Source organism: Paenibacillus nanensis (assembly GCF_003583765.1).
Lineage (GTDB): Bacteria > Bacillota > Bacilli > Paenibacillales > Paenibacillaceae > Pristimantibacillus > Pristimantibacillus nanensis.
Genome location: NZ_QXQA01000027.1, coordinates 1 through 41,197, shown reverse-complemented (window position 1 = coordinate 41,197; position 41,197 = coordinate 1). Strand labels below are relative to the sequence as shown.

31 protein-coding genes, 1 tRNA gene and 1 rRNA gene are annotated in these 41,197 nt (G+C 50.4%); 6 read left to right on the top strand and 27 right to left on the bottom strand.

Annotated features, from left to right (window positions below):
• From D3P08_RS26290 to nrdR, 13 genes are all read right to left on the bottom strand, one after another.
• A 16S ribosomal RNA gene (locus D3P08_RS26290) occupies nucleotides 1-71 on the bottom strand; the annotation flags it as partial.
• A 490-nt stretch (nucleotides 72-561) separates the two neighbouring features.
• The gene (locus tag D3P08_RS26285) at nucleotides 562-930 is read right to left on the bottom strand and encodes a DoxX family protein (RefSeq protein WP_119603101.1); all 369 of its coding nucleotides are present in this window, start codon (nucleotides 928-930) and stop codon (nucleotides 562-564) included.
• A gap of 30 nt (nucleotides 931-960) precedes the next feature.
• Nucleotides 961-1,572, bottom strand: coding sequence for a VOC family protein (locus D3P08_RS26280; protein WP_240647758.1), 612 nt, complete (start codon nucleotides 1,570-1,572; stop codon nucleotides 961-963).
• Nucleotides 1,569-2,435 carry a helix-turn-helix domain-containing protein gene (locus tag D3P08_RS26275; protein ID WP_206099014.1) on the bottom strand — a complete coding sequence of 289 codons (867 nt, stop codon included), beginning with the start codon at nucleotides 2,433-2,435 and terminating at the stop codon, nucleotides 1,569-1,571. The genes D3P08_RS26280 and D3P08_RS26275 overlap by 4 nt, the downstream gene beginning before the upstream one ends.
• A 233-nt stretch (nucleotides 2,436-2,668) precedes the next feature.
• Nucleotides 2,669-8,128, bottom strand: a complete 5,460-nt coding sequence (locus D3P08_RS26270; protein ID WP_206099013.1) for a sugar-binding protein — start codon at nucleotides 8,126-8,128, stop codon at nucleotides 2,669-2,671.
• Nucleotides 8,129-8,264: 136 nt separating this feature from the next.
• Nucleotides 8,265-9,077, bottom strand: coding sequence for a carbohydrate ABC transporter permease (locus D3P08_RS26265; protein WP_119603099.1), 813 nt, complete (start codon nucleotides 9,075-9,077; stop codon nucleotides 8,265-8,267).
• A 12-nt stretch (nucleotides 9,078-9,089) separates the two neighbouring features.
• Complete coding sequence (locus tag D3P08_RS26260; protein WP_119603098.1) at nucleotides 9,090-9,974, bottom strand: carbohydrate ABC transporter permease; 885 nt, start codon at nucleotides 9,972-9,974, stop codon at nucleotides 9,090-9,092.
• Between the two features lie 98 nt (nucleotides 9,975-10,072).
• On the bottom strand, nucleotides 10,073-11,413 hold the full coding sequence (locus D3P08_RS26255; RefSeq protein WP_240647757.1) for an ABC transporter substrate-binding protein: 1,341 nt from the start codon (nucleotides 11,411-11,413) through the stop codon (nucleotides 10,073-10,075).
• 220 nt (nucleotides 11,414-11,633) lie between these two features.
• A complete protein-coding gene (locus D3P08_RS26250) occupies nucleotides 11,634-13,247 on the bottom strand; it encodes a response regulator (RefSeq protein WP_119603097.1) in 1,614 nt (537 codons plus the stop codon).
• A gap of 16 nt (nucleotides 13,248-13,263) precedes the next feature.
• Nucleotides 13,264-14,589, bottom strand: coding sequence for a cache domain-containing sensor histidine kinase (locus D3P08_RS26245; protein ID WP_338068746.1), 1,326 nt, complete (start codon nucleotides 14,587-14,589; stop codon nucleotides 13,264-13,266).
• A gap of 837 nt (nucleotides 14,590-15,426) precedes the next feature.
• Nucleotides 15,427-18,711, bottom strand: a complete 3,285-nt coding sequence (locus D3P08_RS26240; protein ID WP_162848608.1) for an endo-1,4-beta-xylanase — start codon at nucleotides 18,709-18,711, stop codon at nucleotides 15,427-15,429.
• A gap of 810 nt (nucleotides 18,712-19,521) precedes the next feature.
• Nucleotides 19,522-19,594 (bottom strand) — tRNA-Ala (locus tag D3P08_RS26235).
• A gap of 665 nt (nucleotides 19,595-20,259) precedes the next feature.
• Nucleotides 20,260-20,736 (bottom strand): transcriptional regulator NrdR, encoded by a 477-nt coding sequence (nrdR, locus tag D3P08_RS26230; protein WP_119603094.1) that lies wholly within the window; start codon nucleotides 20,734-20,736, stop codon nucleotides 20,260-20,262.
• A gap of 140 nt (nucleotides 20,737-20,876) precedes the next feature.
• Between nrdR and D3P08_RS26225 the strand changes: the two genes are divergently transcribed.
• The gene (locus D3P08_RS26225; protein ID WP_119603093.1) at nucleotides 20,877-21,095 is read left to right on the top strand and encodes an alpha/beta-type small acid-soluble spore protein; all 219 of its coding nucleotides are present in this window, start codon (nucleotides 20,877-20,879) and stop codon (nucleotides 21,093-21,095) included.
• Between the two features lie 82 nt (nucleotides 21,096-21,177).
• Here D3P08_RS26225 and D3P08_RS26220 read toward each other — a convergent pair whose 3' ends face one another.
• From D3P08_RS26220 to D3P08_RS26170, 11 genes are all read right to left on the bottom strand, one after another.
• Nucleotides 21,178-21,753, bottom strand: a complete 576-nt coding sequence (locus D3P08_RS26220) for a lytic transglycosylase domain-containing protein (protein ID WP_119603092.1) — start codon at nucleotides 21,751-21,753, stop codon at nucleotides 21,178-21,180.
• Nucleotides 21,750-22,349, bottom strand: coding sequence for a dephospho-CoA kinase (gene coaE / locus D3P08_RS26215; protein WP_119603091.1), 600 nt, complete (start codon nucleotides 22,347-22,349; stop codon nucleotides 21,750-21,752). Before coaE ends, D3P08_RS26220 begins: the two co-directional genes overlap by 4 nt.
• A 57-nt stretch (nucleotides 22,350-22,406) precedes the next feature.
• Nucleotides 22,407-23,099, bottom strand: a complete 693-nt coding sequence (gene ytaF / locus D3P08_RS26210; protein ID WP_206099012.1) for a sporulation membrane protein YtaF — start codon at nucleotides 23,097-23,099, stop codon at nucleotides 22,407-22,409.
• A gap of 157 nt (nucleotides 23,100-23,256) precedes the next feature.
• Entirely contained in the window at nucleotides 23,257-24,096 is an 840-nt protein-coding gene (gene mutM, locus D3P08_RS26205) for a DNA-formamidopyrimidine glycosylase (RefSeq protein ID WP_119603090.1), read from the bottom strand.
• Between the two features lie 59 nt (nucleotides 24,097-24,155).
• On the bottom strand, nucleotides 24,156-26,837 hold the full coding sequence (polA, locus tag D3P08_RS26200) for a DNA polymerase I (protein WP_119603089.1): 2,682 nt from the start codon (nucleotides 26,835-26,837) through the stop codon (nucleotides 24,156-24,158).
• Nucleotides 26,838-26,957: 120 nt separating this feature from the next.
• Complete coding sequence (locus D3P08_RS26195; RefSeq protein ID WP_147381856.1) at nucleotides 26,958-28,148, bottom strand: EAL domain-containing protein; 1,191 nt, start codon at nucleotides 28,146-28,148, stop codon at nucleotides 26,958-26,960.
• The gene (locus D3P08_RS26190; RefSeq protein ID WP_119603087.1) at nucleotides 28,145-29,584 is read right to left on the bottom strand and encodes a GGDEF domain-containing protein; all 1,440 of its coding nucleotides are present in this window, start codon (nucleotides 29,582-29,584) and stop codon (nucleotides 28,145-28,147) included. Before D3P08_RS26190 ends, D3P08_RS26195 begins: the two co-directional genes overlap by 4 nt.
• A gap of 197 nt (nucleotides 29,585-29,781) precedes the next feature.
• Nucleotides 29,782-30,540 (bottom strand): phosphate ABC transporter ATP-binding protein PstB, encoded by a 759-nt coding sequence (gene pstB / locus D3P08_RS26185; RefSeq protein ID WP_119603086.1) that lies wholly within the window; start codon nucleotides 30,538-30,540, stop codon nucleotides 29,782-29,784.
• A gap of 12 nt (nucleotides 30,541-30,552) precedes the next feature.
• Nucleotides 30,553-31,440, bottom strand: a complete 888-nt coding sequence (gene pstA, locus D3P08_RS26180) for a phosphate ABC transporter permease PstA (RefSeq protein WP_119603085.1) — start codon at nucleotides 31,438-31,440, stop codon at nucleotides 30,553-30,555.
• Nucleotides 31,437-32,354, bottom strand: a complete 918-nt coding sequence (gene pstC / locus D3P08_RS26175; protein ID WP_119603084.1) for a phosphate ABC transporter permease subunit PstC — start codon at nucleotides 32,352-32,354, stop codon at nucleotides 31,437-31,439. Before pstC ends, pstA begins: the two co-directional genes overlap by 4 nt.
• A 75-nt stretch (nucleotides 32,355-32,429) precedes the next feature.
• Nucleotides 32,430-33,389, bottom strand: a complete 960-nt coding sequence (locus D3P08_RS26170; protein WP_119603083.1) for a phosphate ABC transporter substrate-binding protein — start codon at nucleotides 33,387-33,389, stop codon at nucleotides 32,430-32,432.
• Nucleotides 33,390-33,565: 176 nt separating this feature from the next.
• On the opposite strand from D3P08_RS26170, the gene D3P08_RS26165 reads away from it, so the two are divergent.
• Nucleotides 33,566-34,456 (top strand): LysR family transcriptional regulator, encoded by an 891-nt coding sequence (locus tag D3P08_RS26165; RefSeq protein ID WP_119603082.1) that lies wholly within the window; start codon nucleotides 33,566-33,568, stop codon nucleotides 34,454-34,456.
• Nucleotides 34,457-34,515: 59 nt separating this feature from the next.
• Here D3P08_RS26165 and phoU read toward each other — a convergent pair whose 3' ends face one another.
• The 3 genes from phoU to D3P08_RS26150 form a co-directional block, all read right to left on the bottom strand.
• On the bottom strand, nucleotides 34,516-35,175 hold the full coding sequence (phoU, locus tag D3P08_RS26160) for a phosphate signaling complex protein PhoU (RefSeq protein WP_119603102.1): 660 nt from the start codon (nucleotides 35,173-35,175) through the stop codon (nucleotides 34,516-34,518).
• Between the two features lie 42 nt (nucleotides 35,176-35,217).
• Nucleotides 35,218-35,976, bottom strand: a complete 759-nt coding sequence (gene pstB, locus D3P08_RS26155) for a phosphate ABC transporter ATP-binding protein PstB (protein ID WP_119603081.1) — start codon at nucleotides 35,974-35,976, stop codon at nucleotides 35,218-35,220.
• Between the two features lie 105 nt (nucleotides 35,977-36,081).
• Nucleotides 36,082-37,224 carry a methyl-accepting chemotaxis protein gene (locus D3P08_RS26150; protein WP_119603080.1) on the bottom strand — a complete coding sequence of 381 codons (1,143 nt, stop codon included), beginning with the start codon at nucleotides 37,222-37,224 and terminating at the stop codon, nucleotides 36,082-36,084.
• A 191-nt stretch (nucleotides 37,225-37,415) separates the two neighbouring features.
• On the opposite strand from D3P08_RS26150, the gene D3P08_RS26145 reads away from it, so the two are divergent.
• The 4 genes from D3P08_RS26145 to D3P08_RS26130 are packed head-to-tail and all read left to right on the top strand — an operon-like array spanning nucleotide 37,416 to nucleotide 40,722.
• Nucleotides 37,416-38,594, top strand: coding sequence for a M20 family metallopeptidase (locus tag D3P08_RS26145; protein ID WP_119603079.1), 1,179 nt, complete (start codon nucleotides 37,416-37,418; stop codon nucleotides 38,592-38,594).
• Nucleotides 38,595-38,626: 32 nt separating this feature from the next.
• Nucleotides 38,627-39,382: a threonine/serine exporter family protein gene (locus tag D3P08_RS26140; protein WP_119603078.1), complete on the top strand. Its 756-nt coding sequence runs from the start codon at nucleotides 38,627-38,629 to the stop codon at nucleotides 39,380-39,382.
• Between the two features lie 23 nt (nucleotides 39,383-39,405).
• On the top strand, nucleotides 39,406-39,837 hold the full coding sequence (locus D3P08_RS26135; protein WP_119603077.1) for a threonine/serine exporter family protein: 432 nt from the start codon (nucleotides 39,406-39,408) through the stop codon (nucleotides 39,835-39,837).
• Between the two features lie 18 nt (nucleotides 39,838-39,855).
• A complete protein-coding gene (locus tag D3P08_RS26130) occupies nucleotides 39,856-40,722 on the top strand; it encodes a helix-turn-helix domain-containing protein (RefSeq protein ID WP_119603076.1) in 867 nt (288 codons plus the stop codon).
• Nucleotides 40,723-41,197: the final 475 nt, after the last annotated feature.

The following is a 41,197-nucleotide window of genomic DNA, read 5'->3' as shown; positions in this document are numbered from 1 at the left end:
CTCCGCTCGACTTGCATGTATTAGGCACGCCGCCAGCGTTCGTCCTGAGCCAGGATCAAACTCTCCATAAAAGTGTTTGATTGCTCATTACGTTTGTTGCTTGAAGCTTTTCGCATCGGCTAAAGCCGAGTACGTAAACTTCTTATATCTATTAACTCGTTACCGAATTAACAGGGCAGTTTCGCTCGTTGTTCAGTTTTCAAAGAACAATCTTTTCTTTCGTTGCCGACCGCCTATTTCGTGGCCGGACTTATAATATATCATGAATCGAAGTTTTAAATCAACTGGTAATTTATGTTTCAATTCATTTTTTTATTCCCGAACCGCTTGTCTCGCGGCCGGATATATAATTTATCATGCTTTTATTCCAATAGCAACAGGTAACATTATCCAAAACATTGATGATGGAGAGCTTTAGGAGTTGCCTTGCTTCTAACCATTTTTTCATTATAGGACGACTGAATGGCCCCCCCAGACTCAGCATCAGCTCCAAACATCTTCACACCATGATTTGATATGGAGATTAGCATCTAGCAGAGCCAAGGAGGATCGCTTTCCTGTTTATGAAAAAGCGAGCGTTAGACCGTCTGAATTTATCATCGTTAACATGATAATGATGACAAGAAACACAACGGGTGTGATTGTTTTGCCAAACTGATCTTTGACCCTAATATGCGCGAGGACTGCCAGCAGCATCGTTATCCCAAGCCATATCCCGGCCCATGCGACAGCCTCCTCCGCCCAGTAACCGATAATGAGCACGATGGCACCCGCCAATTGGACAAATCCGGTGACAATTCGGAACCATTGAGGAAGTTTCAGCGTGTTGAAAATATCGACCCAATATTTTGCGCCTATAACCTTTGCAGAGCCCGAAAAGAGGTAATAAAGGATCAATAAGCTTTGAAGTACAATCGATAAAATTGTCATAAATAAAAGTCCTCTCTTTATCTAGTCTAATTAGTTTGCTTTTGCGAGAATTCGGAACGTAATGCCGAACTTATCCGTCACATTACCGTAAGCAGCGCTAAAGAACGTTGCCTGCAGCGGCTCGTTTACGTGGCCGTCCTGTTTCAAGGCTTCAAAATATTGAGTCGCTTTTTCTCGATCATTCGATTGCACGACGATCGTGATTTGCGTTCCCTTTTCATAGGTGCTCCCGGTAACGTGATCGGTTAACTGAAGTTCCGAATCACCGATTTTCAAGATGGCATAATTAATGTAATCTTTCTTTTCCGGCGGCATCGGCTCCTCCGGATTTTCAGGTAAATCACCGAAACGGAGCAAATAAACGACCTTGGCATCCAACGCCTCTGAGTAAAAGTCTATCGCTTCCTGTGCGACTCCATTCATTTCCAAAAACGGGATCAAGCTAGTGCTCATTCCAATCAACTCCTTAAACTTTTTGTGTGCGACAATTTGCAACCATCCACTGTTTAAAGTATAGGGAACTCGCAAACTGCTGGATTGTATGATGCCGTCATCTTTTTGTACATAATTACCATCAAAAAACTTCCTTAAAAAGAAAAAAACCACAATCAATTTGTGGTTAGTCATTCCAAAACGTATCAAGTTGACAAATATTCTCTTGGGGACAATCCTGTAACCCGCTTAAAATGGCGGTTCAAATGGCTTTGGTCGCTAAATCCGAGAATCGCAGCAATTTCGCCTATCGTATATTCACGGCTCTTGATTAACATTTTAGCTTTGTCAATCCTTAGGTGTATGAAATATTGATAAGGACTTAGTCTTGTCGTTTGTTTAAACATCCGTATCAAATGGGTCTGACTTAAATTAACCACTTTAGCCAACTCGTCGAGCGAAATATCTCGATCGAAATGAACATTCATATATTCAATGGCTCTTGCCAGTTGTGGGTCCGATAATTTCCTCGAGACATAGAACGGTTTACGATGGGAAGCATTACATATTTCCAGCAGTTGAAGCGCTGTCAAATTGGATAATGACTCGATGTATAGCTTTCCTCTTGCTCCGTTGTTATTGATTTCGTCTTCTAGCCATTTACTCAACTGAAATAGTTTTGAGTCATATCTATTAATTTGGTTTATCCATTCACCATAACCGGCAACAGTCAAGTCCGCTTGGCTTGCCACCTGATGAACCAATGAAGTTGACAACATAATGCAACTAAAAGAAGCTTCTATTTTCTCCAAACGAAAGTAAGATAAATTGCCTGGTAAAAATACAGCTGTCTCACCGACTCTCGCCACTCTCTCGTGATCTCGCCCTTCGAAGCGCGATACCGCCTTAATTGGTTCGGGGGTTGAATTCACGGTAATCAAATAGTTAGACATTGATTCAACATAGCTTTCCTGAGGAGCGACTTTGCTCCACTTCACATATTGAATGTGTTCCCATTCAAGATGATTGCTATTTAACGCAGGCATTCCCTCCACCCAATAACGCTTTGTCATGTCAAGCCCCCTATTAATGTCCCCCAGCTCTGGCAATAGTGCAATTATAACCCAATGTTGAGAATCTGGGTACTTTTTCCTCTGACTTTATGTGACTCTTTGCCTAAGATGTTATGGCTTTTCATTTTGTTCTGCCATAATTACTGCTCTGCAATGGCCCGGATCCGTTCCATGGCATGCGAAAGGGGTTGCCCCCAAGTCTTCCATGACTTGGGCAACCCCTTCCACTTTCGTTACGTTCGCAGCAGCTCCGCGACGGCCAGCAGCAATGCCGCTTGCTCCTCCGTCAGACGTTTGCCGGTTAACGCCGCCACCTGGTTCGCGAAGGCGTTAAAGTTGCCATGCTCCGCTTTTGTGATCAGCGAGTTTTCGATGCCCTGCTCGCCGTTGCCCGATACGTACGCCTCGATCAAACGAACGAGCAAGGCGGTGTCAGGCGCTTCCACCTCGTACGTTGCGGTCGCGGTCACGATATTGCCGGCGGCGTCTTCCGCGCTGACGATCAACTCGTGCGTTCCGACGCCGAGCTCCACCGCCGGTGCGCCCACGAGCGGCCCTTCGCATGGGCCGTTCACGACGCCAGAGACATTGTCGGCAGCCGCGCACGTCACGACAACGAACTCGTCGATCGCATAGGCGCGCGCGCCTTCAAAGACGATGGACGGCGGCGTCCGATCGATCCGGACCTCCAGCGTTTTCGTCTGTTCGACGTTGCCGGCGGCGTCCGCGCTTCGGAACGAAACGTGATGAATGCCATCCGCGCTCAGCTCGATCGGTCCCTCGTAAGCGGTCCACTCCGTCTCGTCGTCCAGACGGTATTCGGTCCGCAGCGTGCCCGCACCGTTTTCGGAGGCGGAAAGCGTCACGGTTACGCTTGATACGAACCAGCCGTTCCGATCTTCCCCGGCAGCGGCCGCCTCGGTAACCGGCGCTTCTGTATCCGGCCCTTCCAGAAGTGTAACCACACCCCATTGTGAACCGTTCATCCAGGAATCTCCGGTCTCGTCGTGCCACATGACAATATCCTGACGGCTGCCATTTGCATTCGCGTCATTGATCCGCAAATCAAATCCAATGACATGGTCGGCTGCAGGAACAGCCGCTTTAAATGGAATTTTAGCTTCAATGTAGTAGCCGCCGTCCACAACTTTGGCGAATGACTCAAAACCTGTACTGATGCTGCCTGGATTAAAGCTTTGTTCATTGAGATAGTTAATACGGTATTGTCCCATACCTGTGCCGTAGGAGGTTTGTTTACTGTTGGTCTCATCCACAAAGATTTCGACCGAGTCCTTCTCATGCGCGTTGCCGCTGCTGCTGTTAAGCACAGGGTCTTTTACACGCACGAGCACATACAGGTTATTGTCATCCCATAGCACTTTAGCGTTGCCATCCGCCGGACCGTTCTCCATCGTCAGATGTTTAAGAATCGGCAGCGTGACGGTCGTATCCCAGAGCGGGTCAAGCGCGGAGCCGCCGAGAACAGGCGTACCGTATGCGGCGGTCCCCACGCCGCTAGGTAATAGCTGCAGCGCTTTGAACGCGTTACGCAGCGCGTAATACGAATGGTCCGCTGCTTCCTGACCGATCTCAGCATTCGAAGCTGCAGCTTGGGCCTCACTTAAAGCGCTCGCAAAAGCGTTCCATGAATCGTTGGTATAAAAAGTGCTGTCCAGGTTATTCGATTCCTCAATAAGGGCGTTCAGCAAGGTTTTGTCGACCACTTCGTCAATAGGGTTCGCGGATCCGCCTCTGCCTGCTTTGACCTCGTTGAAATAAGCTTCTATTTTTGCAACCTCGTCAGCCGCCAGCACTCTGTCGTAGATCAGAATCTGCAGCACTTCGCCCATGAAACGGAATGGAGTTGCAGACGCCATCGTGTAACCGACGGCCAGATCCGATCTGTTCCCATGTAGAGGCTTGGCGTTCGTTCCGGGGGTGCCGATGACGTTGTTATTAACAAAAACAGTTCTCGTGTTTCCGTTAAGCTGCGCCCGAACGCTGACCAGACCGTTCGCAGCCGTGGTTGAAATGGATTGCCCGCCGCCTCCTACGCTGCCATCCGCGTTACCAAAGCGAAGATTCACTCGATTTGTTCCAACGCCGAGATTAATTCCGCTCCAGCCATCGTTGGCTGCCCACGTTTGGTAAGACTCATTTAATCCGAAGTAAACAAGACCGTTTTGGTCGCTGGAGTTGTTGGCAGTCGTCGTTGGTTTAACCAGCGTGTAGATCGTCATTTCCGTTTTTCCGTTATAATCTTTAAAGCCTGCTGCTTTTAACGGCCTCGAGTTAGCGTCGAATTGTACATACTCGTATCCATCTTTCTTTATTTTAGGGTTGCCGTTTGGCGTTCCGAGACCATCGCCGCCGCTGCCAGGGACGTTCGCCGGGACAAGCTTTGCTTGGACGCTTCCCATATTTGTCCATCCTGTCACGTTTCCGCTGCTATCTCGTTCCACACCCTCATCGGCTTTGAGCCATAAATCAAGACCGTCTCTAGGAATATCGACAGGCGTCATATCCTTTACGACAACACTAGCGTGCGACTGACTTAGCACCTCGCCGTCTTCCGCCAGTACATAGATGACGTATGGACCCGGCAGCACAGGCGCTTTCATCGCGATGACATCGCCGGAAGCTGCTGTTTCATCGTCGCCTCCATCGAAATGACCGCCGCTCGATGAGGAGATCCATATCTTCTTGGTCGCGTCGTCCAAATCGTAAGCGAACCTGACAGTCCCGCCAGGGGCCACTGCCACGTCAGCCGGGAGCAGCTTATTGGCCACCGATACGGTGGTCGTAAAATTAATCGTTCTGGAGTTCGACCCTGTCGGAGCACTGACTACCAAAGTCCAGCTTCCTTCGGTGGCGATTTTGTAGCCGCTCGCCACGGGATTGCCGTTAAGCGTATAAGTGTTGTCGTCACTTAAAGTCAGCTCAAGAGGCCGTACCGCGGAAACGTCATAATTTTGCCCGTCTTCCACATTGATCGATGACATGCTCAGGTCGACGTATAACGTATATTTAGAGGCAGCCGTTTCTCTGCCGTCTTCGTAAACGATATATAGTTTGTATTCGCCTGGCACAGACGGAGCTTCGATGGTTTTTTCGTTACCGGCGGCTTTTGTCATCGTAGCGCTTTCATGAAAGACGGTTGTGTTCGGAGGCGCGAGCCACACCGTATCTTCAGCCTTCAGCAGCCCTCTGCGGTTCAGCTTTTCACCTTTACCCATGATGACGTGGGAAGCCAGCTCAAACTCGGTGTCGGCAATGAGGCTTCTTGGGATCATATGCGTGTATTCATTCGTAAGACCCGAATTCAACACGATTTCGTTGCCTCTAATCGGCCAAATGCGGTCTTCGCTTTTGTAATTGTCGAACGTGATCCTTGGGGCGCCATTCTGGTTGTTATTTCCGTCCACGTAACCTTCGACGGCAATCATATCGCTTTTGCGCTTCCAGTTGTTAAACTCATAAAGACGGCTTTGTCCGGGAGCATGCGAAAGCTTGGATTGCACGACGTTGCCTATCATCTTAATGAACGTGCTTCCTTCGTCGGGATGGAACCCGTTCGTCCAGTTGTTGGAGGTCGTAGGCTTGCCAGTTGGATTCGGGTCAAGGAAGTTGTAGTTCATCTCGGTGTAATTCGTCCAGTTGTCCGGATGCCAGTTACTATTTTTGTCGGTGACGGGGCTGTTGGTCAAATAATTGACCGTATCCCATGTCCCTCCCCCAGGCAAATTACCAGGGTCGCCTTGCCGTCCCAGTGAGTAAATGGCCCCGGAGTCATTCACGATCGTACAAATTTCCTCTATCCGGTTATAATTAATTTTGTTATTCCTCGAGGTCGTCGTTATTTCCGGAGACCTTGCGAGACTCGTCTCATGCGTACCATGGTAAGGGCTGCCGTTCTTGTCCGTACCATGAGCGGTAAAGCCGAACCCGTCGTACTCGTCCCAGCCCCAGCCGATGCTCATGGCGCCGTATGTCGTATCATAAATATAATTATGAAGTACCTGCATATTCGTTGTGTAGAAAGAGGCTAAGGCATTAGCTCCCGGGAATCCGTAGCAGGTTCTGTGCAGAAAGTTATTTGTAATATATATATTTTCCGGCACAGCTTCCGTACCCGCCGCAAATTTTTCTTTATCAACGCCCGCCCAGTCCCTTATTGGCGTCCCAGAGACCGAAACGCTAGATTCATGCTTAATCGGTTCGTCGTTTTCATAGACATGATGCGGATGTCCGATTACAATGCCGGAAGCGAGCGTATCTACGATATAGTTGCCCGTGACTTCGATCTCCTTGACATCGTTTTCGATATGGATGCCATTAAATCCGGTAAGTCCGATCTCACCGTTCAACACTTTGATGTGCCTTGCCGCATTGATCATGACCGCTGCAGGCGGTATGTCATAACCGCGGTAGAACGTCTCATGCCAGTTGATGCTGCTTGGAAAGTAAACGGTGTTCACGATGGAGCCCTGAACGGACGCATAGCCGCGGGACGTGGTCGTTACCGGACCGGATCCGTCGCTTAGCGTATAGGTGCCCGTCAGTTCATACAGCTTATAGTCGGTATGGGCAAACTTCAGCCCGTTGAAGGTGATATGTCTGACGCGTCCATCATCCGAGCCCTCGATTGGGCTCAGCCGATCTCCTACGGGTATCCCTCTTACGTCGACAACCGTCTCGAGCTTTGGAATGACCACGTCGGCGGTATTGATATCCTCGCCTTCAAGCGGGATGTAATAAAGCGTGCTTTCCGCCTGGTCGAAATAAAAATCTCCGCGCTTGTTCAGGAACTCGAAAGCGTTACGGATGACTTGATTGTTATTCGGATTGTATTGCGTGTTATTGCTCAAAGACTGTGAAACCGCTCCATACGGCATTTGGAACCGGAGCATGACGCCGCCGGGCTTGTCGCTGGCTGCCGGCGCCTCTTCGATCGACGCGAAGGTGACAAAAGGCCTCGCCCATCTGGCGGTGGAACCGCCCATGCTTTCGGCCTCGATGTTTTGGGGATTTTTCGTTTCCGTCGTCAGACCTACGCTGGCATCGAATACGATTCCCGCACGAATATTGCTGCCATCCCGCCACGCCCAAGGGTTATCGTCGGAAGTAAAGCTGACTGTAGGAGTGCCGCCTACCGTTCTGCCCGCCGAACCGATTTGCGGGCTTACCGTCATGTTGGCGCGTTTGTCGTTTACATAAATCGCACGCAGCTTATCGTTCCGGTTAAGGGTCGTTTTATACGCTGTTAAGCCGCCCGTCTGGGTAAGGCCGACAGCTTCTGTCCAAACGCCTTTTTCCAGCATTTCTCCGCCGCTGATGACCGGCTTTGCCCCCGGCGCCGCCTCATAGCGAATCGTGCTGGTTGCAGTTCCGGAATCTTCCGCCGTAAAAACGAGGGTTTCCTCAAGCGGATAAAAACCATCTGCAATTTGAACGACGATATCCCCGCCGGTCTTAGGCAGAGTCCTTACGACTTCCTTTGCTTTGGCTATCGTTTTATACGGCTTTTCCTGCGTACCGTCGCCTGTGTCATCATTGCCGGTTGTAGCAACATAGATCGTCTTACTAATAGCAGCGCTTGGCGCAAGATCAGCCGCGGCTACTGACCCTGCTAATGGCATCATGGGGAATACCATCACCAAAGTCAAAAACCAAATAAGAGCAGTTTTCCTCACCTTCTCAAACCTCCTTGGATAAAAGTTAATACTTATACACATACCGCTTTGACGGTAGTTGTGCCGGTTTCCCTGCTGAATTCGTTATCATGAATACAGGCCATCATTTAAGCGCTTTCATTTTGTCTTCATTTGACTATTTCAAAATTGCTCCCGCCGTTAAGGCATTTTCTATCTTCTCATTACCGATCATATAGATAATGATGGTAGGCAAACTTGTCAGCATCATTGCAGCGCCGATATGTCCCCAGTGGGAAACCCCGACACTCACAAAGAAACTATGCAATCCCACAGTCAATGGTCTGAATTGATCTCTGGCTCCAAGAATAAAGGCTAAAGGGAATTCGTTCCAAACTCGCATGAAGATTAGAACGGACTGTGTCATTAGCGCAGGCCTTACAATCGGGAAAATAATTCGAAAAAACGCTTGATAAACGTTGGTCCCATCGATACAAGCCGCTTCCTCCAATTCCTTAGGCAGCGATCGAAGAAAAGCAAACAGCATAAGCACGCATGAAGCCAAAGAGAAGCCCGTGTAAGGCAATATCAGCGCAAAATAGGTATCCTTGATATGCAGCGATTTCACTAATTGGAATAACGGAATGACGACGACCTCAATGGGAACGATTAACCCTAAAGATACATAGAAAAGCGCCGCGCCATTGAACTTCCAGGACATACGACTCAAGCAATAGGCGAGCATCGTGCCGGCAACAAGCGTAATCACGATTGTGCCCCCCGTATAAATGACGCTGTTCTTGAAATACAAAGGGAAATCATACTTGGATAACACTTCGATATAATTATTCCACGCCCATGCCTTGGGAAGGCCAAACGGATTAACATAGGCCTCTGACTTGGATTTTAAAGACATCGAGATCATCCAATATAATGGAAATAGGAATGTGCACCCGACGACAAACCAAAAAAGACGAATCCCATTTTTCATGCCCCATGCCTCCTAAAACTCTACTTTTTCTCTTGCGACGAAGCGTTGTATGAGGAAGGAGATCACAAGACATTGCAAGATAAAGATAACAGCAATGGCAGTTCCCTTACCGAATTGCGAGGTATCAAATGCCGTATAATACATCTGGTAAATGACCGTTCTTGATAAGTCGCCAGGCCCGCCGGCGGTCATCACCCGGACATGCGCATAGAACGCCATCGAACCTAAGCTGGATAAGATGAGCACATATTTCATGACATCCTGCAGCAACGGAATCGTGATGCGGGTACTGACTTGGAAGGCATTCGCTCCATCAATCAAAGCGGCTTCATAATAGTTTTTGGGGATGGTTTTAATCCCTGTATACAATAAGATGGCATTCAATCCGATATACTGCCATAGAAACGTCAAACCGATGCTTATCATCACCGTCTTCTCATTCGTAAGCCAGGAACGGGTCAGACCATCGAGGCCAATCGATCTCAAGATGGCGTTGAACAATCCCCAGTTCGGCTCATAAAAGGCTACCCATATTTGAGAAACGACAATAACGGATAGAATGGCGGGAAACATCGCAGCCGACTTAAAAAACCTGCGCAATCTAGGCGTCTGAACATCAATAAAGAGTGCAAATACCATGGACAGCGGCAAACCAATCAATACCGAAATCGCAACAATTAAATACGTATTTTTATGAGAAACCCAGAACGATGACGTCTTCATTACGCTCAAATAATTATCGAGGCCAACGAAACCCAGACTCTGAAAACCATTATGATTATGCAAGCTCATCCATAATTGAGGGAGCAGCGGATAGACGCAGAAAACAGTAAAAAGCAATAAAGCAGGAGCAGCAAAAACAGCGATAGACGTCTTGGTGCTGAAATACTTGTTCATAAATCACTCTCCACTGTCTATATAATAGATGGTCAGGCATGGCCCGCTGGACCCCTCGTCCAGCGGGATGCCATTCTTCTCTATTCCATTCCGGTTCCTCAATCAAACCATGTATTCTCTTTCCACTCCTGGTTAATCACTTTCAAAAATTCGGCTGCTGGATATTCACCGGTCAACAGCCTTGCGCCTTGAGTAGATAGCTCCGCAGACATCCGAGCGTCTATTGAGTTCAGAGCAAACGAAGGAATCTTTACCTCGGCAGCATTGTACCAGGTCAAAAACTTCTCCATTAATGGACTCAGATTCGATGCCGTGTTTCCAGTTTCCAGTGCGATAGCAGAACCAACGGATTCAAAGTACAAAGCATCCTGCATAGCCAAAAACTCAGCTACTTTAACCGCTTCGTCTGGATGTGCCGTCTTTGCGCTGACTGCATATCCGTTGAGTGGAGAGCCCCAGAACTGAGCTACTTTGCCCGGATCGTACTTATCGCTCGCGCTCGGGAATGGGAAGAAGTCGACGCCATCGATTTTTGCCAGATTCGGCAGCTCCCAAGTGAACATCCACAGCATGGCCGACTGCTTGGAACTAAACATTTCCATCGCCGGACCGTAATCAATATTGGCAATACCATCCGCGAAGACGCCTTCCTTAGCCAACCGCTCAATTCGCTCTACCCCCGCGATAACGGATGGGTCGTTGAAATCGGTCTCATTGTTTACCAGCTTCATCATGGCCTCAGGGTCTCCAATTTGGACCATTTGCTGCAGCATAAACAGCTTAGGCCCCCAGCCATCCTTGCCCTGAGTCACGGCCGGAACGATGCCGCTATCCTTAAGCTTCTTCGACACCTCGATCAGCTCATCGAAGGTTTGCGGCACTTGTACGCCCGCTTGTTCGAATAGATCTTTGTGGTAAAAAATAACGGGCGTGAAATACGTATCTGCTCCAGAGGATAAGCTGTATATTTTTCCATCAAAATGTTTTAAGGCCTCCGGCACTTTGTATTTGTTCAAAAAACCGTCTTCGGTAATATAGGAAGTCAAATCCATAATATTGCCTGCTTGATTCAGTGAAGTGAAGAAACCGGCATCATTCCAGAATATATCCGGCATATCCCCGGAAGCGTTGTAGGTTTTCATCTTGTTGGCCATATCCTCGCCGCCGCCGCCTGGCTCGAACTCCACCTCCAGGTTCGGGAACTCTTTTGCGATGTTCGGTTTAATGAACTGCTCCATAATGTTGTTGCGGTTTTCGTCCGTCGTAATGGTCATGATACGCAGTTTAATTTTTTCCTCATTTGACTTCCCGTCGCTTGGCTTCTCCGAAGCGCCTGGCGAAGGCGAGGATGAAGGCGAATTATTGGAGGAACACGCCGCTACTGCCATCATTGTCAGCACAAGCAAAGCTGTAAAAACAATTCTAGTCATTTGTTTCATTTTTATGACCTCCTGTTTTCTTTGTAGGATGATTTGCCATCCATCTACTATGAAAGCGTTGCCATCTACAGGTTTTATTGTATAGGGCTGCCCCAGTTCATTGACAGAGACTATTGTAGGTTCGGAAGGAATATTGTTCGTTGTTCTGCATCCATAAAAAAAACGCCTGCCAAAGGAGCTAAAACAGCCCGCCTCTGACTGACGATTCTCGGTCTTTTTCCTATAAATTCCCAATGTGGCTTATATACTTGCTGGGGGAGATCCCCGCATACTTTTTAAAGCACTTGCCAAAATAATTGGCGTCCGAGTAGCCGACACGGCTCGCCACTTCTTGAACGACAAGAAACCCCTGGTCGAAGAGCTCTTTGGCCCTCTGCATTCTTATTTGCGTTAAATAATCGTTGATCGTGCAGGATGTTTCTTTCTTGAACACATAACACAGATAGTTATAATTCATATGGACGCCTCTAGCAATGTCTTCAATCCTCATCTCCTCATTTGCGTAATTCGATTCAATAAATGTTTTGACCTCCTCTACAATCATTGCCGATCGGCTGGACTTATTGGCATGAACATGGGACATGAGCTTCCGAATCAGACTGCGTATCCACTCTTCAAATTCGTTGAAGGAATTCAGCTGTTCGATGAATTGAAACAGATCCGACTCCGTTTGGCTTTCGAAGATCTCGTTTATGTCTTGTGAGGTCTCCTCCAAAAATTCCATGCAGGTGGAGAAAATCTCTAAGCCGGCAACAAGCAGCATTTCGATAGAGGCCTTTTTTAAACGGGCATTGTTAAAAAAATCGATAAGCCACTCCTCAACCTCGCGCGTGTTTCCTGTTCTCATGCTCATCAACAATCTGCTTCTCTTATCGACCGAGTACAAGCTCACTTTCATGGCGGTTTGAGCCACTTTGGAATAAGGAATCACTCGGTTGCCTCCAAGAATAAATCGGTGCTTCAGTGCGTAAAGCGCTTCCTTATAAGATCCGGGGACGGCCTCATAACCTAAATATCCGTTGCCAAGCCCGATCGTATAGGTATATTCGTTTGTCGCCGCCATCATGCTGCGGATGGAATCGCAGAGTTCTCCGACTTGGCCGAAATCATTGTCGTCCGAACCAAAAATGAGCACAAATTGACCTTTTCCATTTAAGAAGCCTTCACACTTGAATGACTTATTTACAGCTTGCTGCACAAATTTTGCACATCTACTTCCAATCGTTGTTTTCATCTGCGAAATGGAGCGCGCATGCTCATCGATCGCCTCTATATCGATAACCGCTGTCATATAATAAGGTGAAACGATATCCATCCCCAAGCTCTGCAGGTGTTGTTCCAAATGCTCAGAACCTATGTTGCCAAGCAGCCAATCATTCAATATTTGGTTTCTCAGCAAGGATGCTTTTTCCGCCGCCTGCTTTTTCAAGTCATCGAGCTCTACTTTTGCTTCTCTCTCTTTGTTGATGACATTCTTAATTTCACATAACGAACTTCGAATTTCTTCTTCGTCTATCGGCTTCAACACATAATTAGACACGCCAAGCTGCAACGCATGCTTTGCGTAAGCAAATTCGCTATGACCGGTAAGAACAATAAATTTGGAATGAAAGCCTTCCGCCTTCGCTTCCTTAATAAACGCTAAGCCATCCATGATCGGCATATTAATGTCCACCATGATAATGTCAGGATGCAGCATTCTCGTTAGTTCAAGCGCATCCTCGCCATTCTTCGCTTCGCCTATCAGCTGAAGATCCAACTCTTCCCAAGGCAGCGAGACTTTTATAGCTTGTCTAAAGTAGTATTCATCGTCGACAATGAGCACTTTATACATGACTCTTCCCCTTCTTCTACAGCTCTTTGATAGGAAGACGAATGGTGACTTTTGTATAGGAGCCCGAAACGCTTTCAACATCCAACCCATAGAGGTCCCCATATAACATTTTGATTCGGCTGTTTACGCTTCGAGCGCCGAAACTGACCTTTCGTTTATCCTCCACCGCAGGTTCCAACAATTGCTCCATTTGTTGTTTGTCCATACCTACGCCGTTGTCATGCACTTCTATAATGATTTGACCGTTCTGCATGAAACCAACGATTTGTAGATACCCTTTCTCCTTTTTCCATTTTAGACCGTGGTAAATCGCGTTTTCGACAATGGGCTGAAGCATGAGCTTTGGGGTAGCGTAACACATAATGTCCTCATCTATATCCATGCTGTAGTCCATATACTCCACGTATCGAAGCTTCTGTATTTCCAGATAGCTTTCCGTCAATTTCATTTCTTCCCGTATCGAAATCACATCGTTTCCTCTGCTCAACGAAATATTGTAAAAATTAGCCATATACTTTGCCGCTGCAATCGCTTCCGTTTTCATATTCAGCTTAATCAATGAAATGATGGTTTCAACCGTGTTATATAAAAAATGAGGTTTGACTTGAGACTGAAGCAGCTTGAATTCGATTTCGCTTTTCGTTCTTTCCTCTTCTGCATTTTTGGCGACTAGAGCTTCGATACGATCCATTAAGCTGTTGAATCCGTCACTTAAATGACCGATTTCATTCATAGATTTGTAAGAGCTTCGAACATTCATTTGCCCGTTTCTTATTTTCCTCATGGTGCTGGCGAGTATGAACAAAGGTTTCGTAATAGAGCGGGACAGAAAAAAAGAGATACCCATGGCAAAAATCAGACACCATATTCCTATGCGGATAATGAGCTTCGTAATTTCCTTATTCTCAACCGTAATCGCATCAAGCGGAATGACACTTATAATGGTCCAGCTTAGAGGTTCAAAATGCTGCGTAGATACAAGCAGCTCATCGTCCCCTTTGCCGAGAATGAAGCTCGTTTCCCTTTCACCTAGATTCGGAAGAGATATGGCGGTCATGTCCGTAAAATCATGATACAAGAGAGACTTATTGCGAGATGAGATAATGCTATGCTTTTCATCAAGGATATAAAACTCGCCTCCCTGATGGTTTAAACTGTTCTCGTAAATGGCTGCAATGACGGATTCTTTGACATACAGGGCGACCATTCCGATCGTTTTCCCGAATTCTTTATGTACAACTGCCTTTGATACTGCAAAAACATTGCTTTCCGTTGAATCATAACGAAATTTAAACGGAACAAGTCCTGTCCAAATCGGCTTATTGTTATTTTCAAGCTTCATGGCTACAGGCTCCGTGCCGAATAACCGGGCAGCATATTCGTTATCGGCATAACCGACATCAGCCCACTGAATCCGGGAGGATAAGACGCTGGCTGCTTTCACCTTCGTATTAGGTTCGACGAAGTTGCTTAAGACCTCCGAAAGCTTCTTCCTCATAATCAAATTCTCGAGTCCGCCTTCCGGCTTTTCCACTGACATATCGGTGTATAAAACCTCCTGCAGCCGATAGTCCGTAGCCAGCATTTTGGAGTAATCCTCGACATTCGTAATTAACGTCTCAATGTTATTGTTAATGAGAACAAGCTCCCGAAGCGAATTGTTCTTTGCTTTTTCGATAATCGCTTTTTGAGAAATATTGTTAGCAAAAAAAGCAATAACCGTAATCGAAATCACAACCAAAATAATCATGGTAGCAAATATCTTATTTTTAATAGAGATACTTTTGAAGTACGAACGATATTTCATGTACTACACCTCATTTCTCGATTACGGTATTGCGACGGATATAAAGCGCTTTCAATCTGCTTTGTATTGATCAACAAAGCACCATCTTATTTTCATATTATTCTACTATATAATCAATAGTTAATATGTTGAATTCAATTTTTTCCCTAACATGCGTAAGAAAACGATGCCAGCAATGTTTATCATTCATCCAAAATCAGCTGCGAGGGCAATGCAGTATACAGGAGGCGGCGCTCGAGAACGGCCTCCGGCACTTCGCTATTTCGCAAAGCAATTCAGGAAGTTTAGCGCACGGATTTTAAAAAAGGAGGGAGGCAGCTATCTGCCTCTCTCCTTTTTCGTAAAGCTGCTCACGTGTAACTCGTTAGGATATTACCATTCCAAGATCATGCGCGCCAGCATAGCCAGATCGACAATATCGATTTGGTTATCGCCGTTCAGATCGAAGACTTTCGCTTGATCCCATCCTGCATCTGTTGAAGTTTTGCCATATGCCTTAACCATAATCGCCAAGTCGCCGATGCTGATCTGGCCGTCGCTGTTGTTATCGTTCGGAATCTTCACGACAACGGATGACTGGAAGGCCAGTAAAGCAGCGTTCAACTGCGTGACAGCCTCATTGATTTGAGCTTGGGTGGCTTTCGAGTTATTCGCTACGGCTTCCGCTGCATGGATGGCAGCCTGCAGCGTTGCCTTGGAGCCTGCTGGATATTGTCCGAGCAGCTTGCCTTCCACTGCTTGATCATGCGCGCTTTGCGCCTCGGCAATCAGCGCGTTCAGCGCGGCCTTGTCAATGACGTCGATTTGAACGGTGTGAACCGTGCCGGCTTGTTCCGTTTCCGTGCCGGCGCTATCTGCCGTCACCAATCGGGTGATCCCAACATTGGTCAGGCCGGCTGGCGCATTTTCTTTTGCTCTGAACGACAGTTTAATCAGATCCGCATTCGGATTCGTTTGTCCGGAGCCAAGATGAACGCCCAGAATACGGAGTGTTCCGGCAGGCTCTGTCTTGTAATCGACGACGATGAATTTCTCTTCGTCTGTCGAAACTGGCGGTGCGGCCAGTTCTAGCTTTTCGGCATCGTACGCGATCGTCACATCTTGAGCCGTTACGTTGCCCTGCACATGTCTGAAGCCGTAGACTAAGTCGAAGGAACTGCCGGCAGATACATGATCTGCGCCGGTCAACGTTACAGGTGCTTTAGAGTCACCGACAGTATAGAATCCAAGATCGCCAAGGTCAATTTTATAGCCGTCTTGGAGCTTCTCGTATTCGCCTTCAAAGAAATCGTCCAGGTAGGAGTGTCCAAGAATGAATCGGTTCGGATTCATGGCGCCATAGTAGCCGGCATTGGCATTGCTCTGACTGTCAAACAGCACATAGCTTCCCTGCCAGCCTGAACCGGATACGCCCCAGCTGATGATGTGATCGATGTACGGGGCGAACTTGGTGAACAGTTTGTACATCAGCGCATACTGATAACCAAGAGCATCAGACTGTCTGACATTGAGCGCTGCGGGAGCGATCGCGCCGCCGCCGGGGGCGTTAGTCGGCAATTTCAGGTCAAATTCTGAGAAAGAAATACCGGAAAGCAGGCCCTGGTCAACGAGTGAAGCATAGAGGGCCATGGCATATTGGTTATCGCTTGCAAGGGTTGATTTTACCGAATCGTGTCCCTGAATACCCATGTCTTCGATAAGGGGTCTTCCGTCATACAGCGGATCGGAGAGCCATGCGGTATTCAGTTCGCGAATCATATTGTATACAGTCCTTGCTTTGGTGCGGGTAGAAATATCGTAATCGTTGTAGGTCAGTTTCGGAGGATTATCAACAACATAGGCGTCGATGCTGCCGCCAGCGTCGTGTCCGTCGAGCTTCATGTACGCGGGAAGGTCAGCGTAATTGGCCTTATAAGCCGCCGCCATCCGGGCGTTGGGAGCCGCGATGTGCGCGTATTTGAAGAGCAGGTAAATGTAATGCTCCCTTATGTCGCCGTCAATTTGATCATCCGACATTGCCACAAGCCAGTTGGTGTGTTTGAGGCTCGTTCTCCAGCTGTTCGCATTTTTCGGGATGTATTCGCTGTGGCGGCTTTCGTGGACCTCTTCGTTGAGTACATCCCACGAATTGAAAGGGATGACTCCGCGGGATTCGCTTGAGCCATACTTCGTATCTGTGGTCAGGAAGTGCCGCATCACATACATCGTATGGTTAAACTGAACCCTTCTGGCCATTTCTTTGTCTACCGGAACCGTGGTTGTAACGCCGTTGCCCAATCCGTAGAAATTGGCTGTGCCGTTATAGCCGGAGGTAAGGTTCGCGGGAACGATCTGTCTCATCCATGCAGGGGCCTGGTTATACCATGCCAAAACATGGGCGTGTGACTTGTACTGCCCGGGAGCTCCGGAATCCCTGATCGCTTGATAAGAGCTGGTCGGGAAATTGTATTCGGCTGCACCAGGGGTGGTGGTTGCGCCGTTTAATGGCGCGCCTGTAACGCTTTTCAGCCAGTTCGGGCCACGAGGATGCGTTGCATCGGCCTTGAGATTGTTGCCGTCGACAAAGATTTCATAGTGCCGGGCTCTGGTTCCGGTTACGGGTCCGGTTCCGATTGAGCCGACCATGAACAGGTCATTTTCCCTGCTGTAAACACTCTTTAGAGGCGCTACGGCACTCTGGTTTTCCGTGTTGACTACGTTGGGAAGCGCAACGCCATTGGGATCGGGTGCGGTTATATTGATGTTGGCGACAAGAAGCATGCCGGTTTCCGCGGGACGGCCGGTCTCGCCATGCAGCTCAAGAATGAAGTTCGATGAGTTGCCTGATGAGGCGGTAAGGCTGTGGTGAGCCTTCAACCAGGATTCACCATTGTAGCTGCCAACCCAATCGGGGTTAAGGTTGTTGTACTCGTAACCCCTTAGGTAGCTATCGAGGTCAGCGTTGGTATTTCTGATTCTCCACCTCATGAATTTGCCCTGCGCGCTCTTAGGATAGTACACATCAAACTCAATCGTTGCGCCTTCGGGAACATTTACAGCCGGAGACAATGGAGATACAAGGCTAATTCCGCCGAACGTGCTTTGTCCGTTATGGATATAATTGATCTGGAGCACATCAGCTTTCCCTTCAGAGTCTGCAAAAGGATACGGAATCATCTTGAATGTGCCACCGGCAAAGTCGGCGGGGACTCGGTTATCTAGCGGGGTTCTCGCGGTCCAGACATTGGTGGGGGCTGTAACTTCTACAGGTATTTTTCCAGGACCCGGGTCAAGACGGAAATAGGGATCTGAACCGTCCGATTTAATCTTTGCAGTGAAATTCACAATCGCGTCTTCCAGCCTGGCTATGGCTTCGTCGGCGGGAGTGAGCACATCGCGCGCGAACTCAAGCGCGTTATCTAAATCCGCGAGTTCGTCGGCGTATACCCAAGGAAAAGCTTTGTTCACATCGGATCCATCGTCAGTGCGGCTAATCTGGAGCGGAAATTCCTCGTTGCCGGCTTTTAACGCTTCGGCTTGCTCAATGAGGTTGTTCCGTTCAAGTGTCAATTCGTCTTCGGCCGCAGCGGCCGAGCCGGGTGCAGAAGCGAATAATGAGAGCAGCATGGCGACTACGAGGATGCGGGAGACGTTGATTAAGAGTTTTTCACCTAACATCTTAATTTTGCTCCTTTTCTTAAGGCGACCTCTAGGGTTACCCATTTTTTAGATTACTGAATTTTTTCACCTCTACCGAAATCATGTTGTTTGTGATTGAATTCGCCGATCACAGCCCACTAGATAAAGTGGAGCAAATCAATCGTAGACTGGGCGGTCATTCTTGAACACTGTAACGGTTGCTGCGCCTAAAGCGAACCGTCTGGGTCGTCATTCATCCCTCCTTATCGTTTAGTTTAATTAGCTGGCTGCGGTCTGTAACACCGATAGCTTAACATCGCCAGACCAATAAAAAAATTAACATTATTCTGGCGGTTGACATGTAATATTAGCGGTTATTCAAACCAATTAACATTTTTCCCGGGCTTAACACTTGCTGCCTGCAATGCAAAAAGTGTTTGCAACCAGCGGATTCTATGGCGGTTAGCTGAAATAGTTCACGGAAACAAATCTCCTACGGCGATCACATTCCCTAAAGGAGGTTCCCTTCCGAAAATGCAAAAACGCGCATACTCATGACTTAGAGTGTGCGCGTTTATGGTGGAGCATAGGCGATTTATCTTGTTCAACTTGCCGGTCCAACATGGGATGTCCCAATCCAGATTGTAGGGCTGAAGCTGTGAATTCGATGGAATTTTGCGGTAGATTCAGACGCCGTTTTCACTTTCCACAAAGTAACGATTACTTTGATGGGACCTCGAGAAGCAATCGGATTTGCCGTCCGCGCGGACGAACCTTTAGGGGGTTCATCTCCCAAGGCTATCCACATGAAAAAACGCCATCACGGGTTGTGATGGCGTTCTCTTCGTATGGAGCCTAGGGGGATCGAACCCCTGACCTCATCGCTGCCAGCGATGCGCTCTCCCAGCTGAGCTAAGGCCCCGAATTTGAGACAAGATAGATAATACCATGAGAGTGAAACAGTGTCAATAATGAGTTTTATCCTGCTTATCTCTGCTGATAAGATATTCTAATGGCATATTTCACCATTAGAGCAGCGAATTCCTGCCGTTCCTATTGCTCTAACGGCGTTTTTCACCTCTACAGCTACAATACTGAACTCCATTGCTGTTACAACGGCATTTTCCACCATTACAGAAACAAATACGTCTGCGTCTCCGGCTCTAATGTCGTTTTTCGCCATTACAGAAACAAATGCGCTCAGTCTCCAGCTCCAATGTCGTTTTTCGCCATTACAGAAACAAATACGTCTGCGTCTCCGGCTCTAATGTCGTTTTTCGCCATTACAGAAACAAATGCGCTCAATCTCCAGCTCCAATGCTGTTTTTCGCCATTACAGTAACAAATGCGCCCCCGCTTCCGCCTCCAATGTCGTTTTTCGCCATTACAGAAACAAATGCGTCTGCGTCTCCAGCTCCAATGTCGTTTTCCGCCATTACAGCTAAACTTCATAACCGAACTACAACATGCTAATACAAGTATGAAACTTCAATCATAACAAACACAGCCCAAAGGCATAGCCACTCACCGGATTAATCCGCCAAGCTTACGAAAGATACGGCGCACCACTTCACTGGTGCGCCAATGCTATTTGTCCGGTCCGGTCATCGGGTGTTTGTTCAGCAAGCTGCTGAGCTCCTTCATAAACATGTCGATATCCTTAAACTGACGGTACACCGATGCGAAGCGAACGTATGCCACTTCGTCGACCGGGTAGAGATGGTTCATGACGTAGCCGCCGATTTCGCTGCTGTCAACTTCGGCGTTAGCCGTTGTTCGAAGCTCCTTCTCGACCTCGGATACAATCACTTCTAGCCGTTCGACAGGTACCGGACGTTTTTCGCAGGCACGGATGAGCCCGCGCAAAATTTTGTCCCGGCTGAACTCCTCCCGGCTCCCATCCTTCTTAATGACGATAAGAGGCGTCTCCTCAACCATTTCGAATGTCGTAAACCTCCGGCTGCATTTTTCACATTCTCTACGGCGGCGGATCGACTTATTTTCGTTGGCGGGACGGGAATCCAGCACTTTTGTGCCGGCATAATCGCAATATGGACACTTCATCGTTATCCTCCTTCCAACCACTTTTTTGATGATGCAATTGCACTTCTAACCATTAAATTTTGAAATACCATACGTTTCCTGTAATGATCTTTGGAATATCGCACATAATACAGTTACCAACCGCAAGGAGGTGAACAACAATGGCTCAAAATCGTAACAGTAACCAATTGGTCGTGCCACAAGCGACTGCTGCTCTGGACCAAATGAAATTTGAGGTCGCTCAAGAGCTTGGTATCGCGATCCCGCAAGACGGCTACTATGGTAACATGGCAACTCGCGACGCTGGTTCCCTCGGGGGTTTCATTACTCGTCGTCTGGTGCAAATCGCTGAACAGTCCCTTGCTGGCGGCACACAATAGTGATTCATTTGTATGAATAACGGAAGTCTTGGAGCGCTTGTCCGAAGCGGCGGCGCTCCAAGGCTTCCTTAGCGTTCACAGGTTAAAAGTTCGGATACAAATCCTTGTACTTATTATAATAATAAAAAACCCGTTGTACATAGTGGCGAGTTTCGCCAAACGGAATTTCCTTGACGGATTCCATCCTGCCGTCCCACCTGCCCGAGTCAAGCCACTTCCGCACGTTGCCGGGTCCCGCATTATAGGCGGCCACGGCTGCCACCGGATTGTGATTGAACTGCCGGTGCAAGGAATTCAAATACCAGGTCCCCACTTCAATACTGACATCCGCCCGATGACGGAGAATATCGTCGTTCACCGTTGCAAAGCCCGCCTGCTCCACAACCCAATGCGCCGTTTCCGGCATGAGCTGCATAAGCCCGAGAGCGCCCTTCTTGGATTCTTTGCCTGTCTCATAGTTGGATTCCGCCCTGATGATCGCTGCCACGAGATGGGGCTCCATGCCGTAATTCGAAGCGCTTGCCCGAATATCGTCTTTATAATGAATCGGGTACATCCAGGTCGCAAGCCAATCGGATTTCAGAAATAACACCGACAAAAACGCAATGATGACGATCAGGAAAAACCGTTTTTTCGGCCGTATTCGTCGCTTCTTCATGAAGCACCCGCCTGGCTGTTCCAGAAGCGGAGCACCTGCTCACGCGTTTCTTCAAGGGTGCCGCTGTTATCAATGACCCAATCCGCCCGTCTTCGCTTCTCTTCGATGTCCATCTGCAGCGATACGCGCCGTCTCGCTTCTTCCTCCGTCATGGCATTACGTTGCATTAACCTGATAACCTGCTCCTCCTCGGGCACGTATACGACCATCACGCCTTCATAAAGCGTTTCCTGATTCGTCTCGTACAGCAGCGGCACATCGCCGATGATGAGCCCGTCCGGAGCTTCCTTTTTGTATGTATGAATACGGTCCCACATTCGTTTCCGAATGGCCGGATGCGTAATCGCCTCCAGCTTGGCGAGCGCTTCACCATCCTGAAAGACGATCCCGCCCAGCGCGGAACGGTTAAGCGTGCCGTCCGGCTGCAGAACGGCTTGTCCGAATAAAGAGGCGATCGCCGCAAGAGCCGGTTCCCCGGGCTGCACGATCTCTCTTGCGACCGCATCGGCATCTACCAGCCGTGCGCCGAGCTCGACCAGCATGCTGCCGACCGTGCTTTTACCGCTGGCGATTCCGCCGGTCAAACCAATGATCAAAGCGATAACCTCCTTTTAAGCTGCGCTGCACTTCCCCGAATGACTTCGATGAAGGTATTATAACAGCTTCATAATCCCCATCATAATCAATAATATGCCCGGCAAATAAGATAAGGCATGCATGCCGCGTCTGGCGGCGAACCGCAGCCCCAGCTGCGTGCCGGTGACCAAAAATATCGCGCTGGATGCGGCAATGACGACGGCGGTCAGCAATGCAGGCAAACCGAGCAAAGCAGCGCCAAGCCCCGCGCCGAACGCGTCTAGCGACAACGCGACGCCTAACATGACGGCCTCAGACGCCGAAATAATGCCGGACCGGTCTACGTCAGCCGCTTGCGGCGTCCGCAATATTTGGATAACGAGGCCTAGCCGCTTCAGTTCCAGCTTCAGCACTTGCGCAGGTTCTAATTCACCGTCCCCTGCGGGAACAGCCGACTGCGGGTTTCCCCCGTCGCGGTCAGAATCGCTGTCATCATTTTTGCTGCGCGTCAGCTGAATCAATGCCCAGCAGCCGATAACAATTAGAATGGAAGCGCCGATCAGCTTGGCCGCGGTTTCGGAAATAAAGCCTCCGAGCCAGCCTCCTGCCTGCATCGATAACCAAATAATAAAGCCGGAACAACAAGCGATAATAAAAACCGACAGGAAAGGGATGCGGATTCTCCTGAGTCCGTAAGTTACACCGACACCTAAACCGTCCAGGCTGACGGCAAAAGCAAGCACGATCAAGGAAACCAAATGTGCAATCAACTTCAAGCTCCTCCCCGCTATGCGATGCCGACTTGCCGGAGGGAGCTAGACATCTCCTCCAGCAGATAGGGCATGCGCCTATCGTTCGTAACATCATCATATGCGGGGGTCAGCTTGCTGTGCACAAACGGCTCATTGGCCTTGCAACGCCGCCCAATTATACACTACGCTTGAGCGGCTGGCATTTACGGCAAATGTGGGTGCCTCGGCCGCCGACAACGAACTTATGAATCGGCTTTCCGCAGCTTGGACAAGGCTCATCCTTCCTTCCGTACACCAGAAGCTGATGCTGGAACATCCCCATCTCGCCTTGTCCGTTTACATAAGATTTAATCGAAGAACCGCCAGCTTCCACCGCTCTTTCGAGCGTAGCGCGAATCGATTCGTGCAGCCTCTTCCATTCTGCAGAGCTTAAGCTGTCCGGGGTTCGTTCCGGATGAATGCGAGCCTGAAACAAAGCTTCATCGACATAAATATTGCCGAGTCCGACAATATGCTCCTGGTTCAGCAGCAGCGGCTTCATCTTCGTTGTACGTTTCTCCAGCCGCTCGCGGAACGTCTTCAGCGTGAACGCCTCCTCAAGCGGCTCGATGCCCAGCTTGTTCAGCGGCGGCAGCAGGAATTCTTCGCCGGGCTGGAACAGATGCATGGTGCCGAATTGCCGGACATCCTTGTAACGGAGATCCGTGCCGTCGTCGAAATGGAACAGGACATGCGTATGAAGCTCCGCCGGCTCATCCGACGGGAATACGCCGTAACGGCCCTCCATTCGCAGATGCGATACGAGCACAAGTCCGTCCAGCACAATGCGAAGAAACTTTCCTCTCCGTTCCACCGTCTGAATCGTTCGGCCCGCCAGCGCATCAGCGAACTGCTGCGGATCTGCGGGTCTTTGTATAATTCTAGGAAGCTTAACCGTAACGGACGCAATGCGTTTGCCCGCGACGAGCTCGATCAATGTTCGTCTAACCGTCTCTACCTCTGGCAGTTCAGGCATGTCTCCTCACCTCATCCACCATTATACCGCAAAATCCGCCGCAAATGGCCGGACTGGCCTTATTTCGCCTCGTACCAATTATCGCCGTAGCTTACGTCCGCCTTCAGCGGCACATCCAGCTTCAGCGCGCCGGACATGACCTCAGGAAGCAGCGTCTTCATCGTCTCAAGCTCCTCCGGCGGCACCTCGAATACCAATTCGTCATGCACCTGCAGCAGCATGCGGCTCTTCATGCCGCGCTCGCGCAGCGCCTCGTCCATCTGCACCATCGCCAGCTTAATAATATCGGCGGCCGTGCCTTGAATCGGCGTATTCATCGCTGTTCGCTCTGCGAAGGAACGCAGGTTGAAGTTCGACGATTTAATCTCGGGGAGGTAGCGCCTGCGGTCCAGCAGCGTCGTGACATAGCCGTCCTGCTTCGCCTGAGCCACGATATCGTCCATATACTTCCGTACGCCTTTAAATACGTTGAAATACTGCTCGATGAACTGCCCCGCTTCCTTGCGCGTGATGCCGAGGTTTTGCGACAAGCCAAAATCGCTGATGCCGTACACGATACCGAAGTTGACCGCCTTCGCGGAACGGCGCATATTGGCGTCAACTTGATCCGCGGAGACGCCGAACACGTCGCTTGCCGTTTTCGTATGAATATCCATATCGTGGATAAAAGCTTCCTTCAGCTTCTCGTCTCCGGAAATATGGGCAAGCACGCGAAGCTCGATCTGCGAGTAGTCCGCCGCAAGAATCGACCAGCCCGGCTCAGACGGCAAAAACGCCTTGCGGATTTGGCGGCCTTCCTCGAGACGGATCGGGATGTTCTGCAAATTCGGGAACTGGCTGCTTAGCCGTCCCGTCGCCGCGATCGTCTGGCGGTAATACGTATGCACCTTGCCCGTCTCTTCCCGAATTTCCTTAAGCAAGCCTTCAACATAGGTGGATTGGAGCTTCGACAGCTGACGGTAATTCAAGATCAGCGGGATAATCGCATGATAAGGCGCGAGCTCCTCCAGCACGTCCGCGTCTGTCGAGTAGCCGGTTTTTGTTTTTTTCCTGGCGGGAAGCCCCAGCTTCTCGAACAAAACTTCACCCAGCTGCTTGGGCGAACCGATATTGAATTCCGTGCCGGCGAGCGAATAGATCTCGCTCATAATGGAAGCGAGCTTCGTTTCAAGCCCATTCCCGAGCTCCTCCAAGACGCCCTTCTCCACTTTGATGCCTTGATGCTCCATTCCCGCAAGAATACGGGAGAGAGGCTGCTCCAGTTCAAAATACAGCTTGCTCATGCCTCGATTCGAAAGCTCTTCCGTAATGACCGGCACCAGCTTTCTTACCGCGTCCGCTTTAAGCGCCAGATGGCGGTACAGCGTTTCTTCCTCCGGCACCTTAAACTTCGCGCCTTTGCCGTATACCGTATCGTCAGCAGGCACTCCGCCAAAGCCTTGACGGTCATTAATCGCGCTGAGCGATAACGCGCTCTCCGTCGGATCCAGCAAATAAGCGGCGAGCTGCACATCGAACGCCGTACCGCCAAGCGAGAGGCCCGCCCACTTCAGCGCAAGCTCTGCTTTATGCATGTCGAAGCCGTACTTCGGCTTTGCTTCATCCGCAAGCCATTCGCGGAACAAGGAAGCGCCTGCGGCGTTCACCGTTTCCATCGGCAGCACGAATACGTCGTCTCCCGTGGAGACGGAGATGCCCAGCAGCTCCGCATGATGCGGATTTTCGCCGATCGCTTCGATATAGATGCCATGCCGGTCCGACGCGGCAAGCAAACTTAGCAAACGATCCAGCTCCGCAGCTTGTCCATCGGCATCGGCGATGACTGTTACCTTCAGCTCCGCTGCCGCGGCTTGCGCTTCGGATTCCGTCGCTCCGCTGTCCGAGCTCAGCTGAAGCCTCTCGAGCAGCGACTTGAACTCCAGCTTGCGGAACGCTTCCGCCAGCTTCCCGCTGTCGTATCCGTTGTATTGGATCTCCTCCGCTTTGTTCTCCAGCGGCACCTCGCGGAAAATCGTCGCCAGCTTCTTGCTCATAAGCGCGCTTTCCTTGTTGTTCTCCAGGTTTTCCTTCAGCTTGCCCTTCACCTTGTCCAGATTGTCGAGCACGTTCTCCACGGTCTCGAACTCATGGAGCAGCTTCAACGCCGTCTTTTCGCCGACGCCCGGCACCCCCGGAATATTGTCGGATGTATCGCCCATCAGACCTTTTAGATCGATAATCTGCTGAGGAACAAGGCCGTATCTTTCCTTGACGGCTTCAGGCGTGTACAAGTCCACCTCACTAACGCCTTTTCGGGTAACGGCGACGGTGACGCCTTCGGAGGACAGCTGCAGCATATCCTTATCGCCCGATACAACGACGGCCTGTATGCCGCGCTCATCCGCCTGCTTGGTCAGCGTTCCGATAATATCGTCTGCCTCGTAGCCGTCCAGCTCGAATTGCGCGATGCCGAACGAGGCGATCAGCTCCTTGAGAACGGGGAATTGCTCCGACAGCTCCGGCGGCGTCTTCTGGCGCCCTCCTTTATATTCGCTGTAGCCTTCATGGCGGAACGTCACTTTCCCCGCGTCGAAAGCGACCAGCACATGCGTCGGCTTATGCTCCTCCAGCATCTTCAGCAGCATTGTCGTAAAGCCAAAGATCGCGTTCGTATGCAGCCCGGACGAATTCGTCAGCGGCGGCAAGGCGAAGAACGCCCGGTAGGCGATACTGTTCCCGTCAATCAACATCCATTTTTCCATAACCGTTCGTGTGCACCCCGTTTCTCACATCAATAATTTTCCTACTTTCTATCATACCACAAAAAGGGCCTCTCCCAAGCACCCGCAGCCGCGCGCGCACATGAGAAAAAGCCCATTTTTTCAAGTCGGAAACGGCGCCGGTCTGCCTAGCAAATAACCTTGAGCGTAGGGAATGCCCATTTGCGTTAAAACATCAAGCTCCTCCTGCTGCTCGATCCCTTCCGCAATGAGCGACACTCCCAGCTTCGCCCCCACTTCCTGCAGCGTATGCAAGACATGCTTCTTCACATCGTCTTGGTGGATATGGCTAATGATTGAACGGTCGACCTTCAAATAATCCGGGCGAAGCTCGACAACCGATTGGAGCGAGGAATAACCTGCGCCCACATCGTCAATCGCGATTTGATAGCCTTGATTCCGATAATGCTCCAGCGTTTTTTTGACCGAGGGAAAATCTTCGATCGAGCTCCGCTCCGTAATTTCGAAGACCACTTGCTCGGGGGACAAATGATGCTTCTCCAGCAGATCGATGGTCTGGCCGGGAGAAAATCCGGGATCCTCCATAATTTGCGCCATCACGTTAATAAACAGCTTTTGGTTCGGCTTCAGGCTTTGACACCCGTCAATCGACAGCTCTCTCGCCAGCTTCTCCAGCGAATACATCTTCTCTTCCTCGCCGGCGAATTGAAACAGCTCAAGCGGCCCTTTGAACACATTGGCGTCATGAAGCCGGGTCAGCGCCTCAAAGCCAAAAATCTCCATCCTGTTAACGGATATAATAGGCTGATAGACCGGATAAATCTGTTTTCCGTTTAAGATTCGCTCCAGCGCTTTCCGCTTCACCCCGCGTTCGTAACCGCCGCCGAACTGCCCTTGCAGCATGGCCTTCTTGCTCGCTTCGTACCATAAACAGTCCTCATCGAGAAATGCTTTACGGTTCACAGCGGCGGTACCTATCAGCAAAAGGCCTGGCGGCGAAGGATCGAACGGCAGCGTCTCGGCACGCACGGCAGACGAAATGCTGCTCCCCAGCTCGTGAGCAAGCTGCGAAAGCCAGCTTTCCCATATGCCTTGCTTGCCGTCAGGCAAGTCGATGGACAAAAACAGATCCTGGCATTTCCAGCTTCGGACCGTTCTTAAAACAACCGAACGAAGCACTTTATCCGTCTCCCGCTCCGCCGCGAGCCGCCAGCGTTCCTGCAGCTCCGGACTCGGCCATTCTCCCTCCGTCTGCCCTTTCCATTGCCAAGAGAAATAGATCATGCCCAAATAACCCTTCGATAAACTTTGAATTCGATTGTATGGTCTCACAGTCGACTCCGTTCCTCTCTATGCTGCATTCCCGTTAATTGATCAATAACATAAGCGCTGCCTTTGACGGCTTTTACTCTTTTTTTCGCTTTTGCCGCGAGCTGGGACAGGCTCGATGGCGTAATGGACGTTTTTCCGTCCCAAATTAATACCGATAAGGAAAGCGACACGCCGTCCGTTTGAACCTTTACGCCGCTCCGGTCCTCCACCTCCGAAATATCCATATCGCCGTAGAAGGAAACGACTTCTCGGTCGAAAGCGTCAATCATCGTCTGACTGATCACTTCCGCAGCGCCCGGCTCCATTATGACGATAAAATCATCGCCCCCGATATGTCCGACAAAGCTGTCGGAGCCGGCGTACTGCTTCGTCACCGAACGAAGCAGCCCCGCCAAGTGCCGAATGAGCTCATCCCCGAGCCCGAATCCGAAGCAATCATTAAACCATTTGAAATAATCCAGGTCGGCATAAATCATTGCAAACGGTTTACCCCTGCTGATCCGATCATGGAGCTCCGCTTGAATGCCGGCATTTCCCGGCAGGCCGGTAAGCGGATTCGCCGACCTCGCTTCCTCCGTCCTGAGCGCCGTCATACATTCAAGGATGGCCCTTATCGTAGCGACCCCGCTCAGCAACCCGTCCTTCGTCAAAATGACGATATCATACAGCCGGTAATCGGCTCTTGACATCGCAAGCTGAGAAACCTGCTCCACCGGCATGGCCTCATCCACGATGAGCGGTTCGCCGTCCATAATTTTTTCGACCGGTCTATTCCAGTAGAGGGAAAGCCCGTATTGACCGGCCAGCAATTGATACAGCTTCTCCCGCATAAGCAGCCCGACCGGCCTGCCTTCTCGGACGACCACAACCCCTTGCGCTTTCGCATCCATATCGAATAAATAGGAAACCTGCGACACCGTCGCATTATAGGCGACCGAATGGATCGGCGCGGCCAGACGGCCGATGCTTTGACTCCCCGTCCCGTTTATGTACGGCATCGAATCTTTGGGATTCGAAAGACGAATTTCACAAGCCTTCGCAAGCGATTGGAACAAATGAACGTCCGCCGATTTCGCCGGATCGGGGTAGACAAAGCTAACATTCGTATTAAACCATCCGTCTTGGCCCGGCGTGCCGATCTTACCGGCAAGAGCTTCCGCAAGCCTTTCGCGAAGCCGCTTGACCGCTTCATCCGCTATTTCCCCGATGGAGCCGCGCCCTTCGCCGGCATCTAATAAAAATAAGCAATTCTGCTCCATTTGATGCCTCCAGAATAAAGCGGATGTGGACTGCTCCCACTCTCGCACTGCTTCCTGCGCGAGTTTTTGCTCCACGTTCATTTGCAGGAACAATACCGCGATTCCGCCTTGCCGCCATTTCTCCTGAACAGTCTGCAGCAGCCTGTCATTCATTAATCCAAAACCGGTTTCGTCCATACGGCTCTCCTCTGAACTCGTTAGGTGAACACAAAGCTTACATATGTACTAAGAATACCAGCGGAATATGAAATTAGATCTATAATCATGTTATTTCCTTGTAAACTTGGCCCGAAAAAACAGGTCTATATGCCTAAAAAAGACAACCTCGACCGTCAGCTGGATGACGTAACGAAGGTTGCCTTTAAAATAATACTTTAGCCGAAACGGCCGGAAATATAATCGCTTGTTTCCTTCTTGGAAGGGTTCGTAAACATCGTCTCCGTATTATCGTATTCGATCAGCTCCCCTGATAAGAAAAACGCCGTTTTCGATGAAACGCGAGCGGCCTGATGCATATTATGCGTGACGATCACGATACAATAATCCTCCTTCAGCTCGGAGATCAGCTCCTCTACCTTAGAAGTGGATACGGGATCGAGCGCCGAAGCGGGTTCGTCCATCAGGATGATGTCCGGCTTCACCGCAATGGATCTCGCGATGCAAAGCCTTTGCTGCTGGCCGCCCGACAGCTTGAGCGCGGACGTATGGAGACGGTCCTTCGTCTCTTCCCAAAGCGCCGCTTTGCGGAGCGATTCCTCCACCAAATCGTCAAGCTCGCTTTTTTTCGTTATGCCGTGATAACGGGGACCGAACGCGATATTTTCATAGATCGATTTATGGAACGGGTTCGGGCGCTGCCAGACCATGCCGATCCGGCGGCGCAGAAGCACCACATCCGTCTTCGGATGATTGATATCCTCGTCGCCGATCCAAATCTCGCCGGTCATGCGCGCGCTCGGAATCAGATCGTTCATCCGGTTCAAGGTGCGAAGGAACGTCGATTTGCCGCAGCCCGATGGCCCGATCAGCGCCGTTACGTCTTTGTTGTTGAAATCGATCGTTACATTTTTAACGGCTTTATGATCGCCGTAATATACGCTTAAATCCTTTACGGATATGCCTTTGTCAGCCATGTGCGTTGCCTCCTATTTCGTTGCGGTAAACTTGCGGTGCATGAACCGTCCGAGCCACCTTGCCAGCAGGTTAAAGAGCAGCACGGTAATGACCAGAACTGCCGAAGCGCCTGCCGCGATCTCCGGAGCATCCGGCGCAAGGCCTTCGGAGTTGATCTTCCAAATGTGCACGGCAAGCGTCTCAGCCGGACGGAACGGGTTCAACGGCGATACCGGGTTCAGCGGGTTCCATTCGGAGAAATCAAGTCTCGGCGAGCTCATGCCTGCAGTGAACAGAAGCGCCGCCGCTTCCCCGAACACGCGGCCGGCAGCCAGAATCGTACCCGACAAAATAATAGGCAAAGCAATTGGCAGCATGATCGACGAGATCGTCTTCCATTTCGTCAAGCCGAGCGCGAGCGCGGCTTCCTTCTGCTCCCTCGGCACGCTCTTCAGCCCCTGCTCCGTAATCCGGACCATAAGCGGAAGATTAAATACCGTCAGCGCAAGCGCGCCCGCCATAAGCGAGAAGCCGAGTCCGAAGTAATTGACGAGCATCAGCAGCCCGAACAAACCGACGACGATCGAAGGAAAGGACGATAACACTTCCACGACCAGACGGATGAAGTCCGTCAGCTTATTGGCCTTTGCGTATTCGCTCATGTAGATCCCTGCTCCGATGCCGAGAGGAATGGTAATAATCATGGTCAGAACTAGCAGGAACAGCGAGTTGAACAGCTGCGGGCCGATGCCGCCTCCTTCGCGGAACGAATCCGGAGGGGAGGTCAGAAAGTCAAAGCTCAGATGCCCCAGTCCCCTTACCAAAATAAACCCAAGCAGTCCTGCAAGCAGGAGCACGATGAAAGCCGCGACCCCGATGATCACGCCCGTTGCGATTTTATCTACTGTTTTTGCTCTCATAGTTTCGACCTGCCTTCCAGCCAGCGTACGATAAAGACGAATACAAAGGTCATCAGCATCAGGATAAGCGCGAGCGACCACAGCGCATTGTTATGCGCAGAGCCGGTTACGGTATTGCCCATGCTGAGCGTGATGGCGCTCGTCAGCGTTTGGGCCGACTCGAATAGACTCTTCGGAATAAACGGCGCGTTGCCGATAACCATTTGCACGGCTAGCGCTTCGCCGAACGCACGCGCGATGCCAAGCACGACGCCTGTCATGAGCGATGGTAGCGTCGTCGGAAGCACAACGCGATATATGGTTTGCCAACGGGTTGCGCCAAGCGCGTATGATCCTTCCTTCAGACCGGAAGGCAGAGCCGCGAGGGCATCCGTAGCAACTGTAGTCATCGTTGGTAGAATCATGATCGATAAGACAAGGGCGCCCGCGGCGATACCGACACCTTGTCCCGGGAACACGTCCCGGAAGAAAGGAACGATTACGCTGAGTCCGATAAATCCGTATACGACGGAAGGAATACCTGCAAGCAGCTCGATAACAGGCTGCAAATATTTTCGTCCGAACTTAGGCATAATTTCAATCATAAAGACGGCCGCGCAAAAGCTAAGCGGCGCCGCGATTAGAGCGGCTAGCATCGATGTGCTGAACGAACCGAAGATGAACGGCAGCGCGCCGAACATTGGCGGTTCGCCTTCCGGACTCCATTTCAGTCCGGTCAATAGCTCGAGCGGATTTACATGATCTTTAAAAAAGGTAGTGAGACCGCGGGAAGCGACGAAATAAACCATAGCGACGATTGTCGTCACAAGAAACAATACACAGAGGGTCGTATAAATGCGCCCGACCCATTCTTCTGCAAAGTGATGCTTTCCTGTTATTCTTTTGTCTGATGTCTTTAATGTTGTTTGGGCCATACGGATCTCCTCTACAGCGCTTGAAAGAGGCAGATGACTGGATCCGCCTCTTTCTTGCTTAAGATAGGATGCTCATTATTTTTTCGTGACGTTGCCGTCAACATCGCGAGTAATTTGCATTTTGCTTGCAGGGATGTAACCAAGCTCTACGATTGGTCCTTCTTGCACTTCAGGGCTCAGCATGTAGTCCAGGAAAGCTTTCGCCACTTCGTTCGGCTCGCCTTTTGTATACATGTGTCCGTAAGCCCATACCGGATACGTGCCGTTTACAACGTTTTCTTCCGTAGCGGCTACACCTTCGTAAGACACGGTTTTGATGGAATCATCCAGGTAAGAAAGAGCAAGATAACCGATAGCGCCAGGTGTTTCGCCTACAATTTTCTTAACGGTGCCGGAGGAATCTTCTTGGATCGAGCCTTGAAGGTCTTCGGATTTTTGGCCAAGCGCATATTTTTCGAACGTTGCGCGAGTGCCGGAGCTTGCCGGACGGTTTACGATTACGATCGCTTGATCGTCGCCGCCGAGGTCTTTCCAGTTCGTAATTTTGCCCGTGAAAATATCAACCAGCTGCTGCTTCGTGAAGTTATCAACTTTTACGTCAGGGTGAACAACTGCCGCCATCGCGACAACCGCTACTTGATGGTCAACCAGCTCAGCAGCTTTGTCGGCATCAAGCTTTTCTTCCGCGAATACGTCGGAGTTGCCGATGTCGGCTTGGCCTTCGGAAACTTGCGTCAGACCGGTGCCGCTTCCGCCGCCTTGTACTTGAATCGTTACGCCGCTGTTCTTTTCCATGAACATTTTGGACGCTTGGTCAACCAGCGGTTGAAGAGCGGAGGATCCAGTAGCAAGAAGCGATCCTTCAAGTTTCGGTTCTTCGCTTGGCTCAGTGGACGGTTCGGTCGTAGCGCCGCCGCTGTTATTCGATGCCGGAGGCGTGCTTGCGTTGCCGCCGCTATTGTTCGCGTTGTTTCCGCATGCTGCCAGAGTGAATGTGAGTACAATTGCCATTACTAACATGACTGCCTTTTTCATTTCTTCGTTTTCCCCTCTCACTACCTGTTTGGTTTTGTTTCGTTCACAAGACCTATTCTAAAGGGGAGTGATTATCCTAATGTTTTCGATTTGTAAAATAAACAATTAAAAATCATAGAATTAATCTATGATTAGACGTATAATATAGATAGATTGTATGGTTGCGGAGGTCTCTTATGAGTTTGTTAAAAATGAAGTTAATTGTGTACATTGACCGCTATAAACAGATCACAGCCGTAGCGAACGCCCTGCAATTAAAACAGCCTACCGTCAGCTTTCATATGAAGAAGATGGAGGAGGAATGGGGCGTCAAGCTGTTCGAAAGCCGAACCGGCAAAGTGCTGCTTACCCCCCATGGTAAAATGCTGCTAGGCTACGCTTCGCAAATAACGGCATTATACGATGAGGCGATGACCAAGCTGTCGGCTATGGGCGAATGGAAGCGCAACCGGCTGGTTATCGGCTGCACAACCAGCGCCGCCGCCTACCTGACTCACTCATTGGCCATAAGCAGGCTCGGCGCCTTGCGCGAAGATACGAACCTATCAATCAGCGTGCATGAGCAGTCGGAGCTGTTCGATAGACTAGGATCCGGTCTTGTTGATCTTGTCCTATGCGGCGAAAGCAGAATTCATGCCGACCACTCCGAGTACAGGCATAAAGCCGTAGCCGGTTCGCCTTTCGCTCTAGCGGCGAGCCGAACGCATCCGATTGCGGGAGCAAGCCCGAGCGGCCTCCTGGAAGAGCTCGAGCAGTACGAGTTAGCGGAGCTGGAAGATCCGTCTGTCGCCTCTTGCGTTACAAAGTGGTTTCAGAACGAGAACCGCTACCTTCGTGCGGCCGCAACCTATAGCACCATTGAACTTATTGTCCCTACGATTGAAGCTTTCGGCGCTTTGGCTATTCTGCCGGAGAAGCTGGTTCCAAAACTGGACACATTAAAGCTTATACCGCTGCAAGGACAAGCGCCCGAGTGGCGGTTGTTCGCCAGCTGGTCCCGCCATTATTGGAACCAGGAGCTGATCGAACGCGTCGTGTCGCTGTTCAGCGAACCGGAAGTCATATAAAAAACGCCGGAGACGTAAGCTCCGGCGTTTTATATTTACCTTATAAGGCCATATTAACGTTAAACATTCAAATCCGGTCTCGAGCCGGTGACGAGGTACACGACGCTTTCCCCAATGTTCGTCGCGTGGTCGCCGAACCGCTCCAGATAGCGGCCGACAAAGCTGAGCAGGGACGATTGCGTAATGTTGCGCGGATTCTCCATCATGAGCGAGTAGAGCTCGCGGGTAATTTGGCCGTACAGCGCGTCGACTTGATCGTCGTCCTTGGACATTTTGTAGGCCAGATCGACATTTTCCTGAATAAAGGATTGAATGGATTCGTACGTCATTTGCTGTACGATCTCCGCCATCCGCGGCAAATCGATCAGCGGCTTAATAAGCTCTTGCCCGTCCAGCCTCAGCACAACCTTCGCCACGTCAACCGCCAGATCGCCCATTCGCTCCAGATCGCTGGCGATTTTGAAGGAAGCGAGAATTCGGCGCAAGTCCTTGGCGACCGGCTGCTGGGTGGCGATCAGCTTGGAGCCGAGCTCCGTAATTTTCTCCTCCATCTGGTTAAGCGAAGGATCCTTCGCGATCACCGCTTTGGCCCGCTCCACGTCGGTCGTTTTTAATGCTTCCATCGATTCCGCAAGCGCGTTTTCGACGAAATTGCCCATTTCGATAATTAATTGATGAAGCTTCTCCAAACCTGAATCAAATTCTTTTCTGACCGTCATCATAACAAGCGTGCCTCCTATGCCTCTATGCGTAAATGGTAGTTAACCGAATCGACCGGTTATATAATCTTCCGTGCGTTGATCCGTCGGATTGGAGAATAAGCTTTCCGTCTCGGCAAATTCCACGACTTCTCCATTTAAGAAAAATACCGTTTGATCCGACACCCTTGCCGCCTGATGCATGTTGTGCGTAACCATGACAATCGTATATTTCGTTTTCAGCTCTTGCGCGAGCTCTTCAATCTTCAAGGTCGAGATCGGATCCAGCGCCGATGTAGCCTCGTCCATAAGCAAAATATCGGGATTTACCGCGATCGCTCTCGCGATGCACAGCCGCTGCTGCTGTCCGCCGGAGAGGCCAAGGGCCGATTTTTTGAGGAAATCCTTCACTTCATTCCACAAAGCCGCGGACTTCAAGCTTGTTTCTACGATTTCATCCAGCTTCTTCTTATCCGTTATGCCATGCAGCCGCGGACCATAAGCAACGTTGTCATAAATCGATTTCGGAAAAGGGTTGGGCTGTTGGAATACCATTCCGACCTTGCGTCTTAATGACTCGACCTCAACTTCGTTTGCGTAAATATCTTTGCCGTCTATCAGAATCTCACCTTCAATCCGGGTTCCGGGAATCATATCGTTCATCCGGTTCAACGTGCGAAGCAGCGTCGATTTGCCGCAGCCCGAAGGTCCGATAAACGCCGTAATGGCTTTGTTCGGAATTGTAAGCGATACATCCTTGAGCGCTTGGAAATTTACATAAAACAAGTTTAGCTTTTTGATATCTATTAACGTCGTATTCATGATTTGCAGTCCCCCTCTAACCCGCCCTAGGCTGCTATAATCGAACGCTCGACGGGTTTGACTCGAACTCTATCATACTAGCGTTTTGTAAATCGCAAGTGCGTTTTATGTAAACGTAATGTTAAATGTCTCTTTGCGGAGCTTGTCAAGCTCGTCGGTTACATGCGCCGCTTGACGATGGGCTTGCTCGGCCAAATTTTCAATTTCCTTCGCGCTGGTCCGGTTAGCGGCCGCAGCTTGGAAGATCGCGCTGAAGGCGTTCTCCGCGTTCCGGACATGGGCTTCGCTTGCGCTCGTCTCGCTTCGGCCGGACTGCGCGAGTTGAACCGTTAGCTCGATCGCGTCCAAGACCGACTTCGTCAGCATGGTAATATCGTTGGCCGACTTCTTCGTTTGGTTCGCGAGCTTCATCACTTCTCCTGCCACAACCGCAAACCCGCGCCCGTACTCCCCGGCTCTTGCCGCCTCGATCGATGCGTTGAGCGCCAGCATATTGCTTCGTTCCGCCAAATCCTTAATCAGCTCGGACACTTTGCTGATGGAGCCCGCTTCTTCTTGAAGCTCCATCATGCGCTGCTCCTGCTGCTTCGACGTTGACGCGGCTCTTTCGATCGCCTCCGTCACTTTATCCAATGCGTTTTTGCCGCCTAAAGTCAGCTCCACCATTTCGCTTGACAACGTCCCGCCTTGCGAAGCCGACGACCGGACCGACCGGATCGCTTCTTCAATTTCCTTCGCCCGGACCACTACGGATCGAATGGTGTTCAGCTGAGACTGAACGGATTGGTCCTGCAGCTTGCGGGACAAACGAAGCAAGTCGCCCACCGTAAGAACGCCGGCAAAAATCCCGCCTCTCACCACGAGGACGCAGTCATATAAGACGCTATCATCCCGGTTAAGCGCGAAATCGATCATTCGCTCGGGGTCGCTGTCCGCTTCCACGCATAGCGGATTGGGGTCCATTAACACGGTAATCGGCTTTTCGTAAAATAAATCCGCGCTGTACCGGCTGCCGAGCTTAAGAAAAAAACGGTTCCTCATCACAAAGCCTTTTACTCTTCCCTTTATGTCGCAGATGACGACACATTCGCTTTCAGGGTGCTCCTTGAACAGGTCGCTAATTTCCTTGCAGGTATTCGACTCCTCCGCAACAGGCGCCTTACGGATGAATTCACCCAGACCCACTGTCATCCGTTCTTGCTTCAGCGCTTCGCTCCTAAGCCCGCTATCCAATAGTTCCGCAGCCATCTCGAATCCCTCTTTTCTCTCTTTTTATCTATGGCTACTATAGGACTATAGCATTAAACGTGGTCTATAAATGTGTTAACGCCATGTTAAATGTCAATGTTTGGCGAAGCCGCTTCGGGATATCGTATCAGATGGAGTCAGTATGATAAACTAGTAACGAGAATGAAGACATCGGAGGCATTGGCAACGACATGAACAAAAAGACCGTCTTGGATACAATAGATCGGCATGCGGACACGTTCCGCGGCATTTCTCTAGCCATCGGCAACCGTCCGGAGCTGGGGCACGAGGAAATGTTCGCATCCGGGCTGCTATGCGCGGAGCTGGAGCGGCAGGGCTTTCGGGTTGAACGCGGAATACTGGACATCCCAACCTCCTTTATCGGCGTATACGATACGGGCAAGCCGGGGCCGACGATTGCGTTCTTATGCGAATATGACGCGCTGCCGGAAATCGGGCATGCGTGCGGCCATCATTTGATCTGCTCAATGAGCATGGCTGCTGCTGTCGGACTAAAGGCCGTGATCGATCAATACGGCGGCGTCATCCGCGTTTACGGCACGCCGGCGGAAGAAACCAAAGGCGCTAAGGTGCCGATGGCCGAAGCCGGTCTGTTCGACGACTGCGACATCGCGTTAATGGCGCATCCTTACCACTCCTTTGAGCGGTCGGGCGAATCGCTGGCTTTAGATGCGCTGCGCTTCGAATATACAGGCAAGGCCGCGCATGCCGCAGCCAGCCCGCATGAAGGGATTAACGCCTTGGATGCCGTTATTGCGCTGTTTAACAGCATTAACGCGCTTCGGCAGCAAACAAGAAGCGACGCCCGGATCCACGGCATTATCGATAACGGGGGCATGGCTCCCAACATTATTCCGGATTACGCCTCCGCGAAATTTTATGTCCGTTCCGCAAGCCGCGCTTACACGAACGAGCTGACGGCCAAGGTGCTGCGCATCGCGGAAGCGGCGGCGATGGCGACGGGCTGCACGCTAAGCGTCAACAATTACGAGTTTTCATACGACGAGCTGCTTACGAACGAAGCGTTGTCGAGCCGGTTTAACGCCAATTTAATCGAGGCCGGCATTGCGCCTGAGATGATTGAAAGCGGCAAGGATCACGGCTCGCTTGATCTTGGCAACGTGTCCGTACGCTGCCCCGCCATTCATCCGTATGTCAAAATCGTCGAAGAACGCTATCCTCTTCACACGGTGGAGTTCCGCGACGCCGCGATGACCGGCCGCGCTTTGGAGCGCATGATATTCGGCGCTAAGATGCTGGCGGCTACGGCTTATGATGTCGTAAGCGATCCTGAGCTGCTCCGCCGCATTCGCGCTGAGTTTGAAGCTCAATCGGCTGTGAAACGGTAGACGAAATTAGCACTGGAGGAATAGGGCTGGCCATGCAAAATCAGGAACCCTCCCAACTAACCATTAAGATATGTCTGCTTGCAGGCAAACTCATTTTACAGAACGGCGGCGAGACCTACCGCGTCGAGGATACAATGAACCGCATCGCTTACGCGTACGGCATCGAAAGCTCGCACAGCTACGTTACGCCGACTGGCATTATTTTCGCAACAGACGGCGCCTCCCAAATAACAAGACTTGTCCGGATTTCGGAGCGGTCAACTAACCTTTTGAAGGTCTCGATGGTTAACGATATTTCTCGGAAAATCAGTAAAGGCGAACTGTGCGCCGAGGACGCCTATCGCCAGCTAAAGGATTTGGAAGAGAAGTCCTATGAATACCGGGAGCTGTATAAGGTGCTTGCGGCTGCGGCGGCAAGCGGCTGCTTTCTCATTATGTTCGACGGCAAATGGTCTGACTTTTTGACCGTATTTTTGATCGGAGGCGTCGGCTTTCTTTCCTTTTTAATGCTGCACCGTTTGGTTCCGGTTAAATTTTTTGCGGAATTTTTGACAGCCATCATTATAGGCGCCAGCTCGTCCTTAGCCGTGTATTTGGGCTTGGGCGGCGAGCTGGACAAAATCATTATCGGCTCCGTCATGCCGCTTGTGCCAGGGCTTCATATTACGAACGCCGTACGCGATCTGATGGCGGGACATCTTGTTTCCGGCTTATCGAAGGGGGCTGAAGCGTTCCTGACGGCATTTGCGATCGGCGCGGGTATCGCGACGGTCTTATCCTTTTATTAATGGTTTAAGGGAGCCGAATGTTTATGTACATCATTTCGCAGCTCATTACGAGCTTTATCTCATCCGCTTTGTTCGGATTTGTTTTCAACGCGCCCAAGCGCCTGCTGCTGCAATGCGGCACTGCCGGCATGGCCTGCTGGATGGTCTACACGATTGGAATCCGGTTAGATCTGGATATTATCCCGGCAACGCTGATCGCGGCAACCTTGGTGACCATCATCAGCCAATGGTTCGCCAAGCTTTACAAAACGCCGATTATTGTGTTTAACGTGCCGGGCATTATTCCTCTCGTTCCCGGAGGGATTGCATATGACGCGATGAAAAACGTCGTTTTGAATCAATATGATACGGCTGTTCAGCTGGCCGTTAAAGCCTTTATGATATCCGGCTCGATCGCAATAGGGCTTGTTCTATCGGAGGTCATCAACCAGGTCATACGAAGATCGATACGCTAAAAAGGAGGCTCCGCAACAATGGAGGCAGTCAACGAAAAAGTCGTCTACGAAAACCCGCTGCTGTCGATCCGCATCTTCCGCGCGCAGCGGCAGGAGGTCGGCTATACGAATTGGCATTATCATAAGCAGCTGGAGCTTTTGCTCGTGCTCGACGGCAGGCTCGATGTTTATTTGGAGGAAGACAGCTTCCATATGCGGGCCGGCGATCTCGTTATTATCGGCGATTCCGAGCTGCATCGGGACCGCAGCAGCAAGCATTTGGATTATATCGTGCTGCAATTCGATATCGATCAATTTTTCGATCACAGCTCCATTCCTTATATCCGGTATTTCTCGCAGACCCATATGCCGCTTAGCAAAGCCAATTATATTTTTAAAGAAAACGAGGCGATCAAAGCGCAGGCCGCCGCGTGTATCGAAGGCATTCTGAAGGAAGCCTCCCGCAAGGAAACCGGCTATGAGCTTGCCGTGAGCATCCTGATCAAGCAAATCTTGCTGTTATTGCTGAGAGGCGACACGCGGAAGATGCTCGTGGAGCAGGACAACTTCGATAAAATCCGGCTGAAGCCTGTGCTGGATTACGTGGAGAATCATTTGACCGACCGGATCCAAGTGGAGGAAGTATGTAAAATCGCGAATATGAGCTACTATTATTTTGTCAAATATTTCAAAAAGACGATCGGCCTTTCCTTCACCGAATATGTGAATTACCGGAAGGTGAAATGGGCGGAGCGGATTCTTCTGACGAAGGATTTGAGCATTTCCGAGGTTGGCGAGCGGATCGGCATGCCGAACATGGCGCACTTCTATAAGATGTTCAAAAAATATAACGACTGCTCGCCGAAGCAGTTCCAGCGCAAAATGTCCACTTGGCAGCGGCAATAATAGCTGTTGCTGCGCTCTCGCAAGCGCTAATTCCCGTGATGATGGTGCCGCGGCGCGCGCAGACGCTAGTGCCGTGGCCGCTGCGCAGACGTTAGTGCCGTGGCAGCACCGCGACAAACTGCACAGACGCATATTGTCGCTGTCGACATTTAAGCTCGTGTCGCGTTACTACGTTCCTGAGATCAGCTCGCTCCAAGCTATTAGTATCGCGTGGCGTCACTACTTGCTCAGAACCGATGCGGTTCGGACAATTAGTTGCGCGTGGCGTCACTATTTGCTCGAGAGTAGCTCACTCCAGGCTTTTAGTATCGCGTAGCGTCACTATTTGCTCAGAACCGATGCGGTTCTGGTAGCGTCAAGAAAGTTGTGTAGCAGGGTTTTCCATCGGGACGATGGATATTTTTAGTATTTAGTGATGGTTTGCCGGGGGCTTCGCCCCCAGCTAAGTTTCTTGCTTCTCTTTGAGTGGGCCATA

Coding starts and splice junctions, on each gene's coding strand:
- D3P08_RS26285 (WP_119603101.1), bottom strand. CDS start 930: ATGACAATTTTATCGATTGTACTTCAAAGCTTATTGATCCTTTATTAC.
- D3P08_RS26275 (WP_206099014.1), bottom strand. CDS start 2,435: ATGACAAAGCGTTATTGGGTGGAGGGAATGCCTGCGTTAAATAGCAAT.
- D3P08_RS26265 (WP_119603099.1), bottom strand. CDS start 9,077: ATGAAAAATGGGATTCGTCTTTTTTGGTTTGTCGTCGGGTGCACATTC.
- D3P08_RS26260 (WP_119603098.1), bottom strand. CDS start 9,974: ATGAACAAGTATTTCAGCACCAAGACGTCTATCGCTGTTTTTGCTGCT.
- D3P08_RS26255 (WP_240647757.1), bottom strand. CDS start 11,413: ATGAAACAAATGACTAGAATTGTTTTTACAGCTTTGCTTGTGCTGACA.
- D3P08_RS26250 (WP_119603097.1), bottom strand. CDS start 13,247: ATGTATAAAGTGCTCATTGTCGACGATGAATACTACTTTAGACAAGCT.
- D3P08_RS26245 (WP_338068746.1), bottom strand. CDS start 14,589: ATGAAGCTTGAAAATAACAATAAGCCGATTTGGACAGGACTTGTTCCG.
- D3P08_RS26240 (WP_162848608.1), bottom strand. CDS start 18,711: ATGTTAGGTGAAAAACTCTTAATCAACGTCTCCCGCATCCTCGTAGTC.
- nrdR (WP_119603094.1), bottom strand. CDS start 20,736: ATGAAGTGTCCATATTGCGATTATGCCGGCACAAAAGTGCTGGATTCC.
- D3P08_RS26225 (WP_119603093.1), top strand. CDS start 20,877: ATGGCTCAAAATCGTAACAGTAACCAATTGGTCGTGCCACAAGCGACT.
- D3P08_RS26220 (WP_119603092.1), bottom strand. CDS start 21,753: ATGAAGAAGCGACGAATACGGCCGAAAAAACGGTTTTTCCTGATCGTC.
- mutM (WP_119603090.1), bottom strand. CDS start 24,096: ATGCCTGAACTGCCAGAGGTAGAGACGGTTAGACGAACATTGATCGAG.
- polA (WP_119603089.1), bottom strand. CDS start 26,837: ATGGAAAAATGGATGTTGATTGACGGGAACAGTATCGCCTACCGGGCG.
- D3P08_RS26190 (WP_119603087.1), bottom strand. CDS start 29,584: ATGGACGAAACCGGTTTTGGATTAATGAATGACAGGCTGCTGCAGACT.
- pstB (WP_119603086.1), bottom strand. CDS start 30,540: ATGGCTGACAAAGGCATATCCGTAAAGGATTTAAGCGTATATTACGGC.
- pstA (WP_119603085.1), bottom strand. CDS start 31,440: ATGAGAGCAAAAACAGTAGATAAAATCGCAACGGGCGTGATCATCGGG.
- pstC (WP_119603084.1), bottom strand. CDS start 32,354: ATGGCCCAAACAACATTAAAGACATCAGACAAAAGAATAACAGGAAAG.
- D3P08_RS26170 (WP_119603083.1), bottom strand. CDS start 33,389: ATGAAAAAGGCAGTCATGTTAGTAATGGCAATTGTACTCACATTCACT.
- D3P08_RS26165 (WP_119603082.1), top strand. CDS start 33,566: ATGAGTTTGTTAAAAATGAAGTTAATTGTGTACATTGACCGCTATAAA.
- phoU (WP_119603102.1), bottom strand. CDS start 35,175: ATGACGGTCAGAAAAGAATTTGATTCAGGTTTGGAGAAGCTTCATCAA.
- pstB (WP_119603081.1), bottom strand. CDS start 35,976: ATGAATACGACGTTAATAGATATCAAAAAGCTAAACTTGTTTTATGTA.
- D3P08_RS26150 (WP_119603080.1), bottom strand. CDS start 37,224: ATGGCTGCGGAACTATTGGATAGCGGGCTTAGGAGCGAAGCGCTGAAG.
- D3P08_RS26145 (WP_119603079.1), top strand. CDS start 37,416: ATGAACAAAAAGACCGTCTTGGATACAATAGATCGGCATGCGGACACG.
- D3P08_RS26140 (WP_119603078.1), top strand. CDS start 38,627: ATGCAAAATCAGGAACCCTCCCAACTAACCATTAAGATATGTCTGCTT.
- D3P08_RS26135 (WP_119603077.1), top strand. CDS start 39,406: ATGTACATCATTTCGCAGCTCATTACGAGCTTTATCTCATCCGCTTTG.
- D3P08_RS26130 (WP_119603076.1), top strand. CDS start 39,856: ATGGAGGCAGTCAACGAAAAAGTCGTCTACGAAAACCCGCTGCTGTCG.